Here is a 57176-nt window from a genome sequence, read left to right as displayed (position 1 = left end):
CCAGAGCCTCAGGATCGCGCCGTCATCCCCTTGAGGTTCCTCCATGAAGTTCTCCTCGATTCTCTTGTTGTCCCTTGGCCTGGTCAGCGGTTTTGCGTCTGCTGGCGGCACCACCGAAGCCGGTGTAGGCGGCGCATTGGGCGGGGTCTTGGGCTCAGTCGTCGGCCAGTCGTTAGGCGGTAATACAGGTTCCACCATCGGCGCGGCCCTGGGTGGCGCGGGTGGTAGCGCCGTCGGCGCAAACAAACACAGCCGTGGCGAAGCAGCCATTGGCGGTGCGTTGGGTGCAGCAGGCGGTAACGTAGTCGGCCGCAGCGTTGGCGGCACCACCGGCAGCCTGATTGGCGCTGCAGCAGGCGGTGGCGCCGGTGGCGCACTGGGTAACTACATGGGCAAAGAGTACGATGATGAAGGCGACGATCGTCGTTCGTATCGCGGCCATGACGATCGTCGCTACTACCGCGGCCATCCGGGCCGCGGCCATGCCTATGGCCATCGCAAACACCACAAGCACTACCGCGACTAAGGCCTCGAGCGCCTCGCCGGTAGGTACAACAAAAATCGCAGCCCAAGGGCTGCGATTTTTTTGCCTTACTGAACCACCAGCCGCTCCAGCGCCCCGCGCAACCCTGCCGGAATCGCTACGGGCCGATTCGACGCTCGATCGACAAACACATGCACAAAGCGCCCTGCCGCGCAGGCTTCGTCTTCCCCTTGCTTGAACACAGCCAGTTCGTATTGCACCGAACTGTTGCCCAGCTTGCCCACCCGCAGACCGATCTCGATGCGATCCGGGAAAGCAATGGAGGCAAAGTAATCACAGGCCGAGCTCACCACGAACCCCACCACCTCACCGTCATGGATATCCAGGCCGCCGACTTCGATCAGGTAGGTGTTCACCGCCGTATCGAAGAAGCTGTAGTAGGTGACGTTGTTGACGTGACCGTAGACGTCGTTGTCGTGCCAGCGGGTGGTGATGGGCTGCAAGAGGGGGTAGTCGGTGCGTTGGGGCATCAGTGTTGCTTCCTGGAGTTGGTTCGCCAAGTCTAAGGCGAAAACCGCGTTATCGTTCTTCGCGAAGGCGCCCTTACAGGCGCCACATCAATCACTTGTCAGCAAAGCCCTTGCCGGCCGCCGCCAGCTCACCAATCACCCGCGCCGGTTTCCAGTGGTCGCCCTGACGCGTCTCAAGGTCCATCAAGCGCCGATGAATGTCCGCCAACCCTTGCTGATCGGCCCAGGCCATCGGGCCGCCCTTGTCCGCAGGGAAACCGTAGCCATTGAGGTAAACCAGATCGATGTCATGAGCTGACCCGGCAATGCCTTCCTGAAGGATCTTCGCGCCCTCGTTGACCAATGCCAGCAAGCAGCGCTCGAGAATTTCTTCCGGGCCGATCTCGCGGCGCTGGAACCCCAACCCTTCGCTGACTTCCAGCACCAGCGCATCCACCTGAGGATCGTGTTCAGCCTGACGGCTGCCCGCTTCATAGTGGTAAAAGCCGTTGCCACTCTTCTGGCCAAAGCGCTCCATTTCACACAGTCGGTTGTCCACCTGAACCTCCGGCGCGTCCTGCCCGACACCGGACAGTTGGCGGGCGCGCCACTGCAGATCGACACCCACCACATCAAACATGCGGAACGGCCCCATGGCGAAACCGAAGCCTTGCAGTGCTGCGTCAACCTGGTAGGGATAAGCGCCTTCGAGCAGCATTTTTCGCGCTTCGAGCACATAGGTATTGAGCATGCGGTTGCCGATGAAACCATCGCAATTGCCCGCCACCACACTGACCTTGCCCATGCGTTGGCCGAGCGCCAGTGCCGCATCGAGAACCGCCGGTGCCGTCTGCGCGCCACGGACGATTTCCAGCAGCTTCATGATGTGCGCCGGACTGAAGAAGTGCAGGCCCAGAACCTGCTGCGGGCGACGCGTCACCGCAGCAATGGCGTCGATATCCAGCGCCGAAGTATTGCTGGCCAGTATCGCTTCAGGTTTGAGCAGGCCATCGAGCTCGCGGAAAATTCTCTGCTTGAGCTCAAGGTTTTCGTACACCGCTTCAATGACCAGGTCGACATCGCGGATGGCCACATAACCATCTGCCGCCGTTACGCGCGCGATACGGGCATCGGCTTCACGCTGATCAATGCGGCCCTGGCGCACGTTATGCGCGTAGGTGTCGGCGACGGTAGCCAGTGCCTGTTCAAGCATCTGCGGATTGTTATCAACCCACTGCACGGCCACTCCGGCGTTGGCCAGGCACATGACAATGCCACGGCCCATGGTGCCCGCGCCAATGACGGCGGCGCGCTGAATATTCGACGGTGTCTGGCTCATGTTTTGCTCTCTTGTTGGCGATCCGAAGACAGCCACCACCATAGTCAGCCACCGGTTGTTTTTGAAATTTATTCCTGTGATGAGCAACATTCAGCGGATGGATGTAGCCCTGCCAGGCACTGAGTTCGCTCCCACAGGGTCTTGGTTCAGCCGGCAAGATGCCGCTCGGCCCAACTGCGTACCCCGGCATACGGATAATCCTCCAGCGCCGCAAACCCCGAAATCGACCGTGCCTTGAGTTTAGTGAACAACGGCACACTGATCCCGCACAGGAACCGTGTCACGCGTTCAGCCGAGGGCACGTTACCCGTGTGTTGCTCGTGCCTGTGGATAAAATTGCCACACAGCGCCTCGAAATTTTTATCCACAAGCGCCGGCAACTCCGGTGGTGACGGGAGCCGCGCCACCTGTCCATGACATACCGAACAATGTCCGCATTGCTGCGGGGCATTGTGGTCGCCGAAATACTCGGCCAGGCGATAACCCAGGCATCGGTCGGTGGCGAACAAATCCAGCATCGCGTGAATCCGCGCGATCTCGGTGTGCTCATGCCGAGTGAAATAGCCGTGCAGTTCCTCGCTTAACGCGACGCTGTCGAAACCGCTTTGCAGCACACTGTAGACCTCGGTCATCTGCTTGCTTTCGAGCTCCACCCAACCCTTCTCCTGGAAGTAATCCAGCGCCTTGACCACCCGACTGCGCTCGGCCTGGTGCTGCTCGTACAACGCCTCGAAATTCACCGTTGCCCAGGTCCGGGCGCGACTGGAGGTCTGGATAATGGCGGCGACGAAATCCTTGCGCTCGCCCTCGAAGTGGGCCAGCAGCGCCTCGGGCTCCTGCACATACTTGAACCGGTACTCGGCGTAGTAGGCGTAGCGTGGGGCGATCAACCCGCGCAGCTCGAGTTGCACCAGCAAGGTCTTGAGCGGCAATTGGCGAATATTGCTCTGGTCTGCCAACGGCCCCAGCAGAAACTCCCACTGCCCTTCGGGTGCTGCGACCTGCATCTCGTCAAGTACGCAACGGATGCCATCCAACTCCGGCGTGTCGCCGTAGACGAAGTTCTCCAGCACGTTGAGGCTGTCGCGGTTGGCCAGCACCAGGCAATCCGACGGCTGCCCATCACGCCCGGCGCGGCCGATTTCCTGGCTGTAGTTTTCGATGGATTTGGGCAGGTCGAAGTGCACCACGTTACGGATGTCACTTTTGTCGATGCCCATGCCAAAGGCGATGGTAGCGACGATGCAATTGGACTGTCCGCCCATGAAGCGACGCTGGATCGCTTCCCGTTGCTCATGGGGTAAACCCGCGTGATAGGCCTCGGCCTGAATGCTGTTGCGGTTCAGGTGTTCGGCGATGTGCTCGGCGGTTTTTTGCAGGGTGACGTAGACAATGCTCGGCTGGTCCGGACGCTGGCTCATCCACTCGACCAGGCGTCTGCGCTTGTCCGCTCCCCGAACCGGTTCCACCAGCAAATTCAGGTTTGGGCGATAGAAACCAGTGGTCACCACATCCTCGGCGGCAATGGCGAATTTCTTCTGCATGTCGGCGATGACCTTGGGCGTCGCCGTTGCGGTCAGCAGTAGCACCTGAGGGATATTGAACTGGCGCTGATAGTCGGGAAGCTTGAGGTAGTCCGGGCGAAAGTTGTGCCCCCATTCGGAAATGCAGTGCGCCTCGTCCACCACCAGCAGCGAGATCGGAACTTGCTGCAGAAAATGCCGGAAACGCTCGTTCTTCAGGCGCTCCACCGAGATCATCAAAATCTTCAACTCGCCGGACCTGGCACGGGCCATGACATCGCTGGCGTCATCGCGGCTCTGGGCCGAATCGATGCTGCCCGCCGAGATGCCGTGGCGTTGCAGGAACGCCAGTTGATCCTGCATCAACGCCAGCAACGGCGAGACCACCAACGTCAGGTGCGGCAGTAACAGCGCCGGCAATTGGTAGCAAAGGGATTTGCCGGAGCCGGTGGGGAAAATCGCCGCCGCCGAGCGCCCGGCCAGCACGGCACTGACGGCTGCCTCCTGACCGGGTCGAAACTGTGGATAACCGAAAACCTGTTCCAGGGTGTTGTGCATAAGCTGTCACTCCGTTGACCGTTGCGGAGCCAAAAGCCTAGCCGGCAATCACAGCGAGTCGAGAAAAGGTCGGGGGCAAAAACGAGACTGGATGATACAGCGCAAGACTGGAAGGGCTTGAGGAATCGGCTAACTGGCAGATCGTTTTCGCGAGCAGGCTCGCTCCCACATTTGATCTTGAGCGCACAGGTTCTGATGCTCAATCATAGATCAGTGTGGGAGCGAGCCTGCTCGCGAAGAGGCCAACACACCCACTGCAAAACTCGAAACACCCGACATTGTCCGGGGCCCCCTCTACCGAGACTTGGTGCGAAGCGACTGAAGACGCTGTAAGCATTTTTACCTCTCAGCATTTCGCGTTGAAACCCCACCGCCAACGTGTAGTCCCCTTCCTCAAAATATGACAAAACCCTTACAACGCGTGTCGATCTCAGCCGTCTTGTTCCGCAACGCCATACCCTCCTATAGTTTCCAGCGCGGCTGAAATCAATGTCTCGGCCTGCCGGGAACACTTGCCGATTTCGCACAGGACCCACTCAATGAAAAACCCCGACTCACTGAAAGACCGTTACCTCCCACTCAAGAACCGCTACAGCGAAGCCCCGGTGCTGGTCATTGATACCGAGGCCGACCCTCACGAGATCCTCGACGCCGCCCGACAACGCATCCGCGCCGCGAGCGATCTGCTCGAAACCCTTTATTGCACGTGTTTCAAACAGGCCGAAGCAAGCGACATCCCCAAAATCATCAGCGCCCTGTACCTGCTGACCCAGGACGGCAACGACCTGCTCGACATCGCCCGGCAGCGCTTGCCGAATCTCACCCTCTGAACCATCACACAACGCCCTGTAGGAGCTGGCTTGCCAGCGATGAACGATAACGCGGTGCAATGTGGATAACTCCGCCAGCAACGCCCTATGAAAGCTTCGGCAAGGTCCTACAAAAGAAGACACCCAGTCGCCTATCGCGACTAACAACGAACATTTACTGTCTCTCCATCGCTGCAAAATCAGCGATCAGGCTTGGTCACCTGAGAACAACGCACATAGTTGTGCCATCATTCGCTCCGCGGACATTTATGTTCTCGCAGTGCATTGCTATGGCGGCTGTGTGCGGGACGCCTTCGGGCGAGCCGATTTGTTGTTCTCGGTTGACCAAGCCTGCGCACAGTCCGCCTCCCATCGTTTGGTCACGGTGCTGGCGGTTACTTAACAACAAACCGAGTACCTCTCATGCCAACTCTGAATCCGTTTCCAAATCGCTATCGCCCGCTAGAAACCAATCTGACTGACACGCCACCGTTAATCATCGACACAGAAGCCAACCCCCAAGACATCCTCGAAGCCGCCCTCCAGCGCATCCGGGCCTCCAGCGACCTGCTGCAAACCCTGCACTGCCAATGCTTCAAACACGGCAACATCGAAGACATCCCGCACATCACCCATGCGCTCTACCTGCTGACCCAGGATGGCTGCGACCTGCTCAAAGTCGCCCAGCAACGCATGTTGAACTGGAAAGCCCCAGCCTGACGCCTGGCGTCGATAGACAAGCCGCACTCTCCGTGGGTGCAGGCTTGGTGGTATCCATGGGGGCGACCTTTACTTGGGTCATTTAAAAGAAAAGAGAAACAAAGCATAACTGTGGCGAGGGAGCTTGCTCACGCTGGGTTGCGAAGCGACCCTGAAAACAAGGACTGCTGCGCAGTCCAACGGGAGCACGCTCCCTCGCCACAGGTTCAGTGCTCTGCCACTCCCCCCAAGTCTTTCCTCCAAACCCGACGACCTCTAAGATTCGGCCAAGCCCAACCGGACACCCCGCAATGAACCTCGCCCCCAACCTCCCCGACGACCACCTGATGCAGCAACTCATGCAACTGCTGCATGAAGAACTCGGCTTCCCAAAACGCAAAACCATCAGCCTCGGCACCTCGATCAACTTTGACCTGGGCTGCAACGGTGCAGACGCCCAGCACTTGATCGAAACCCTGGAAGACCACTTCGCCATCGATTTCGTGGATTTCGACAGCTATCGCTATTTCCAGCCCGACGGCTTTGACGTGAATCTAAAGCGAAAAGCCAAGGGGCGCGGCGACAAGGTGCCATTGACCATCGGCATGCTCTACCAGGCCATCAAGGCCAAACGCTGGGATACGGATGAGCTCGAAGGCCTGTAACGGCCCGACGCATTCCGACTTGCCCACGAAAACTGAATTTTGCGCACAAAAAAGCCGCCCCAAGGGGCGGCTTTTTCGTTAGCTCAATCCAGCACTTACAACTTAGGACCCGCAGCCTTGATCGCGTCGCTCACTTCGAACTTCTTGAAGTTCTCGATGAACAGGCCGGCCAGTGCTTTGGCGGCTTCGTCGTAGGATGGCTTGTCGGCCCAGGTGTTGCGTGGGTTCAGCAGGCCAGTCTCAACGCCCGGTACGGCCACTGGCACGTCGAGGTTGATGGTGTCCAGGTGCTCGGTCTCGGTACCGATCAGAGCGCCGCTCTGGATCGCTGCGATCACTGCGCGGGTGGTCGGGATGTTGAAGCGTTTGCCGACGCCGTAGCCACCGCCGGTCCAGCCGGTGTTGACCAGGTAGACCTTGGAACCGAAACCGCGGATGCGCTTGATCAGCAGTTCAGCGTATTCGCCGGCTGGACGCGGGAAGAACGGTGCGCCGAAGCAGGTGGAGAAGGTCGACTTGATGCCGCTGCCCGAACCCATTTCAGTCGAGCCAACCAAAGCGGTGTAGCCGGACAGGAAGTGGTAGGCCGCTTGCTCTTCGTTGAGGATCGACACTGGCGGCAGCACGCCGGTCAGGTCGCAGGTCAGGAAGATCACAGCGTTCGGCTCGCCACCCAGGTTCTTCTCGGAACGCTTGGCAACGTGTTCCAGCGGGTACGCGGCGCGGCTGTTCTGGGTCAGGCTGACATCGGCGTAGTCAGCGTGCTTGGCGTCGTCGATAACGACGTTTTCCAATACCGCGCCGTGCTTGATGGCTTTCCAGATAACCGGCTCGTTCTTCTCGGACAGGTCGATGCACTTGGCATAGCAACCGCCTTCGATGTTGAACACCACACCTTCGCCCCAGCCGTGTTCGTCGTCACCGATCAGGTAACGGCTTTCGTCGGCGGACAGGGTGGTTTTACCAGTGCCGGACAGACCGAAGAACAGGGTCACGTCGCCCTCTTCGCCGATGTTGGCGGCACAGTGCATTGGCAGCACGTCAGCGGCCGGCAGCAGGAAGTTCTGCACCGAGAACATGGCTTTCTTCATTTCACCGGCGTAACGCATGCCGGCGATCAGCACTTTCTTCTGTGCGAAGTTGATGATCACGCAGCCATCGGAGTTCGTGCCGTCACGCTCTGGCACGCACTCGAAGTTGGCAACGTTGAGCACTTGCCACTCATCACGGCCAGCCGGGTTGTACTGGGCCGGGTTGATGAACAGGCAACGGCCGAACAGGTTCTGCCAGGCGGTCTGGGTGGTCATCTTCACGGCCAGGTAGTGCTCGGAAGCGGCACCTACATGCACGTGGGAAACGAAATGCTCTTGCGCGTTGTTGAATGCCTCAACGCGAGCCCACAGGGCGTCGAACTTGTCGGCCGGGAACTTGCGGTTGATCGGGCCCCAGGCGATGGCGCCTGTGGTGCTCGGCTCATCAACGATGAAACGATCGACTGGCGAACGGCCGGTACGGTGACCGGTACGAACAACCAGTGCGCCGGTATCGGCAAGCTCGCCTTCACCGCGGTTGAGGGCTTCTTTAACCAGATCATCAACACTCAGATCGGTGTACACGGCGTTATTGGCTTGCGTCATGAGGTTCCCCGTCGGCCAGTGGCCGAGTGCTCCAAACGTTTTTGTAGTAGAAAGTCGTGCACTACTACCGCGAAAAAAGTGGGCCGGATTATGCCAGAAAAGCCCAAAAAGAGTAGGCCCCTCCTGTCGTAACGGCGTTAATCCGGCGCAAGGCAGTGAATTTACCTGAGCTGAACCGTTTTAGTGACGGGTATCTGACGGCGTCTCGATGCCCGCACCAGCGAACAATTGAGTGACATCGGCTGCGTCGAACAGATAGCGCTGGTTGCAGAATTGGCAATCGATCTCGATGTTGCCACCGTGTTCTACCACCAATTGTTGCGCGTCTTCCACACCCAGACTGACCAGTGCATTGGCCGAACGTTCGCGGGAGCAACTGCAGCGGAAGCGCAACTTCTGCACATCGAACAATCGCACCTGCTCGTCGTGGTACAGGCGATGCAACACGGTTTCGTTGTCCAGGCTCAACAGCTCATCGGCGGTCAGCGTACTGCCCAGCGTGGTGATGTGCTGCCAGCTCGCGGCGCGCTCGTCTTCGTCTTTCAAACGGTCGGCCGGCAGCTGTTGCAGCAACAGGCCACGGGCACGACGGCCGTCGGCGTACAGCCAGAAACGCGTGCCGACTTGCTGGGACATGACGAAATAGTTGGTGAAGCACTCGGACAAGGTGGCGCCGTCGAGGTCGACGATGCCCTGGTAGCGCTGGCCCTGTTTCGGGTCGATGGTCAACGCCAGGACGCCCTCCGGCATCAGGTCGGCCAAGGTTGCGTCAGGCGCGATGCGGTCCGCGTCGTAACGGGCCAGGCCGCGAATGTCGCGCTCGCTGGAACACTCGATCATCAGCAGCGGGATCGGACCTTCGGAACGGGCCTGCAGAATCAACAAGCCATCGAACTTCATCGTGCCGACCAGCAACGAAGCCGCCGCCATTAACTCGCCGAGCAGTTGCGCGACCGGCTGCGGGTAGGCGTGTTTGGCCAGGACTTCGGCGTAGCTGAACTCCAACGAGACCAACTCGCCACGGGTGTCGCTGTCATCGAAGATGAAGCGTTGGGTGAAGTCGTTATCCGCTTGATCGGTCATAGGTCTGGGTATCTGAAGTAGTGAAAAAGGTTACAGGAAACAAGAAATTTGCCTTGCGCCACCCCTCGGGTGCGCAATGTTCAGCCATGAAAGGCATTTTATGAACAATTCGGGCCTGATCCAAGCAAGGTGGATCAGCGCTGACGGAGTCCGGGTCGTTTCCCGCTCTGCACTGCTGGCAATGTGGTTATGGCCTACAGCTCAAAGACTGTGTGTGATTTTCGACGAGCGGCGGTTTGTTCAACGCAAAGCGGCTCTGGCGATCCACACGATATGGATGCACAGGCAGGCAATTGCAAGTCCGCAGGGTTTCAATCCTTTCAGTCGCCGTGGCTGTCACCACGAAACTTGAACAGATCCCGCCGCTGTTTCTTGTTCGGCTTGCCGTCGGTGCTCACGCCCAGGGCCCCGACCTTTCTTTGCGCCGCGGCCTCTTCGCGCTTGGCGATGCTGGCCTGGGTCTCGGCATACAAGGTCTGCGCCTCCGGTGCGCCACGGCGTACAATCGACAACGCCTGAACCACCACCGTGCGTTCATCGAAACCGGTGCGGATCACAAACTCATCGCCGACGCGTGGCTCTTTGCCCGGCTTGCAGCGTTCGCCTCGGCAATGCACCTTGCCGCTTTCAATCGCCGCCTTGGCCAAGGCACGGGTTTTGTAAAATCGCGCAGCCCACAACCATTTATCGAGGCGGACTTTGTCGTCCTCTTCGTTTTTTTGTGCCATGGAATTTCCTCATTCTGAAATATTGGTGAACTGTACTACCGTTTCTGTCGTACCAAGAATTTCACCGACCCGGATTACAATGCACCTATTCCAGAACCTCACCGTGGGGCTGGAAATCCGGGCCGTAGATATCTGTCGCCTTTTAATCATTATTCTGCGTGAATACCGCGAATCCGGCCGCGTGCGGCCCGAGCGGTTTCTACCGGTTGAGCACTTTTGAAGACATTTGACCATTTGACCGTTGTCGGTCTGCGCGAGTGGATAGCGCTCCCGGATTTGGGAGTCGCGGGCCTTCGGGCAAAAATCGACACCGGTGCCAGCACCTCAAGCCTCCACGCCACTGAAATCGAGCCGTTCGAGCGCGATGGTGAGCAGTGGGTGCGTTTTACCGCCCACCTGGGTTCCGTCGTCCAACTGCGCCACCGACGCTGCGAAGCACCGCTGGTGACGATGAAAACCATTAAAAGCTCAAACGGTCACGCGCAGGTGCGATACGTGATCAGCACCACCCTGGCCCTTGGTGATCGGGTCTGGCGGGTCGAGTTCACACTCGCCTGCCGCAAGTCCATGCGCTATCGCCTGCTGCTCGGTTCCAAAGCCCTGATCGACGGCCAGTTGGTGGTCAATCCGGGCATCAAGTATGTACAAGACAAGCCGGTGTTCCCGGTATCTACCTCCTCCACAGGTGTTGCATGAAGATCGCTGTGCTGTCGCGGAATCCGCGTCTGTATTCCACCCGCCGTCTGGTCGAAGCCGGTACCGAACGTGGTCATGAAATGGTGGTGGTCGATACCCTGCGCGCCTATATGAACATCGCCAGCCACAAGCCGCAGATCCACTACCGCGGCAAGCCACTGGAGGGTTTCGACGCGGTGATTCCACGGATCGGTGCATCCGTGACGTTCTATGGCTGCGCGGTGCTGCGTCAGTTCGAAATGATGGGGGTGTTCCCGCTCAACGAATCGGTGGCCATTGCCCGTTCGAGGGACAAGCTGCGCTCGCTGCAATTGTTGTCCCGTCGGGGGATCGGTTTGCCGGTTACCGGCTTTGCCCACTCCCCCGATGACATTCCCGACCTGATCGAAATGGTCAACGGCGCGCCGTTGGTGATCAAGGTGCTGGAAGGCACCCAAGGCATTGGCGTGGTGCTGTGCGAAACCGCGACAGCGGCAGAGTCGGTGATCGAGGCGTTCATGGGCCTCAAGCAGAACATCATGGTTCAGGAGTACATCAAGGAAGCCGGTGGTGCGGACATTCGCTGCTTCGTCGTCGGTGACAAGGTGATTGCGGCGATGAAGCGCCAGGCCAAACCCGGCGAGTTTCGCTCCAACCTGCATCGCGGTGGCAGCGCGAGCCTGATCAAGATCACGCCAGAAGAACGCATGACCGCATTGCGCGCGGCGAAGGTCATGGGCCTGGCGGTCGCAGGTGTCGACATCCTGCGATCCAATCATGGGCCGCTGGTGATGGAAGTGAATTCGTCGCCGGGGCTTGAAGGGATCGAGACCACCACCGGAAAGAATGTGGCGGGGATCATCATTGAGCATTTGGAGAAGAATGGTGGGCCGAACATGACCCGGACCAAGGGCAAGGGTTAAACCTCAAGCCTTGTGGCGGCAGGGATGCCGCCATCGCGAGCAAGCTCGCTCCCACAGGGGAAATGCGCACACCGCCCCCTTGTGGGAGCGAGCCTGCTCGCGAAGGGATCATCAGCCCCACTGAAAAAATCAGCCCTTAAACGGCATCCCGCGGCAGCATCAACCCCAACGGCAAGCGCACCCGCGCCTCCAGCCCGCCACCGGAGCGGTTGCGCAACTCAACATTGCCGCCATGCATCGAAGCAATTCGCTTGACGATCGCCAGCCCCAATCCGGTGCCCTTGCCGCCGCGCGCACGGTCACCACGGGTGAACGGGTTGAAGATCGCCTCCAGCTCTGAAGGATCAATCCCGGCGCCACGGTCCATGACGCTCAGCACCACGTATGGCGCGACGGTGTCACCCGAGACATAGGCCGCCACTTCCACACCGCTGCCAGCGTGATGCAACGCGTTGCCAATCAAGTTGTTCAGCAGTCGTTTCATCGACACACGACGTAACGGAAACGGCTGGATCGGCTCCAGGCGCAGCCGTACTTTTTCTTCATTCTGGTTGTAGGGCGCAGCGACCTCACGGACCAGGTCGCTCAGGTCAACTTCTTCTACCGACTCGTCGCGCCCGTCGCGAATGAACGCCAGGAACTGATCGAGAATCGCATCCATGTCTTCGATGTCGCGCACCATGTCGTCGGTCAGATCGGTGCGATCACCCATCAATTCCAGGGACAGACGCAAGCGGGTCAACGGCGTGCGCAAATCATGGGAAACCCCGGCCAGCATCAGTTCACGCTCGCGACCGGCCTGTTCGACGTCTTCGGCCATCTGGTTGAAGGCGCGGTAAACCTCGGTCATCTCACTCGGTGTATCGCTGATCGGCAGGCGCACGCTGCGGCCCTGACCCAGTTGCCGCGCGGCGTACACCAGTCGTTTTAACGGCTGGTTGAGCTGGCTGACGAAGATCCACGCCGCCGCGGTGGACAGCAATCCAATGGCGAGGAACCAGCCAAGCACATTCCAGATTTTCTGACCGCGCAGCGGGTGCGGATACAGGGGAACCTTGAGCCAGCCTTCACCCAGGCTGGGCGCTCGAACCCATAACGCTGGCGGTGCATGCATACGCAATCGCACTTCGGTGTCAGCCCCCAGCTCAGCCTGCATTTGCCGCTGATAGATCTCACTGTAGGGCCAGTGTTGCTCGCCCTCCGGCACCCCGGCCCCCACCACTCGAATCAGGGGCACGGCACCAGCGATCTTGTCACGGTTTTCTTCATCGGCAGCCCAATAGGCACGCAGCGTCAGGGCGACACCGTGACTGTACTGGCGGTCCACCAGCACATCTTCGTTCATCAGCAGATAAACCAGGGTCAGCGCCTTGGAGAAGAGAACGACGATGAGCACCAGCCAAAGGGTGCGGGAGAAGAAGCTCTGGGGGAACCAAACGGGGGTTTTCATGGATAACCGTTAAACACTTGCAGGAGCGAGCGATGCTCGCATATTGCGGATCGCGAGTCTGCGGACAGGATCGATTGATCCGTTGTCCGCATGACCCGCTCCTACAAATCGACAATCACTTGGTGGCGGTACCATCTGGAACAAACACGTAACCCACGCCCCAGACAGTCTGGATGTAACGCGGTTTGGACGGATCGGGCTCGATCATCCGGCGCAGGCGGGAAATCTGCACATCGATGGAACGCTCCAGGGCATCCCACTCGCGGCCGCGCGCCAGATTCATCAATTTGTCGCGGGTCAGCGGTTGACGCGCGTTCATCACCAGGGCCTTGAGTACCGCGAACTCGCCGGTGGTGAGCATGTGCACTTCTTCGCCGCGCTTGAGCTCGCGGGTGGCCAGGGACAACTCGTAGTCACCGAAGGTCACGCTTTCGTCTTCGCTGCCCGGGGCGCCCGGCACCGGAGCCGACTGGCGACGCAATACCGCCTTGACGCGAGCCATCAGCTCATCCGGGTTGAACGGCTTGGCCAGGTAATCGTCGGCGCCCAGTTCCAGGCCCTTGATGCGGCTCAGTTCGTCGCCCTTGGCAGTGAGCATGATGATCGGAATCTGGTTGTTCGCGTTGCGCAAGCGGCGGCAGGCAGTCAGGCCGTCTTCGCCAGGCAACATCAGGTCGAGGACGACCAGGTTGAACACTTCGCGCGCCAGCAGGCGATCCATTTGCTCGGTGTTCGGTACGGCGCGGGCGCGGTAGCCCTTGCTGACGAAAAAACGTTCCAGCAGGCTGCTCAGCCCCGGATCGTCGTCAACGATAAGAATTTTTTCGCCTTCAGCAGTTTGTACAGTGCTGCTCATTGGATGCTCCTTTGATCTCGGCGCGCATTATGGCGTAGCTGCCGTTATACGCACCGTGTGCATTGTTAGCAGATTTTTCCTTTAGTGCCAGAAAACCGGCCATTGCACCGCTAACCCGTGATGCCCCCGAATGCCGTAACGCTGGTTATAATGCGCGGCCTTTTGTGTCAGGCAACGTCAGACAGGTACTACAGACAGACGCGAATTATTTTTATCGCGTCAGCAGTAATTGTTCGATTTCAGGGGTCAACGCAATGCCTGTTGACCCAGGCAGCGGCGCTGGCCAGGCCGCTCAACCAGACTCGCGAAGGCCCTATTTACGCGCCTGCGAGCCTGCTTTCACAATTTGTCAGGTGGTTTTATGGACAGCATCAACAGCCGCATCGCCGAGGAACTCGGTGTACGCCCACAACAGGTCGAAGCGGCCGTCGCGCTACTCGATGAAGGCTCTACCGTTCCCTTCATCGCCCGTTACCGCAAAGAAGTGACCGGCAGCCTCGACGATACGCAATTGCGTCATCTGGAAGAGCGCCTGCGCTACCTGCGAGAACTCGACGAACGGCGCATCAGCATCCTTGCCAGCATCGAAGAGCAAGGCAAGCTGACCCCGCAACTGGAACGCGACATCAAGCTCGCCGACACCAAGACCCGTCTCGAAGACTTGTACCTGCCGTACAAGCAAAAGCGCCGCACCAAGGGCCAGATCGCCCTGGAAGCCGGCCTCGGCGAGCTGGCCGACGGCCTGTTCAACGACCCGTCCCTGAGCCCGGAAACCGAAGCCGCGCGCTTCATCGACGCGGAAAAAGGCGTGGCCGATGTGAAGGCCGCCCTCGAAGGCGCCAAGTACATCCTCATGGAACGCTTCGCCGAAGACGCAGGCCTGTTGGAAAAGCTGCGCAACTACCTCAAGCAGGAAGCCACCCTCAGTGCCCGCGTGATCGCCGGCAAGGAAGAAGAAGGCGCCAAGTTCCGCGACTACTTCGAACACGACGAACCACTGAAAAGCATGCCGTCGCACCGCGCGCTGGCGATTTTCCGTGGCCGCAACGAAGGCATTCTCAGCTCCGCGCTGAAAGTCGGCGACGAACTGCCGGGCACCATGCATCCGTGCGAAGGCATGATCGGCCAGCAATTCGGTATCCAGAACCAGAACCGCGCTGCTGACAAATGGCTGGGCGAAGTGGTGCGCTGGACCTGGAAGGTCAAGCTCTACACCCATCTGGAAACCGACCTGCTGGGTGAACTGCGCGATGGCGCGGAAACCGAAGCGATCAACGTTTTCGCCCACAACCTGCACGACTTGCTGTTGTCGGCCCCGGCCGGCCCGCGCGCAACCCTGGGCCTCGACCCAGGCCTGCGTACCGGTTGCAAGGTGGCCGTGGTCGACGCCACCGGCAAGCTGCTGGATCACGCCACGGTTTACCCGCACGTGCCGCACAATAAATGGGACCAGACCCTCGCCGTGCTCGCCGCCCTGTGCGCCAAGCACTCCGTGGACCTGATCGCCATCGGCAACGGCACCGCCAGCCGTGAAACCGACAAGCTGGCCGCCGAACTGATCAAAAAATATCCAGCGATGAAAATGACCAAGGTCATGGTCTCCGAGGCTGGCGCTTCGGTTTACTCGGCGTCGGAACTGGCCTCCAAGGAATTCCCGGACCTGGACGTGTCGATCCGTGGCGCGGTATCGATTGCCCGTCGCCTGCAGGACCCACTGGCTGAGCTGGTGAAGATCGATCCGAAATCCATCGGTGTCGGCCAGTACCAGCACGACGTGTCGCAGCTGAAATTGGCGCGCGGCCTGGATGCCGTGGTCGAGGACTGCGTGAACGCCGTCGGCGTGGACGTGAACACCGCTTCCGTAGCGCTACTGGCACGCATCTCCGGCCTCAACGCGACCCTGGCACAGAACATCGTCAGCCACCGCGACGAGCACGGCGCGTTCAAGACCCGTGCCGCGCTGAAGAAAGTCGCGCGTCTGGGCGAAAAAACCTTCGAGCAGGCGGCCGGATTCCTGCGCGTGATGAACGGCGACAATCCCCTGGACGCCTCCGCGGTGCACCCGGAAGCCTATCCACTCGTGCAGCGTATCGCCGCCGAGACGGATCGCGATATTCGTTCGTTGATTGGCGACAGTGGTTTCCTCAAGCGTCTGGACCCGAAAAAATTCACCGACGAAACCTTCGGTTTGCCAACTGTCACCGACATCCTTCAGGAACTGGACAAGCCAGGCCGCGACCCGCGTCCCGAGTTCAAGACCGCCGAGTTCCAGGAAGGCGTCGAAGACCTCAAGGACCTGCAACCGGGCATGATCCTCGAAGGCGTGGTTACCAACGTGACCAACTTCGGTGCTTTCGTCGATATCGGCGTGCATCAGGACGGTTTGGTGCACATCTCTGCGCTTTCGGAGAAGTTCATCAAGGATCCACGCGAAGCGGTGAAAGCCGGCGACGTGGTGAAAGTGAAGGTCATGGAAGTCGACATCCCGCGCAAACGCGTGGGCCTGTCGATGCGCATGAGCGACACCCCGGGCGAAAAAATCGACGGCGCTCGCGGCGCACGTCCGGGGTCGGCGCCACGCCAGTCCCAGAACACCGCACCGCGCAAGGAAACCACGGCAGCTGCACCGAGCAACAATGCCATGGCTTCACTGTTCGCCAATGCCAAGCAGTTGAAGAAACGCTGATGGACATTCCCGCCGGGCTGACCGAAAGCGCGTTTTTCAAGCTGCTGGGCTGCCGCTTGCACAGCCTGGAAACCGGGGTGGCGCAAGTCGCCCTGGCGCTGGAGCCCGAGCTGCGCAATCGCGGTGGCAAGCTGCACGGCGGGGCCTTGTTCAGTCTGGTGGACATTGCCATGGGACTGGCCTGTTCCAGCACCCACGGCTTTGACCAGCAGAGCGCGACCATCGAGTGCAAGATCAACTACATCCGCGCGGTATCCGACGGTGAAGTGATGTGCACGGCGCGGGTGGTCCACCCGGGCCGCCGCACACTGGTGGTCGAGGCCGATGTGATGCAGGGCGACAAACTGGTCGCAAAAGCGCAAGGCACGTTCGCTGTCCTGTAGCTAGTCGTCATCAATTTGAGTTAATTTCGACGCAATGAAACCTGTGGGAGCGAGCTTGCTCGCGATGGCGGTGTGTCAGACGACGTTAATGTTGACTGAGACGCCCTCATCGCGAGCAAGCTCGCTCCCACAGGGATTGTGCAGTTACTGACTGACCGGCACATGGCCTGTGCAGCTCGAAAAACCAGGCGAAAACGCCAGTTTTAACTTCACCCTTGTAGACCGTCTTGCCCACCCCCATATTGGGGCGACTGACGCGTGAAGGAATCCAACTTGAGCGAACTTCTCAACCGCCGCCTGGCCCTGCTCGGCGAGCGCGCTAACCTCTCTCTGCTCGAACAGTGCCTTCACGGCATCGAACGTGAATGCCTGCGCGTGACCGGCGAAGGTCGCCTGGCGCAAACGCCGCACCCGGAAGAATTGGGTTCCGCGCTGACCAACGAACAGATCACCACCGACTATTCCGAGTCGCTGCTGGAGTTCATCACTCCGGCCCTGCCCGACCCGGCGGACACGCTGGCGAGCCTGGACAGCATTCATCGCTTTGCCTACAGCAAGCTCGGCAACGAGTACCTGTGGAGTCCGTCGATGCCGTGCCCGTTGCCGGCCGAGGAGGACATCCCGATCGCCTACTACGGCACGTCCAACATCGGGCAACTCAAGTACGTGTACCGCAAGGGCCTGGCCCTGCGTTACGGCAAGACGATGCAGTGCATTGCCGGCATCCACTACAACTTTTCCCTGCCGGAAAAACTCTGGCCGTTGCTCAGGCAGGCCGAAGGCTTTGTCGGCACCGACCGCGATTTCCAGTCGTCGTCCTACATCGCACTGATCCGCAACTTCCGCCGCTACAGCTGGCTGCTGATGTACCTGTTCGGCGCGTCACCTGCATTGGACGCCGGCTTCCTGCGCGGTCGCTCGCATCAATTGGAACAGCTGGACCCGCAAACTTTGTACCTGCCGTACGCCACCAGCCTGCGCATGAGCGACCTGGGTTACCAGAGCAACGCCCAGGCCGGCCTGACGCCGTGCTACAACGACCTGAACAGCTACACCGACAGCCTGCGCAAAGCGGTGGCCACGCCGTACGCTCCCTATGTCGAAGTCGGCACCCACCAGGATGGCGAGTGGGTACAGCTCAACACCAACATCCTGCAGATCGAAAATGAGTACTACTCCAACATCCGCCCGAAACGCGTGACCTACACTGGCGAACGTCCAATCCAGGCATTGATGGCCCGTGGCATCCAATACGTTGAAGTGCGCTGCCTGGACATCAACCCGTTCCTGCCGATGGGCATCGACCTCACCGAGTCGCGTTTCCTCGACGCGTTCCTGCTGTACTGCGCGCTCAACGACAGCCCGCTGCTGACCAACACCAGTTGCAGCAACGCGACTTCGAACTTCCTCAGCGTGGTCAAGGAGGGTCGTCGTCCGGGCCTGCAATTGCAACGGAATGGCCAGCCGGTTGACCTGAAGGAATGGGCCGGTGAGCTGCTGGAAAATATTGCCCCTCTGGCGGCGATGCTCGATCAGAGCCATGGCGGCGATGCCCACAGCAAGGCGCTGGACGCCCAGTTGGCCAAGGTCCAGGACCCGTCCCTGACACCATCGGCACAGGTGTTGGCGGCCATGGCCGAGCACAAGGAGAGCTTTGCCCAGTTCTCCCTGCGCCAGAGCCAGGTCCATGCCGAATTCTTCCGCAGCGAGCCGTTGGCGGCTGAGGAACAGGCGAAGTTTGAAGAACGGGCGCGCTCGTCGCTGGCTCAACAGGCTGAGCTGGAGCAGAACGAAGTCGGTGATTTCGATGTGTTTGTCGGGGCATACCAGGCGAGCATTCTGGCGATCAGCAACTAAGCAGCCAAAACAGGTCCCCTGTGGCGAGGGGGCTTGCCCCCGTTCGGCTGCGAAGCAGTCGTAATGCAGGCGACTCGGTTTACACGAAATACTGCGGTGTCGGATCTGGGACTGCTGCGCAGTCCAACGGAGGCAAGCCCCCTCGCCACAATTCAGCGGTCGCTCCTCAAGTTTTCCTCTCATAAGCTAATTCGAAAAAGTTATTTATTTTCGAATTCTTAGATCATTTAGTCTCTTTCTCACACCGACATTCGGTCGCCTGACAAGGAGCTTTCTGATGAAACTGACTTTCCCTCTACGCTTGCTGGCGGCCGCTACTTTGGCTACCGCGAGCTTTTTTGCCCAGGCGACCGACTTCACCGTCGCCTACCAGACCACCGTTGACCCGGCGAAAGTCGCCCAGGCCGATGGTGCCTACGAAAAGGCCACCAAGGCCGATATCAGCTGGCGAAAATTCGACAACGGTGCCGATATCATCGCCGCCATCGCCTCCGGCGACGTACAGATCGGCTACCTCGGCTCCAGCCCTTTGACCGCCGCCATCACCCGCAAAGTCCCGGTAGAAACCTTCCTCATCGCCACCCAGATCGGCGCCGCCGAAGCCTTGGTCGCCCGCGACGGCTCCGGGATCAAGACACCGCAAGACCTGGTCGGCAAGAAGATCGCCGTGCCATTCGTTTCCACCGGCCACTACAGCCTGCTGGCCGCGCTCAAGCACTGGAACATCGATCCGTCGAAAGTCACCGTACTCAATCTGGCTCCACCAGCGATCATTGCCGCCTGGAAACGCGGTGACATCGACGCCACTTACGTCTGGGATCCGGCCCTCGGTGTCGCCAAGGAAAACGGCAAGGTACTGATCACCTCCGGCGAGCTGGCCAAGTTCGGCGCACCGACCTTCGACGCCTGGATCGTGCGCAAGGATTTCGCCGAGAAGCACCCGGAAATCGTCACCGCGTTCGCCAAAGTGACCCTGGACGCCTACGCCGACTACCGCAAAGACCCGCAAGCCTGGCTCGCCAACCAGGGCAACGTCGACAAACTGGTGAAGCTCTCCGGCGCCAAGGCCAGCGACATTCCATTGCTGCTGCAAGGCAACGTCTACCCGTTGGCGGCTGACCAGGTGCTCACCCTCGGCGCGCCAACCACCAAAGCCATCACTGACACCGCCGCGTTCCTCAAGGAACAAGGCAAAGTCGAGGCGGTACTGCCGGACTACGCGCCGTACGTCAGCGCCAAGTTCATCACCAACTGATCGGGAGTTAACTGCGATGGCTTTGCTACAGCTGGAGCGCATCAGCGCACAGTACCCCGGCAACCCGGAACCGGTGTTGGCGGATATCTCCCTGAGCCTGGGCCCCCGGCAATTGCTGGTCGCCCTCGGCCCGTCCGGCAGTGGCAAGACTTCGCTGTTGAACCTGATTGCCGGTTTCGTCGAACCCAGCGCCGGGCGCATCACCCTTGATGGCGTGCCCGTCAAAGGCCCGAGTGCCGAGCGTGGCGTAGTGTTCCAGGACGATGCGCTGCTGCCGTGGCAAGACGTGCTGGCCAACGTCGGGTTCGGCCTGGAGCTGGCCGGCGTCGCCCGGGACAAACGCGAAGCCCGCGCCCGGGAGATGCTCGCCCTGGTCGATCTGTCCGGTTTTGAACAGCGCCGCATCTGGCAGCTTTCCGGTGGCCAGAAGCAGCGTGTCGGCCTGGCCCGCGCCCTCGCCGCCGACCCGCGCGTGTTGCTCATGGACGAACCGTTCGGTGCCCTCGACGCTTTCACCCGCGAGCAGATGCAGGAGCTGTTGCTGCAAGTCTGGCAACGCACCGCCAAACCGGTGTTCCTGATTACCCACGACATTGAAGAAGCCGTGTTCCTCGCCACCGACCTGATTCTGTTGGCGCCCAACCCAGGGCAAATTGTCGAGCGCCTAAGCCTCGATTTCGGTCAGCGTTATGCCGCCGGTGAGTCGGCTCGCTCGATCAAGTCCGACCCGCGCTTTATCGAAACCCGCGAACACGTACTCGCCAAAGTGTTCTCCCAACGCAGCGCCGCCCAGCGGCAGGAGCACGCATGAGCAGCTACGAAATTCCCGTCGCCGCGATAAAGCCAGGCACGCCCGTGACACCGGCACGACGCAGCTTGAGCACTCGCTGGATCAGTGTGCTGACACTGATCGCTCTCGTTGTTCTTTGGTGGGCCGTAACGGCGACCGGCTTGATCGAGCCGCTGTTCCTGCCGCCACCTTCCGCCGTGCTGCAAAAAGGCTGGCTGCTGGCGACTTCGGGCTACATGGATTCAACCCTGTGGCAGCACCTTGGCGCGAGTCTGAGTCGTATCGGCCTGGGCCTCGGCTTTGCGATTCTCACCGCCGTCCCGGTGGGTATCGCCATCGGCGCCAATCGTATTGCCCGTGGTGTGCTCGATCCGCTGATCGAGTTCTACCGGCCGATTCCGCCGTTGGCCTACCTGCCACTGATCGTGATCTGGTGCGGTATCGGTGAATTGTCGAAAGTGTTGCTGATCTACCTGGCGATCTTCGCCCCGATTGCCATCGCCACCGCCACCGGCGTACGCACGGTCGACCCGGCCAAATTGCGTGCCGCGCAGTCGTTGGGTGCGACACGGGCGCAGTTGATTCGCCACGTGATTTTGCCGAGTGCCTTGCCGGATATCCTGACCGGCGTGCGCATTGGTCTCGGTGTGGGTTGGTCGACTTTGGTCGCCGCCGAACTGATCGCTGCCACCAGCGGCCTGGGCTTCATGGTGCAGTCGGCCGCGCAGTTCCTGGTCACCGATGTGGTGGTACTGGGGATTCTGGTGATCGCACTGATCGCCTTCGCCATGGAATTGGGCCTGCGTGCCCTGCAACGCAAGCTGGTGCCGTGGCATGGTCAGGCCCACTGAATAATTGCCCTGTGAAAACCCTGTGGGAGCGAGCTTGCTCGCTCCCACAAAAAGCACGGCCCCGAATTTAAGAGAACCACCATGAGCCAGTTGACCATCGTTCCCCTTAGCTCCGCCCTCGGCGCGCAAATCAGTGGCATCGACATCAGCCAACCGCTGAACCTGGAACAACGCAATACCATCGAACAAGCCCTGCTCAAGCATCAAGTTCTGTTCTTCCGTGACCAACCAATCACGCCACAACAACAGGCGCGATTCGCGGCGAACTTTGGCGACCTGCACATCCACCCGATCTACCCCAATGTGCCGGAACAGCCGGAAGTGCTGATCCTCGACACCGCCGTCACCGACGTGCGCGACAACGCCATCTGGCACACCGACGTGACCTTCCTGCCGACCCCGGCCATGGGCGCGGTGCTCAGTGCCAAGCTGCTGCCGGAGTTTGGCGGCGATACATTGTGGGCCAGCGGAATTGCCGCGTATGAAGCCCTGTCGGCGCCGATGAAAACCCTGCTCGAAGGCCTGACCGCCACCCACGACTTCACCCGTTCGTTCCCGCTGGAGCGCTATGGCAATACGCCCGACGCGCTGGCCCAATGGGAAGAAGCACGACGCAAGAACCCGCCGCTGTCACACCCGGTGATCCGCACGCACCCGGTAAGCGGGCGCCGCTCACTGTTCGTCAATGAAGGCTTCACCTCGAAGATCAACGAACTGTCGGAAACCGAAAGCGAGGCGATTCTGAAGTTTCTGTTCGCCCATGCGACGCGCCCGGAATTCACCATTCGCTGGCGCTGGCAGCAGGACGACATTGCGTTCTGGGATAACCGCGTGACCCAGCACTATGCAGTCGATGATTACCGGCCGGCGCGGCGGGTGATGCAGCGGGCGACGGTGTTGGGGGATGTGCCGTTTTTCAGATAGATGACTGCTGCGCAGTCAATCGCTGGCAAGCCAGCTCCTACAAAGACGCATATATCCTGTAGGAGCCGGCTTGCCGGCGATGCGATCTGCAGGTTACTCAGCTGTCGAAGGCTTCTCCCAAAGATTGATCCCGCCCTCCTGGGCAAACCGGTCAATCTCCGCCAGCTCCTGCGCACTGAAGCTCAGGTTCTTCAACGCCCCGACGTTCTCGATGATCTGCTCCGGCCGGCTCGCGCCGATCAGTGCCGAGGTCACCCGTGGATCGCGCAGGGTCCAGGCCAGCGCCAGTTGCGCCAGGCTCTGGCCACGACGTTTGGCGATTTCGTTGAGTGCCCGCACCTGGGCGATATTGGCCTCGGACAAGTGCGACGCCTGCAACGAACCACCACCCGGACGATTGACCCGCGCATCCGCCGGCACGCCGTTGAGGTACTTGTCGGTCAGCAATCCCTGCGCCAGCGGCGTGAAGGCAATCACACCGGTACCGAGTTCGTCCGTGGTGTCCAGCAGGTCTTTTTCAACCCAGCGATTGAGCAGGTTGTACGCCGGTTGGTGGATCAGCAAAGGGACCTTCCACTCCTTGAGCAACGCCGCCATTTCCCGGGTTTTCACCCCGGAATAGGACGAAATGCCGATGTACAGCGCCTTGCCCTGCTGCACCGCTGTGGCGAGTGCGCTGGCGGTTTCTTCCAGCGGGGTATCCGGATCGAAACGGTGGGAATAGAAGATGTCGACGTAGTCCACGCCCAGGCGTTGCAGGCTCTGGTCGAGACTGGCCAGCACGTACTTGCGCGAACCACCGCCCTGACCGTAAGGGCCAGGCCACATGTCCCAACCGGCCTTGGTGGAAATGATCAGCTCGTCGCGGTACTGCTTGAAGTCTTCGCGCAGCAAACGGCCGAAGTTAATCTCGGCGCTGCCGTACGGTGGGCCATAGTTGTTGGCCAGGTCGAAATGGTTGATGCCCTGGTCGAACGCCGTGCGCAGCAATGCGCGCTGGGTATCGATCGGCGTGCTGTCGCCAAAGTTGTGCCACAGCCCCAGGGACAGTGCCGGCAGCACCAGCCCGCTACGGCCCACGCGGCGGTAAGGGATGGAGTCGTAGCGGTTTTCGGCAGCGGTGTAAGTCATCGAATCCTCTCTTGTCGGTCTTGAATCTGGTATCGACTGCTTCGCCAGTCGCCCAGCATACGCCCGCACGGACGCCAAAAAACCCGGGGTTCGACTAAATGCTGAAACGTTTCACAGAAATTTGACCGGGGCGCGGAACTCAACAAATCAACGATGGGCTTGCGTGATCAGGCACGGCAGGAACAAAGTCGTAAAAGCAACGAAGAGGCGACACCGATCGCAAGGATGGAGCAAGCGATGCATACCACAATCATCATCACCTTCGGCCTGGTCCTGCTCGCGATGATGCTGTTCATCGGCGAGAAAATCGGCTTCAGCCGTCAGACCCTCACCTACAGTTTCGTGATCCTGTGGCTGGCGTTGACGGTGATCAACGGCGCCATCGGCATAGTGTCCGCCGGTCAGTCGCTGAGTACGGAACTGGGGATAGGCACGATGGTGTTCAGCATTCCGGTGGCGGCGCTGGTGTTGTTCATGGTGCTGAGCGCCGAGAGCTGATCAGTCCCGGCGCCCTGCCCGCGATCAACGCACCAGATGCAGGAACTGCATGTGCCGTTCGTACTGGTCGAGGATGTCGTTGATGATCTGCTCCTTGGTGTAACCCACCAGATCGTAGTCCTGGCTGCCCTCGCTCAAGTGCACTTCGGCCCGGTAGTAACGGCGATTATTGAGTTGCTTGGAACCCATGCCGCCACGGGCGAACGACGGCGTGAAATAGCCGCGCATCTGCACCTGATAAACGAACGGATGTTGATCACCGTGGCCGATTTCCAGACTGACGCTGTCAGTGGCGGGATCGGGGTGCGTCACCACATGCAGACCCTTTTCCCGGAATACGGCAGACACTTCTTCGATCGCCGGCCGCACCGTCGTATCGAGGAAGCGATAAACCTCGTCCCGTGAAGGGAAATGCACGGCCTGGCTCAAGCGTTGCCGCCAGCCGCCACGCCGTGATCCGGATACCGGCGCCAAGGAATGCATCTGTGCAATCTGCTTCTGCGATTCCAGATAAAACGCCTTGTGCAGCCCCCACATCATCAACAACAGAATCAGCGAGAACGGCAGCGAGGTCAGCACCACCGCCGACTTCAACGCATCGATGCTGCCCGAGAACAGCAGCGCGCTGGTCACCAGTGCGGTCATTGCGCCCCAGAACACACGCAGCCATTTCGGCCCGTCTTCATCGGGATTGCCGCCCTTGGCGGACAGCGTCGAGAGCACCACGGTGCCGGAGTCGGCAGAGGTGACAAAAAACACGAAGCTGATGAACACCGTGACCGCGATGACGGTTTTGCTCCACGGGTAGGTTTCCAGCAGCAGATAAAGGGTCATCGACGGGTTGTCGATGGCCGACATGCCGAGCGCGCTCATGCCGTGGTTGAGCACTTGATCGATGGCGCTGTTACCGAAAATCGACATCCACGCCAGGGTGAAGCCGAGCGGAATCAACAGCACGCCGAAGACGAATTCGCGGATAGTCCGGCCACGGGAAATCCGCGCAATGAACAAGCCCACGAACGGCGACCATGCAATCCACCAGGCCCAATAGAACACCGTCCAGCCACCCAGCCAGTCGCTGGGTTTGTCGTAGGCGTAGAGGTCGAAACTTTTCATCGGCAAGGCGCCGAGGTAATCGCCGAGGTTCTGGATCAGGGTGTTGAGCAGGTGCTGGGTGGGGCCGGCGAACAACACGAACAGCAACAGCGCGCAGGCCAGCAGCATGTTGATGTCGGACATGACCCGCACGCCCTTGTCGACGCCGGATACGGCCACGATGATCGCCGCGCCCATCATCAAGGTGATCAGGCCGACCTGAATCCATTGGGTGTGGGCGATGCCGAACAGATAGTCCAGGCCCGAGTTGAGGTGCAAGACGCCGAAGCCCATGTCAGCGCCGAGGCCGAACACCGTGGCGATGATGCCAAAGCCGTCCACCGCGTAACCGATGGGGCCATTGATGCGCTTGCCGATCAGCGGATACAGCGCCGAACGCAGGGCCAATGGCAGGTTATGCCGGTAGGCAAAGTAGGCCAGCGCCATGCCGACAAAGGCGAACACGCCCCAGCCATGCAGGCCCCAGTGCAGAAACAGAATTTGCATCGCCTGGCGCGCCGCATCTGCCGTCCCGGCCTCGCCTTGGGGCGGTTGCAGCATGTGGGTCAGGGGCTCGGACACGCAGAAGAAAAACAGGGTGATGCTGATCCCGGCGGCGAACAACATGCCGGCCCAGGACAGATAACTGAATTCGGGTTCGTCGTGGTCGGCACCGAGCTTGATCTTGCCGTAGCCGGACAAGGCGGTGACCACCACGAAGACCAGATACAGGGTCATCGCCAGCAGGTAATACCAGCCGACCGTGTTGGCCGCCCAGTTTTGCGCCGCCAGCAACCAGGCACCGGCCTGCTCGGGCATGGCGATGACAACGATACCGAACAACAGAATGAAACTCGCCGAGAACCAGAACACCGGCGGATTCATGCGGATCAGTCCGCTTGGAGGGATGGACGATGCACTCATGTACGGTGCACCTCGAAGGGGAAAAACGTGGCTGTAGAAATCGGACTCAGCAAAGGCAAGCCTCCTGTTGTGAGCGGGCAGCGAACCACCGGTTTAACTTGAATGAACGTTCAAGTTAAACATGGATAGGGGGCTAAGGACTAATCGCAGGGCTCAGCGGTCGCCTTCCAACACTAGCTTGAGAACGGAGGATAAGAGGGTACAAATACAATTTGTGGCGAGGGGGCTTGCCCCCGTTGGGTCACGAAGTGGCCCCAAAACCTGCGACCCGGTTTTCCAAGGCAGACCGTGTTGCCTTGATTTGCGGCTGCTGCGCAGCCGAACGGGGGCAAGCCCCCTCGCCACAGGTTTTCAGCAACGACAGGCCTACTTCTGCGCCCCATCATCATGCTGCAGATTCGCCTGGGTCAGGTTGCTGCCCGCTGGCACGCTGCGGGTCAGCCAGACGTTGCCGCCGATGGTCGAGCCCTGGCCGATGGTGATGCGCCCCAGAATCGTCGCCCCGGCATAGATCACCACGTCATCCTCGACAATCGGATGCCGCGGCTGGCCTTTCTGCAACTGGCCGTCTTCGTCCGCCGGGAAGCGTTTGGCACCCAGGGTCACGGCCTGATAAATCCGCACGCGCTCGCCGATGATCGCCGTCTCGCCGATCACCACACCTGTACCGTGGTCGATGAAGAAACTGCGGCCGATCTGCGCGCCGGGGTGGATATCGATGCCGGTGGCCGAGTGGGCGATTTCCGCACTGATCCGCGCCAGCAACGGCAGCCCGGCACGGTACAAATGGTGGGCCAGACGATGATGAATCACCGCCAGAATCCCCGGGTAGCACAACAACACTTCATCGACACTGCGCGCCGCCGGGTCGCCGTGATAGGCCGCCAGCACATCGGTGTCCAACAGGCTGCGCAACCCCGGCAGGGCGAGGGCGAAGTCCTGAATGATCTGGATGGTCTTGGCTTCGACCTCGGTCTCGGCCTGGGCACTGTGGCGCGCGGCGTAGCGCAATTCGAGTCGCGCCTGGGCTAACAGCGCATTCAGCGCCACATCCAGCGTGTGACCGACATAGAAGTCTTCGCTCTCTTCGCGCAGGTCAACCGGCCCCAAGCGCATCGGGAACAGTGCGCCGCACAAGGCTTCGAGAATCTCCGCCATGGCCGCCCGGGAGGGCAGCTCGCGACCGCCCTGCTCGGTACTGGCACGGCCATTTTGTACACGCCACTGTTCACGTGCCGTGCGCAGCTGGCTGACGATGCTCTGCAATTGCCAATGGCTGGAACGCTCACTCACGGTAAAAAACTCCTCACGGGCGACCGGACTGTCTGGCCGCACTGACGACGATTACTTTACGGCAAGGGTCGCGAGGCAAATTAAGAACCAATAATGCTTTGCTCATTACGATTAGCTATAAGCGATTGGCGGTTGCCCCGGCTTTTGGGCGTGCCTATAGTCCTGAGATATTCCACGGCCAGTACGGACCCATGATCAAACAACAGCTTGCCCGCTTTAACCGCCTCGACCTGCTCGGTCAACCCACCGCCCTGGAAAAACTCGAACGCCTGTCGGCCTGGCTGGGCCGCGATGTGTACGTCAAACGCGATGACCTGACGCCGCTGGCGATGGGCGGCAACAAGCTGCGCAAACTCGAGTACCTGGCAGCCGATGCGCTGGCCCAGGGTGCCGACACCTTGATCACCGCCGGCGCGTTGCAATCGAACCACGTGCGCCAGACTGCGGCCATTGCGGCGAAACTGGGTCTGGGCTGCGTAGCCCTTCTGGAAAACCCCCTCGGCACCGATGACAGCAACTACACCGGCAACGGCAACCGGCTGCTGCTCGACCTGTTCGATGCCAAGGTCGAACTGGTGGAAAACCTCGACAACGCCGACGAGCAACTGCAAGCCCTGGCCGACCGACTGCGCAACAACGGCAAGAAGCCGTACCTGGTGCCGATCGGTGGTTCCAATGCGCTGGGCGCCCTGGGCTATGTGCGCGCCGGGCTGGAGCTGGCCGAGCAGATCAAGGACACAGGCCTGACCTTCGCCGCCGTGGTTCTGGCCTCCGGCAGCGCCGGTACCCACAGCGGTCTGGCACTGGCCTTGAGCGAAGCACTGCCGGATCTGCCAGTAATCGGCGTGACGGTTTCGCGCAGCGATGAAGACCAGCGGCCGAAAGTTCAAGGCCTGGCCGAACGCACTGCCGAATTGCTGGGTGTGAGCCTGCCGGCTGCATTCAAAGTCGAGTTGTGGGATGAATATTTCGCCCCACGTTACGGCGAGCCGAATGCCGGGACACTGGCGGCGGTGAAACTGCTGGCGGGTCAGGAAGGCTTGCTACTGGACCCGGTCTACACTGGCAAGGCCATGGCGGGCTTGCTGGACGGGATCGGGCGTCAGCGTTTCGATGAGGGCCCGATTATCTTCCTGCACACCGGCGGGGCTCCGGCGCTGTTTGCCTATAAGGACTTTCTGTAGGAGCGAGCCTGCTCGCGATGGTCGTCAACGATAACGCTGGCAACCTGACACCCCGCGGTGCCCTGTCGTACATCGCGAGCAAGCTAGCTCCTACAGTAGAAACGCAATCTATTCCAAAATTGAATAACCAGAAGATTAATTATTATTTTCCAATCTAAAAACGCCATCATATAGTCATGCTACAGGCGAATTTCCCAAGAGACGCATACGCTGCTTTAAGGCAGGATAGCGCTGTCGCTTAATTCCCGATTTCGCCACATTTTCGCAAAAACGTCTTCCATAAGAAAACACAGGGGCTTGTCATGAATTTTTCCGCACTACGTCGCAATCTGCTGGTGGGTTCGCTCGGCCTGGCACTGAGCGCCGGCCTGATCGGCCAGGCGGTTGCCGGTGAGCAACTGCAACAAATCAAGGACAAAGGCGTGATCAACGTCGGCCTGGAAGGCACCTACCCACCGTTCAGTTTCGTCGATGCCGACGGCAAACTGGCCGGCTTCGAAGTCGAATTCTCCGAAGCCCTGGCCAAAGAGCTGGGCGTGAAGATCAAGCTGCAACCAACCAAATGGGACGGCATCCTCGCCGCTCTGGAATCCAAGCGCCTGGACGCAGTGATCAACCAGGTGACCATCTCCGAAGAGCGTAAGAAGAAGTACGACTTCTCCGAGCCCTACACCGTTTCCGGGATTCAGGCGCTGGTGCTGACGAAGAAGGCCGCCGAGCTGAACATCAAGTCCGCCGCTGACCTGGCCGGCAAGAAAGTCGGTGTTGGCCTGGGCACCAACTACGAACAGTGGGTGAAAGAAAACGTGCCGACTGCCGACATCCGCACCTACGAAGATGATCCGACCAAATTCCAGGACCTGCGTGTCGGCCGTATCGACGCCATCCTGATCGACCGCCTGGCTGCGCTTGAATACGCCAAGAAGGCCAAGGACACCACCGCCGCCGGTGAGGCGTTCTCCCGTCAGGAAGCCGGCATTGCCCTGCGCAAAGGCGAGCCTGAACTGCTGGCCGCGGTGAACAAGGCGATCGACAAACTGCGCGCCGATGGCACCCTGAAAAAGCTCTCGGAAAAATACTTCAACGCTGACGTCACTCAATAATGGAAGAAGCTTTCCAACTCGCACTGGATTCCGCGCCCTTTCTGCTCAAGGGCGCGTACTACACGGTTATCCTCAGCCTGGGCGGGATGTTCTTCGGCCTGGTGATGGGGTTCGGCCTGGCGCTGATGCGCCTGTCGCGCTTCAAACTGGTGAGCTGGATCGCCCGCATCTACGTGTCGTTCTTTCGCGGCACGCCCTTGCTGGTCCAACTGTTCGTGATCTATTACGGCTTGCCGCAATTGGGTCTGGAACTTGATCCGCTGCCGGCGGCCCTGATCGGCTTCTCGCTGAACATGGCTGCCTATGCCTGTGAAATCCTGCGTGCCGCGATCAGCTCCATCGAACGCGGCCAGTGGGAAGCCGCTGCCAGTATCGGTATGACCCGCGCGCAAACCCTGCGCCGGGCCATCCTGCCGCAGGCGATGCGCACCGCATTGCCGCCACTGGGCAACAGTTTCATTTCACTGGTCAAGGACACCGCGCTGGCTGCCACCATCCAGGTGCCGGAACTGTTCCGTCAGGCGCAACTGATCACCGCACGCACCTTCGAAATCTTCACCATGTATCTTGCCGCCGCACTGATCTACTGGGTCCTGGCCACGGTGCTTTCGCACCTGCAGAACCAGTTGGAAGCGCGGGTCAATCGGCACGACCAGGAGTCCTGACCCAATGATTGTCGTGGAAAAACTGACAAAGCAGTTCAAGGGTCAAGTCGTGCTCAACGGCATCGATCTTGAGGTCAAGGAAGGCGAGGTGGTGGCGATCATCGGCCCCAGCGGTTCGGGCAAGACCACCTTCCTGCGTTGCCTGAATTTTCTGGAAGAACCCACCAGCGGCCGGATCAAGGTCGGCGATATCGAAATCGATACCAGCCGCCCCCTGAACCAGCAACAGAGCCTGGTGCGCCGTTTGCGCCAGCATGTGGGTTTCGTCTTCCAGAACTTCAACCTGTTCCCCCATCGCACGGCGCTTGAAAACGTCATCGAAGGCCCGATCGTGGTCAAGAAGACCCCGCACGCCGACGCCGTTGCCCTGGGTAAAAAGCTCCTGGCCAAGGTGGGCCTGGCCGGCAAGGAGGATGCTTACCCGCGTCGCCTCTCCGGCGGTCAGCAACAGCGTGTGGCGATTGCCCGGGCGCTGGCGATGGAGCCGGAAGTGATCCTGTTCGACGAGCCAACCTCGGCCCTCGACCCGGAGCTGGTGGGTGAGGTGCTGGCGACCATCCGCGGCCTCGCCGAAGAGAAGCGCACCATGGTGATCGTCACCCACGAAATGGGTTTTGCCCGGGACGTGGCCAACCGCGTGGTGTTTTTCGACAAGGGCGTGATCGTCGAGCAAGGCGAAGCGAAGGCGCTGTTTGCCAATCCGAAAGAAGAGCGAACTAAACAGTTCCTGAGCAAATTCCTGAACAACGATCACAACTAACAACCCTACGCAACAACGGAAAACTTCCATGGATGGAAGTTACCACCCCTCAAAATACGCCCTCATTAGTACCAAACTAAACTCTTCTGTTCGACATGCCTGCCTTGTACGTACGCGCGGTACATATATAGGCATTACAACAATTAAACAGCGCCAACCAAATCAGATCGTCTATTGCAGAGCGGTGCCGAAGACATGCACAAAGCCGCCCCTATCACTCGGCTTTCAGCAGACAAACTCGACAAACAGACACGGTTTATTTACTTGAAACCGTAGGAGCTTTCTGAATAGCACCCCATACCCGATACAACTAATAAATCTTATTGACACTTGATCCACCCAACTCTTATCTAGTCTCCAGCCAACGACACTCTTCACACTTGAATCATTATTAATTAGTGATTCCTCTATTCGAATTTTAGTTTTTGATATTCCAGAAACGGACTTCGCAGCAAGACTTCAAGGAGACTTCATGAACAGCACCCCGAACAAATCCGGGCTTTCGGCCCCGACCCTGGCGCAATCCAACAAGACCGGCATCAACGTCACTTGCGCGGCGCACCTGCTGATCGACGTGGCGCCCTACCCCACTATGGACGCAGGTGACCTGATCGAACTGTTCTGGGACAACTGCTACGTGGCCTCCCGCGTGCTGACGGCCAATGATGTCGGGCAACCGGTGCAACTGCGGGTGCCTGAAAGTTTTGTCGCTAACGGTACTTCGCGCATCCACTACCGGGTCATGCAGGTTGGCCTGGGGCCGGCGATATCGGCCAGCCGCAACGTGCAGATCAAACTCGACTGCCCCGGCGGCCAACCCTCCGCGCTATGCGGCGATGAAAACCAGTGCCTGGCGCCAGTGAGCATTCCCGAGGCAATTCGCCGTCAGGGGGTCAATTCGAGCCAGGTCAAACGCGGTGTTCCCTTGACCATCGAGCCGTACCTGAACATGGCCGTCGACGACGAAATCACCCTGCGTTGGGGCGATGTGCGCATAGATCTGCCACGGCTCAAGTCCACCGATGTGGGCCAGCCGATCCAGGTCTGGATACCACCGGCCATCATCCTTGAAGCCGGCGAAGACCTGCGGCTGGAAGTGACGTATTGCATTCTCGACCGGGTGGGCAACAATTCCCGCTGGGCACCGGCCCGTACGCTGAAGATCGGTTGTGCCAATCCTTATCTGAAAGTCCCCCCGAAAAAAGTGCTCAAGGCAGCCGAATCCCGCAAGCAATGAACACCGCTTCTGTGGCGAGGGGGCTTGCCCCCGTTGGGCCGCGAAGCGACCCCAAAACCTGCAATCCGGTTATTCCAGTACTCCGTTGACCGAATTTGCGGCTGCTGCGCAACCGAACGGGGGCAAGCCCCCTCGCCACAGGGATTGCGTTCGGCCTTGGAACGCTCTTCTATGCATATTCCTAAAAGTTAGTTCATAAATTATTTATACACGTTTAGGGTATATAAACCGGACCACCGGACATTCTTGTTTTCATGCGCCGCCACAAGCGGCGCTTCCATGAGATGTGAGGTAGGTATGGTCCGGAACACAATCACCCCAGTGCAGATCGCCAGGGCATTGCGTGCAGCCAAGGAGCGGCACTGATGTCCAGTCTGGCAGATGCAATCGTCCAGAGTGACCTGGACATCGCCCCGTTGTTGTTGCCCGCACAAATCTTGCGCAACGATGCACAAGCCATCAAGGCGGCCCACGAACTGGCGAAAGTCGCGCGCCTGCAAGCGGGCAAACGTGACCGGCAGCGCAAGCTCCCATGGTCTGAAATCGAACAGTTCACCCGCAGCGGTCTGGGCAGCATTTCCATCCCCCGCGAGTACGGTGGCCCGCAGGTTTCGTTCGTCACCCTGGCCGAGGTCTTCGCGATCATTTCCGCCGCCGACCCGGCGCTCGGACAGATCCCGCAAAACCAGTTCGGCATCCTTAACCTGATACTCGGCAGCGCCACCGAAGCGCAGAAAGGACAACTGTTCAAAAGCGTCCTCGAGGGCTGGCGCATCGGCAATGCCGGGCCGGAACGCGGCACCAAAAACACCCTGGAACTGAAGGCGCGCCTCAACGCTGACGGCGTCCTCAACGGCCAGAAGTTCTATTCCACCGGTGCCCTGTTCGCCCATTGGGTCGCGGTCAAGGCATTGAACGACGACGGCAAACAAGTGCTGGCATTCATCCGTCGCGGCACGCCGGGATTACGCATCGTCGATGACTGGTCCGGCTTTGGCCAGCGCACCACCGCCAGCGGCACGATTTTGCTCAATAACGTGCAGGTCGAATCCGAACTGGTTGTGGATAACTGGAAGATCAACGACACGCCGAACATCCAGGGTGCCGTCTCGCAACTGATTCAAGCGGCTATCGATGCAGGTATCGCCCGAGGTGCCATCGACGACGCCATCGATTTCGTGAAAACCCGCGCCCGGCCGTGGATCGACGCCAATGTCGAACGGGCCAGCGATGACCTGTACGTGATCGCCGATATCGGCAAGCTGAAAATCGAATTGCACGCCGCCGAAGCGCTGCTGCGCAAGGCCGGACAGGTGCTCGATCAGGTCAGCGCTGTGCCGCTCACCGCCGAGTCTGCCGCCCGTGCCTCGATAGCCGTGGCCGAAGCCAAAGTGCTGACCACCGAGATCTCGTTGCTGGCCAGCGAAAAACTGTTCGAACTGGCCGGCAGCCGCGCGACCCTCGCTGAATTCAACCTCGACCGCCACTGGCGCAACGCCCGCGTGCACACCCTGCACGATCCGGTGCGCTGGAAGTACCACGCCATCGGCGCCTATCGCCTCAACGGCACGCTGCCTAATCGGCATTCCTGGATCTGACGACCAGACATCTGGAGAACAACATGACAAATTCTCAGCACGTCGCGGTCATCACCAGCGATGAACAAGCCCTGATCATTGCCAGCGATCTGGCCGAAGACTTTAAACGCGACAGCGCCCTGCGCGACCGCGAGCGCCGTTTGCCGCACCCGGAGCTGGAGGTATTTTCCCGCTCGGGCCTGTGGGGCATCAGCGTGCCAAAAGAGTATGGCGGCGCCGGTGTTTCCAACGTCACCCTGGCCAGGGTAATTGCACTGATTGCCCAGGCCGACGGCTCACTGGGGCAAATTCCGCAGAACCATTTCTACGCCCTCGAAGTGCTGCGCGTGAACGGCAACCACGAGCAGAAACAACGCCTGTACGCCGAAGTGCTGGCCGGTCAGCGCTTCGGTAATGCCCTCGCCGAACTCGGCACCAAAACCGCACACGACCGCGTCACCAGCCTGACTCGCGACGGCAGCGGGTATCGCATCAATGGTCGCAAGTTCTACGCCACGGGGGCGATTTACGCCCAGCGCATTCCCACTTCGGTCGTGGATGAAAACGGCGTGCAGCAACTGGCGTTCGTCCCACGCAACAGCAAGGGCCTGAGCGTGATCGACGACTGGAGCGGCTTCGGACAGCGCACCACCGGCAGCGGTTCGGTGGTGTTCGAAGATGTCTTTGTTGCCGCTGAAGATGTGATCCCCTTTCAAAGCGCCTTCGAGCGTCCGACCCCGGTCGGCCCGCTGGCGCAGATTCTTCATGCCGCCATCGACACCGGCATCGCCCGCGCCGCCTATGAAGATGCACTGCACTTCGTACGCACCAAAACCCGGCCGTGGATCGACGCCACCCACGAAAAAGCCACGGACGATCCGCTGACCCTGAAGAGCTTCGGCCACCTGAGCATTCGCCTTCACGCCGCCGAGGCACTGCTGGAGCGTGCCGGTGAATACCTCGACAAGGCCCAGGCCGACACGGATGCCGAGACCGTCGCCGCCGCGTCGATTGCCGTCGCCGAAGCCCGCGCCCTCAGCACCGAAGTCTCCCTTGCCGCCGGCAGCACGCTGTTCGAGCTCGCCGGCAGCCAGGCGACCTTGATCGAACATGGCCTCGACCGTCACTGGCGCAACGCCCGGGTGCACACCCTGCACGACCCGGTGCGCTGGAAGTATCACGCCGTCGGTAATTACTACCTCAACGATGAAAACCCGCCACTGCGGGGGACCATTTGATGACCGCCGCGAAAAAGAAAATCCTGCTCAATGCCTTCAACATGAACTGCATCGGGCACATCAACCACGGTTTGTGGACGCACCCGCGCGACACGTCAACCCGCTACAACACGATCGAATACTGGACCGAACTGGCGCAGCTGCTGGAGCGCGGGCTGTTCGACGGCCTGTTCATCGCCGACATCGTCGGGGTCTACGACGTCTACCAGAATTCGGTGGACGTGCCGCTCAAAGAGTCGATCCAGCTACCGGTCAACGATCCGCTGTTGCTGGTCTCGGCCATGGCCGCGGTGACCAGAAACCTCGGTTTCGGCCTGACCGCCAACCTCACCTACGAGGCGCCGTATCTGTTCGCCCGCCGCCTGTCGACGCTGGATCACCTGAGCCGTGGGCGTGTCGGCTGGAACATCGTCACCGGCTATCTCGACAGCGCCGCCAAGGCCATGGGCCTAAGCGAACAGGTCGAGCATGACCGTCGTTATGACCAGGCCGACGAGTACCTGGAGGTGCTCTACAAACTCTTGGAAGGCAGCTGGGAAAACGGCGCGGTGCTCAACGATCCGCAGCAGCGGGTCTACGCGCAGCCTGAAAAAGTGCACAAGGTCGAGCACAAGGGCGAGTTCTATCAGGTCGAGGGTTATCACCTCTGCGAACCCTCACCGCAGCGCACGCCGGTGCTGTTCCAGGCCGGCAGTTCGGATCGCGGATTGCTGTTCGCCGGGCGACATGCCGAGTGCGTGTTCATCAGTGGCCAGACCAAGGCATCGACCAAGGCGCAGGTAGACAAGGTGCGCGCCAGCGCCGTCGAAGCCGGGCGCAATCCCGAGGACATCAAGGTGTTCATGGGGCTGAACGTGATCGTCGGCGCCACCGAGGAACTGGCCTGGGCCAAGCATGCCGAATACCTGAGCTTCGCCAGTGCCGAGGCCGGCGTAGCGCACTTTTCGGCGTCCACCGGGATCGATTTTTCCCAATATGAAATCGACGAGCCGATCCAGTACGTGAAGAGCAACGCCATCCAGTCCGCCACCAAACACCTGCAAAACAACGACTGGACCCGGCGCAGATTGCTGGAACAACACGCCCTCGGCGGTCGCTACATCACCGTGGTCGGTTCACCGCAGCAAGTAGCCGATGAGCTGGAATCGTGGATCGCCGAAACCGGACTGGATGGCTTCAACCTGACCCGCATCGTCACGCCGGAAAGCTATGAGGACTTCATTGAATTGGTGATCCCCGAGTTGCAGCGTCGAGGCTCATACAAGACGGCGTACGACAACGGCACCTTGCGCGAAAAGCTGTTTCAGCGCGAAGCACATTTGCCTGAGCAACATACCGGCTCGGCATACCGCCGCTAACCCTGTGGCGAGGGGGCTTGCCCCCGTTCGACTGCGCAGCAGTCGCGAGACCAGTAGTCGAGTTTTAACTGACACACCTCATTGAAGTCTTTGGGGCCGCTGCGCGGCCCAACGGGGGCAAGCCCCCTCGCCACAAATACGCGTACACATTAAATAATTGACTGGAAAATACATCATGAAAAAGCACTACCTCTCTCACCCAGTCAAAGCACTGGCCCTGGCCCTCGGCCTGTTCAGCTCGGTGACCTTCGCCGCCGACGCGCCCCTGAAAATCGGCACCACCGCCGCCTTCGCCATCCCCCTGGAAGCAGCGGTCGAAGAAGCCGGCAAACAAGGCCTGAAAGTCGAGTTGGTGGAGTTCACCGACTGGATCGCGCCGAACGTCAGCCTCGCCGCCGGCGACATCGACGTGAACTACTTCCAGCACATCCCGTTCCTGGAAAACGCCAAGGCTGCGTCAGGTTTCGACCTGGTGCCATTCGCGCCGGGCATCATCAACAACGTCGGCCTCTACTCGAAGAAATACAAAAGCTTCGACGAACTGCCACAAGGCGCCAGCGTGGCTATCGCCAACGATCCGATCAACAGCGGTCGTGGCTTGCAGCTGCTGGCCAAGGCCGGGCTGATCACCCTCAAGCCCGGCGTCGGCTACAAGGCCACCGAAGAAGACATCATCGCCAACCCGAAGAAAATCAAGATCCTCCAGGTCGAAGCCGTGCAACTGGTACGTGCCTATGACGATGCCGATCTGGTGCAGGGCTACCCCGCCTACATTCGCTTGTCGAAAACCTTCGATGCAGGCTCCGCGCTGCTGTTCGACGGGCTCGATCACAAGGAATACGTGATCCAGTTCGTGATCCAGCCCAAGAGCAAAACCGACCCGCGCCTGATCAAGTTCGTCGACATCTACCAGCACTCACCCGCTGTGCGCGCCGCGTTGGATAAAGCTCACGGCAAGCTCTACCAAGCTGGTTGGGAAAGCTGAGCATGACCGCCGCCATCCAACGGCGACTGGAAATTCCAGAGCCGCAAAGCGCCGAGCGCACTGAGCTGCACCCCGAACTCAACCATGCCCACGTCCGCTTCATCGGCCTGGGCAAAACCTACAACGGCCAGCAAGGACCGGTGGCTGCATTACACGGCATCGACCTGGCAATCCAGCGCGGCGAAGTGTTCGGCATCATTGGTCGCAGCGGCGCCGGCAAGTCGTCGCTGATCCGTACCATCAATCGCCTGGAACAACCGAGCAGCGGTCGAGTGCTGATCGATCAGGTGGACATCGGCGAGTTCGACGAAGACCGCCTGGTGGCGCTGCGTCGGCGCATCGGCATGATCTTCCAGCACTTCAATCTGATGTCGGCCAAGACCGTTTGGCAGAACGTCGAACTGCCGCTGAAAGTCGCTGGCGTGCCCAAGGAAAAACGCGAGCGGAAAGTCCGTGAATTGCTGGAACTGGTCGGCTTGCAGGCCAAACACAAGGCTTACCCGGCGCAGTTGTCCGGTGGGCAGAAACAGCGCGTGGGCATTGCCCGGGCGCTGGTGCATGACCCGCAAATCCTGCTGTGCGACGAAGCCACCTCGGCACTCGACCCCGAGACCACGCAATCGATTCTCGGCCTGCTGTGCGAGATCAACCGACGCCTGGGGCTGACCATCGTTTTGATCACCCACGAGATGGCAGTGATCCGTGAAATCTGTGATCGCGTGGTCGTCCTCGAACACGGGCGCGTCGTCGAGCAAGGGCCGGTGTGGGAAGTGTTCGGCAATCCGCAGCACGAGGTCAGCAAGACGCTGCTGGCGCCGCTGCAACATGCATTGCCCAAAGAGCTGCAAAGCCGTTTGCAGCCGCAGCCAAAGTCCTCCGATGCCGCCGTGGTCCTGCGCTTGCAGTTCACCGGCAGCCAACGCGACGAACCGGACCTGGCCGCACTATTCAGCGCCCTCGGAGGCCGTGTGCGATTGCTGCAAGGCGGCGTGGAACGGATTCAGGGCCATGCACTTGGACAACTGCTGCTGGCGGTGACCGGCTCGTCCCTCGGTGCCGATGAATTGCGTCAACGCGCCGGTCAATGGGCGCAACAGGTGGAGGTGCTGGGTTATGTGGTTTGATCGCTTGCTGCAGGGTTTTATCGACACATTCTTGATGGTCGGCGTGTCGTCGCTGATCGCGTTGTTGGCGGGCATTCCGCTGGCGGTGATCCTGGTCACCAGTTCCAAGGGTGGCATCTACGAAGCCCCGGGGCTGAACCGCGTTTTGGGTGCTTTCGTGAACCTGTTTCGCTCGGTTCCGTTTCTGATTTTGATGGTGGCGCTGATTCCGTTCACCCGATTGATCGTCGGTACCACCTACGGCGTTTGGGCGGCCGTGGTGCCGCTGACCATCGCCGCCACGCCGTTCTTTGCGCGCATTGCCGAGGTCAGTTTGCGCGAGGTCGATCACGGACTGATCGAAGCGGCGCAAGCCATGGGCTGCCGGCGCGGGCACATCGTCTGGCATGTGTTGTTGCCAGAAGCGCTGCCGGGGATTGTCGGCGGGTTCACCATCACTTTGGTGACAATGATCAACTCATCGGCCATGGCCGGGGCGATTGGTGCGGGCGGGCTGGGGGACATTGCCTACCGGTATGGGTATCAGCGCTTTGATAGCCAGATCATGTTGACGGTGATTGTGTTGCTGGTGGCGTTGGTGGCGGTGATTCAACTCGGTGGGGATCGGTTGGCTCGGGGGTTGAACAAGCGCTAGGCATCTTGCGCGAACTCTTTGTGGCGAGGGGGCTTGCCCCCGTTGGGGCGCGAAGCGGCCCTAAAACCATTCAATGAGTTGTGTCAGAAAAAACGAGGCCGCTGGTTTTACGACTGCTGCGCAGTCGAACGGGGGCAAGCCCCCTCGCCACAGGTCATTACATGCTTCCAGAGGGAAGTTTTCGTACAGGGAAATCAGCGGTTTTGCAGGCCTGTTCCCTTTCCTTTGCAGGACATTTCCTAGATCATTTCGCTCGCTTGCGCCTGCCGATTTCCGTGGCTAGTCTCGGCCCGTCACTGCATATCAGTGATCGGGTTTAGTAGCCCGGAACAATAGGCGCATAGCGATTCCATACCCATGTCCGGCAAGTTTTGCCGCATGCAGAATATGGTGGCTGTGCGTGGGGCATCTTCGGGTGCACCGGTTTCTCCTATTGACCGGCCTACTAACCTGCGTACAGCCGCCACCCAATCGTTTAGTAGGCGATAAGTGATGGCTCCCATGCAGCAATAGGAGTAACACTCATGGAAAAATCCGTTCCCGATCCGCCTACCGAAAATCCCGCCAACGAAACCGCCACTGAAGACCCCCTCAGGGATCGCTCAGCGCTTTACCGTGCGATTGATTTCTACCTCACCGGCAAGCAACCCACACCCCCTGATGAAATGCGCTTCTACAACGTCAGCAAAGACGTGAGCTTTGAAGACCCCCAACTCTATGTCGCCGACCTACTGCGTTGTGCTTCGGTCACGGCGTATCAGTGTGGCGATCAACTCAAGGGCGCCGACCGGGCGATGGTGTACTCGATCTGGCATTTGCTGGAAATTGCCAAGGCGATGGTGGATCACTCCATTGAGTGTCTGGGGATGAAAAAGGGCTGAGTCATTTGTTGTCTGTGCCACCGCCATCGCGGGCAAGCCCGCTCCTACAGGACGGCGTACTGGTTCAAACGCCGCGGTACCTGTAGGAGCGGGCTTGCCCGCGATGGGCTGCGCAGCAGCCCCCGGCGCCATGGCGTATATTCGGCAAATCCCAATGACCTGCGCAGCCGACCATGAAGCAAACACCCGACGACCTCGAACAGATCACCGCCACGACCCTGGGCCACTACAACTCGACGGCCGAAAGTTTCCGTGAAGGCACGCGTGATCACGACGTCAGCCAGAACATCGATGCCCTGTTGCGGCATATTCAGGGCGAAGCGCCTTTTGACATTCTCGACTTCGGCTGCGGGCCAGGCCGAGATCTGCAAACCTTCACCCGCATGGGGCACAAGGCGGTCGGCCTCGACGGTTCGGAAAAGTTTGCGCAGATGGCCCGCGAGGACAGCGATTGTGAGGTGTGGCAGCAGGACTTCCTGAAGCTCGATCTGCCGGCCGAACGTTTCGATGGAGTTTTTGCCAATGCGGTGCTGTTTCATGTTCCGCGCCAGGAGTTGCCACGGGTGTTAAAGCAGTTGTGGGGAACACTCAAGCCGGGTGGCGTGTTGTTCAGTTCCAATCCCCGTGGCGAGAACCAGGAAGGCTGGAATGGGCCGCGTTATGGGTCGTACCACGACCTGGCGGCCTGGCAGCAATTGTTGGTCGAGGCGGGGTTTGTGGAGCTTGAGCATTACTACCGGCCAGCAGGGCTGCCGCGGGAGCAGCAGCCTTGGTTGGCGAGTGTCTGGCGTAAAGCTGTGTAGCCCATTCGGACGCCATCGCGGCAAGCCCGCTCCTACAGGGATTGCGCTGAACCCTGTGGGAGCGGACTTGCCCGCGATGAGCGCGCAGCGCTAGCTTTTTAAACAGCCTCTTTCTTCGGCTCGCGAATCTTGTACCAGGCCACATACAGCGCCGGCAAAAACAGCAGCGTCAGCAAGGTAGCGATGACGATCCCGCCGATCATCGCGTAGGCCATCGGCCCCCAGAACACTTCCCGGGCAATCGGGATCATCCCCATGCTCGCCGCCGCCGCGGTCAGCAGGATCGGCCGACGTCGATGCTCGGTGGCCTGCACCACCGCATCCCACGGCGTATAGCCCTTCTGCTCGTAATCGTCGATCTGGGTCACCAGGATCACCGAGTTACGAATGATGATACCGATCAACGCCAGAATCCCGAGGATCGCCACGAAGCCCATTGGCGTACCGGTAGGCACCAGCGCAATCACCACGCCGATCAACCCCAGTGGTGCGACGCTGGCCACCAGGAACAGCTTCTGTACGCTGTGCAGCTGGATCATCAGGAAGGTCGCCATCATGAACAACATCAGCGGCACAACCTTGGCAATCGGCCCTTGGGCCTTGCCGCTTTCCTCCACCGTACCGCCGGTGGCGACTTTGTAGCCCGCCGGCAATTTGGCAGCGAAGTCGTCGATGGACGGCTTGAGGATTTTCACCAGGTCCGTCGGCTGGATCTCGTCGCGTATCGCCGCCTTGATGGTGATGGTTGGCAGGCGATCCCTACGCCATACCAACGGCTGCTCCAGTTCGTAGCGCACCGTGGCGAATGCCAGCAGCGGAATCGACGTGCCGCTCGGCGTGACGATTTGCAGGTTCTGCAGGGTTTCCGGCGTACCGCGTTCGGAATCCACCGCACGACCGACCACGTTGATCAGGTAAATGTCGTCATCGACCTGGGTCACCGTCTGGCCGCTGACGATGCCGTTCATCAGGTTGGCCACATCCTCGGAAGACAAGCCCAACTGCCGCGCCTTGTCCTGGGCGATGTCGATGCGCAGGACTTTGCCCGGTTCGTTCCAGTCGTAGATGATCTCGCCAATGTGCGGGTTCTTGTCCAGCTCGGTGGCCAGGTCGATGGCATGGCGGCGCACCTGGTCGATGTCCTTGCCGCTGACCCGGTACTGGATCGGACGCCCTACCGGCGGGCCCATTTCCAGTGCCTGGACATAACTGCCGATGCCGACGAAGTCGTTGCGCAAGCGCTCGCGAATCTTCTGCATCATGGCTTCACGGGTATGGCCTTTGCTGACGATCACCAACTGCGCGTAGAACGGGTTTTGCAGTTGCTGGTCCAGTGGCAGATAGAAACGGATGGCGCCCTGACCGATGTAGGTGCTCCAGCGCACGATGTCCGGATCGTCCTTGAGCGTGGCTTCGAGACGATCGACGGCCCGGCGGGTTTCGTCGATCGAGGCGTTTTGCGGCAGGTTCAGGTCCACCAGGATTTCCGGACGATCCGAAGACGGGAAGAACTGGTTCTGCACATAGCGCATGCTGAACAGCGCCAGCACAAAACACAGCACCGTAATGCCGATGGCCCACCAGCGATTGCGCATGCACCACAGCAGCCCGCCGTTGAACGCTTTGCCGATGCGCCCGGGTTCGCCTTCGTGGGGTTTCACGTTGGCGCTGAGAATGTGCACGCCGATCACCGGCGCAAACAGTACCGCCACCACCCATGACACCAGCATCGCGCAGGCAATCACCGCAAACAGGGTGTAGGTGTACTCACCCGCAGAGCTCGCGTTCAAGCCGATCGGCACGAAGCCCGCCACGGTCACCAGCGTACCGGTGAGCATCGGGAACGCCGTGGAGGTGTAGGCGAAGGTCGCGGCCTGCTCCTTGGTATCACCCAACTCCAGGCGCGTGACCATCATCTCCACGGTGATCATCGCATCGTCCACCAACAGGCCGAGGGCGATGATCAGTGCACCGAGCGAAATCCGCTGCATGGTGATGCCGCTGTACTCCATGAACACGAACACCATGGCCAGCACCAACGGGATCGAGCACGCCACCACCAGCCCGGCGCGCACGCCAAGGCTGACGAAGCTGACCAGCAGTACGATCACCACCGCTTCGAACAACGCACTGGTAAAGCCGCCGACGGCTTCTTCCACCACCACGGCCTGGTCGGAGACGTTGTAGATGCCGACCCCCACCGGCAGGTCGGCGGTCAACTGATCGATACGGGTGTGCAACGCCTTGCCGAACGCCTGGACGTTGCCACCCTTCTGCATGGCAATCGCCAGGCCGATGGCCGGTTTGCCGTTGAAGCGGAATTCCGGCGAGGACGGATCGACATAGCCGCGACTGATTTCGGCAATGTCGGCCAGACGATAGTAGCGGTCGTTGAGCTTGAGGTTGACCTCGGCCAGGTCTTTCTCCGAAGCGAACTTCCCTGAAGTGCGCACCGAAATCCGCTCCGGCCCGGCTTCGATGACACCCGCCGGGGTCACGGCGTTCTGCGATTGCAGGCTCTGCACCACCTGACGCTCATCGATGCCCAGCGCGGCGAGTTTGCGCGTGGAGAAGTTCAGGTACAGCACTTCGTCCTGCTGGCCGACCATTTCAATTTTGCCCAGCCCCGGCACCCCGCGAATTTCCATGCGGGCCTGTTCCACGTAATCGCGCAACTGGCGCATGGTCAGGCCATCGGCGGTGAAGGCGTAGATCGACCCGAAGACGTCACCGAACTCGTCGTTGAACGACGGCCCCTGTATGCCCTGCGGGAACTGGTACTTGATGTCGTTGATCTTCTTGCGCACCTGGTACCAGATTTCCGGGATGTCCTTGGCACTGGTGGTGTCGCGCAGGTACACGTACACCGTCGATTCACCGGGGCGCGTGTAGCTTTTCACATAGTCGAGCGAATCGAGCTCTTCGAGCTTTTTCTCGATCCGGTCGGTGATCTGCTTGAGGGTTTCCTCCTGGGTCGCCCCCGGCCATTTGCTCTGGATCACCATGGTTTTGATGGTGAACGAAGGGTCTTCTTCACGCCCAAGGTTGAAGTACGAGAACACACCCATCAGCAACGCGACGAACATCAGATACCAGATGAACGACTGATGCTTGAGGGCCCATTCCGAGAGGTTGAAAGGCCCTTTCATTGACTGTCCTCGTCGATTTTCACTGGTTGCCCCGGCTTGAGGCTGTTCACACCGGCACTGACCACTCGCTCGCCGTTCTTCACGCCGCCAGCCAGCACCACGGTGCTGTCGGTGCGGCTGATCACGGTGATGTCACGAGGGGAGACGGTTTTACTCTGTGCATCAATCACCCAGATGCGTGGCTTGCCATCGACCTCCTGCAGCGCGGTGATCGGCAGTTCGATGCGCGGCTTGATCGCCGAGCTCAGGGTGACGCTGATGGCCGTGCCAAGACGAAAGCCTTCTGGCGTTTCGGCCAGGGTCAGGCGAGCGCGACGGGTGCGCGTGGCGCTTTGAGCCTGAGGCTCGATTTCACGGATGATCGCGGTGGTGTTGGTGTTCGGATCGAGTTGCGTCGCGACCAGGAACACCACGTCGCTGGGCAGTTGGTCGACCAGGGTATCGGGCAGATCGATCACCGCTTCCTTGATGTCCGGTTGCGCCAGGGTCACCACTTGCTGACCCGCCGAGACCACTTGCCCGGCCTCGGCGCTCCACGCGGTGACCACGGCTTTATGATCGGCGCGCAGCTCGGTGTAGCCCAGTTGGTCCTTGCTCTGGTTGACGGCCGCCCGGGCCTGATCGAGGGAGGCCTGGGTGGTTTTCAGGTCCGTATTGGCTTCATCCAGTTGCGCCTGCGCGCCGACCCCGCGGTCAAACAAGGCTTGCTGACGCTGGGCGGTGGCTTTGGCGTTGATCAGTTGCGCCTGGATTTTCGCCAGATCGCCCTGGGCCGAACGCAATTGGTTCTGTTGATCCGAAGGATCGAGGGTGGCGAGCAACGTGCCCTTCTCCACCTCGGTGCCGACATCGACGTTACGGCTGGCGATTCGCCCACCCACGCGGAACCCGGTATTGCTTTCATAGCGTGCCTGGATACTGCCGGCGAAGCGGCCCAGGTCCTCTTCGTTCAAGGCCTGAACCTTGATCGACAACACCGGCCGAACCGGTGCCGGCGGCGGTTCACTCTTGGAACAGGCGCTCAGCACCAGCCCGATGGACAACGCCCATAAAGGCTTCATGGCTTTGCTCCCCACGTCAGATCCTTGTAAGTGTTTTCGGCAATCTCGACTTCCATGTCCGGGTGCAGCAACTGCCCGCCCGCAATGATGACTTTGTCGCCGTCCTTCAACCCGTCGCTGACGATGATCTTGCCGGTCAGGTAGCGACTGACCGTCACCGTATGCAACTGGGCCTTGCCCTTGTCGTCGACGATCCAGACTGCAGGTTCACTGATGTTTTTTGTCAGTGCCGACCACGGCAACTCGATGACCGACTTGCCCGACCCCCTGGCCGTGGCGCTCACCACCGAGCCCAATTGCATACCGTCGGGCAGGCTGTTGAGGCCGACCTTGACCTGCACGGTGCCCGATTGCGCCGACACCGACGGGGTGACTTCACGCACGGTGCCAGTGGTTTTGATCGCAGGGTTGTCGAGCAGGCTCAGGACAATGGTTTGATCCTTGGGCTTCTCCGCCAGCAGCGATTCATAGACGTTGAACACCGCATCGCGGTCGCCGTCCCGGGCCAGGCTGAAGATCGGCATCGTCGCCTGAACCACTTGGCCGACTTCTGCCTGGCGCTCGGTAATGATCCCCGGTGCATCGGCAATCAACGCCGTATAGCTCAACTGATCCCTGGCATTGGCCAACTGCGCCTGGGCCGCGCTCAAGGCGCTCTGGCTGCTGTGCAAGGTGGCTTGGGCCGAGTCATATTCGCTCTGGCTGGTGTAACCCTTGGGCAGGAGTTTTTGCTGACGCACGAATGCCGCCGCGCTCTGCTTCACCCGCGCCTGTTCGGCGACCACTTGCGCCTGGGCCGAGTCGACGTTGGTCTGCAGATCCTTGGGGTCGAGCCGGGCGAGCACTTGCTTGGCGGTCACACGATCGCCAACGTCAACCGAGCGCTGGATGATCTTGCCACCGACACGGAAGGACAGCTCCGTCTGTACCCGCGCCTGGATATCGCCGGTGAGGGTGACCGATGCTGCGTAATCCGCTGGCTTGACGACCTGCACGAACACCCGTGGCAGGTATTCCTGCACGGGTTTTTTCTCCTCGCACGCCGTTAGCAGGGTGACGACACTCAAGGCCATTACTACTTTTAATCCGGGACCCGCCATGCAAACTCCTTGGCCTTTTTTATGGACAACTCGACAGAGAGCTTAGAACAGACTTGAAACCTTGCACGAGCGTCTTATGAAGAAAAAATTCACACTTTTTAACCCTGAAACAGTTGCGCTAGACGCCTGCGCATGCCCGACAATGAGCCCCGGCCGATCCCGCCCCAGGAACCCACATGCTCACGACCCTCGCGGTAGCCAATTACCGCTCGATCAACAAACTGGTGATCCCGCTGGGCCGACTGAATCTGATCACCGGCCCCAACGGCAGCGGTAAATCCAATCTCTACCGTGCGCTGCGCCTGCTGGCGGAAACCGCCCAGGGCGGCGTGGTCAATGCGCTGGCCCGTGAAGGCGGGCTGGATTCGACTTTCTGGGCCGGGCCGGAAACCATCTCCCGGCGCATGCGCAACGGTGAAGTACCCATCGAGCCGACCGTGAACCACGGTGCCAAACGCTTGCGCCTGGGGTTTGCGGGAGAGGACTTCGGCTACTCGATCAGCTTGGGACTGCCCGTTTCACAGGGCAATTTTATGCTGCCGGGGCACTGCTGGCCGATACCCTCACGTTTCAACCTCGACCCACAGATCAAGCGGGAATGCCTGTGGGCCGGTGCGCTCTATCGCCCGGCCAGTCTGCTGGTCGACCGTGACGGTCCGATGATCCGTGCCCGCGCCAACCGCAAGTGGGATGTACTGGCGCAGCACACGCCGATGTTCGACAGCCTGTTCGACCAGGTCGGCAGCCTGCGCAGCTCCCCGGAAGTGCTGGAGATGCGTGAGTTCATCCGCCGCTGGCGTTTCTACGATCACTTTCGCAGCGATGCCGAAGCACCCGCGCGCCAACCGCAACTGGGCACCCGCACGCCGGTGCTGCATCACGACGGACGCGATCTGGCGGCGGCCTTGCAGACGATCATCGAGATCGGCGATCAGGAGGCGTTGCAGGCCGCCATCAGCGATGCCTTCCCCGGCGCGCGACTGAACATCGAACCACTGCCGGGAGGTCGCTTTGCCATCGAGTTTTTCCAGGAAGGTTTATTGCGACCGCTATCGGCCGCCGAGTTGTCGGACGGAACGTTGCGTTACCTGCTGCTGGTCGCGGCACTGCTGACACCTCGGCCGCCGACACTGATGGTGCTGAACGAGCCGGAAACCAGCCTGCATCCGGATCTGCTTCCGGCGCTGGCACGCTTGATCATTCGCGCCTCCGAGCAGTGCCAGGTATGGGTGGTGTCTCATGCCCGGCGCTTGATTTCGGCGTTACAGGAAGACCCCGACTGCAATTGCATCGTGCTGGAGAAAAATCTCGGCCAGACAGGGATTGTCGGGCAACGAATGCTGGATGAGCCGGCGTGGTATTGGCCCGATTGAACGACGGCCGATTTGCCGGGACGATGGAAGACGTCTATTTTCCCTTGCGCCGTAGGAAGAATCTTTTTTTCGAAACACGCCTCCAAGGACGAACCACTTTTGGCCAGACTCCCGGCCAGAACCTCACAAGGACGAGAACATGGCAGACGCACAAACGCCGCAACGGCTGGATCCGCAGGACATTCTGAAACTCTTGATGGCGTTGCGCAGGGCCCTGGAGACCAAGGCGGCCTGAAGGCTGTTGATCTTGTGGCGAGGGGGCTTGCCCCCGTTGGGCTGCGAAGCGGCCCCATGTAACCTCCCAAAAATCTTAATGACGCACCTTGGGCGAATGCTGCGCATTCGAACGGGGGCAAGCCCCCTCGCCACAAGAGCGCCTTCGCCGCAGGGACACACATAAAAAAACGCCGACGCTGTATCAGCCGTCGGCGTTTGAAACCTTGAAGGGGTTTGCTTCGCGAATCAGAACGCTGGCAGTACCGCGCCTTTGTACTTCTCTGCGATGAACGCTTTCACTTCCGGGCTGGTCAGGGCTTTGGCCAGTTTCTGGATGGCAACGCTGTCCTTGTTGTCCGGACGGGCCACCAGGAAGTTCACGTAAGGCGAGTCGGCACCTTCGATCACCAGAGCGTCTTTAGCCGGGTTCAGACCGGCTTCCAGCGCGTAGTTGGTGTTGATCATGTCCAGGTCGACCTGATCCAGCACGCGTGGCAGCATGGCGGATTCAAGTTCCTTGAACTTGAAGTTGTGCGGGTTCTTGGCGATGTCTTTCGGGGTGGCCAGGGCGTTTTTCGGGTCTTTCAGCTCGATCAGGCCAGCCTTCTGCAGCAGGATCAGGGCACGGCCGCTGTTGCTGCCTTCGTTCGGGATGGCGATAGTCGCGCCGTCTTTGAGCTCAGCCAGGGTTTTGACTTTCTTCGAGTAACCGCCGAAAGGTTCAACGTGTACGCCGATCACGGTTTCAAGGTGAGTGCCTTTACCTTCGTTGAAGCTTTTGAGGTACGGCAGGGTCTGGAAGTAGTTGGCGTCCAGGCGCTTCTGGTCGACCTGCACGTTCGGCTGAACGTAGTCGGTGAAGACTTTGATTTCCAGGTCCACGCCTTCTTTGGCGAGGGTCGGCTTGATCAGCTCAAGAATCTCGGCGTGTGGAATCGGGGTCGCCGCAACCACCAGTTTCTCGCCAGCCTGGGCCAGGCCCGAGGTCAGGGCAGCCGCCAGTGCGGTGAACAACAGAACCTTTTTCATGCAGTGTCCTTATCGAAAATCACAGTCGCTTGTGGCGACGGCTTGAAAACGAGAGTGCCAGTGAAGTGCTATCGCTGGCGTGATGCGGACAATACCGGGATTTTTTATTCCCGAACAATAACGTTTATTCAGCTTCATATTCCATTTTGTTCATACAGCTCTAACTCGTAGATTCCCTTTGTGTAGGAGCGAGCTCGCTCGCGATGGACGTAAGGGCAACGCGTTCATTCAGGAAAACCGTGTCATTGTTGACGTTCTTCGCGAGCGAGCTCGCTCCTACAGGATTCCCGCGTTTTTGAGGAGTTGCTTCAAGGCGTCTTTTTCCGTCGCAGATCCGTTGCCAAGAATCTGCGTTACCTGATGCGCAATTTGCGTGAGCGAATCCGGCAGGTTCAGATGCTCCGGCAAAATCTCGTCGCCCGTACTCACCAGCAGCGCAAAGTGAATGATGTTTTCCAGCTCCCGGGTGTTGCCCGGCCAACTGTGACGCTCCAGTACAAGCTGCGCCGCTTCACTGATCAGCGGCACCGGCAAGTCGAGGCGCTGGCTGTAGATGCCGAGGAAGTATTCGGCCAGCGACAGGATGTCGCCCGTGCGTTCGCGCAGCGCCGGCAGTTCGAGCGGGCCTTCGCTGAGGTAGTGATAGAGCCGCTCATGGAATTTCCCGGCGGCAACCGCCTGGGCCAGATCGATACTGGTAGCCGCCACCAGCCGCACATCCACCGGGCTCGGCTGCTGAGCGCCGACGCGGGTGACTTCGTGGTTCTCCAGGGCGGCGAGCAGCTTGATCTGGATTGGCAGCGGAAGGTCGCCGATTTCATCCAGGTACAGCGTGCCGCCGTTGGCCGAACCGAACCACCCGGCACGACTGCTCGCCGAGCCGCTGTAGCTGCCCGCGGCGTAGCCAAACAACTCGGCGTCGGCGTAAGTCGGGCTGATTGCGCCGCAGTTGACCGACACGAATAACCCGCCGCGATCACTGGCGCGGTGGATGTGGCGCGCGAGCAATTCCTTGCCGGTGCCGGTTTCGCCACGGATAAGCACTGACACCGAACGCGTGGCCAGTTGCTCAAGGTCTTCACGTAATTGCCGTGAGCGCGGATCGACAAACACCAGCGCCTTGGCGCGGATGCTCAATGGACTTTTTTCAGCATCGGGAAAGGTCAGCAGCGGCTGACCGAAGGTTTCAAAGCTCATGGCAGACTCCCGCCCAAAACCGCCGGGAGACGGGGGCGTTTACGGAAAAAGAACATTCAAAAGGTTCAAGCGCGGCGCAAGGCGTGGTGTTCCATGCGGTTCTGCAAGCGATAGAGATAGGCAAAACCCTGCTCCCAGCGCTGGTGACCGGACTTGACGTTGATATGCCCCGCTCCCGCCAGAATCCCCGCCTCGGCGCCCCAGTGGCGCGCCAGTTCCAGGGCCCGCGGTGCACTGACGGCGCTGTCGTTGTCGGAACTGACAACCTGGCTCGGGAATGGCAGCAGGTCCGTCGGGATTGGCGCGAAATTGCGCAAGGCCGGCGCGCAGGCCGGGCGCTCGACATCCGCTGGTGCGACCAGCAGGGCGCCGCGCACTTGACGCAAAAACTGCACGGGAGCGGTGGCGGCCCAATGGGCGACGGTGATGCAACCCAGGCTATGGGCGATCAGGATGACCGGCGTGCTGTCGGCGGCAATCGCCTCGGCCAGCGCCGCGACCCAGTCTTCGCGACGCGGCGTCAGCCAGTCAGCCTGCTCCACCCGCGCACTGTTCGGCAGGCTGTTCTGCCAATGGCTTTGCCAATGATCTTCCGGCGATCCTTGCCAGCCCGGCACAATCAGGTAGCGAATTGATTCGTTGCGCATGGGGGAGCTCTCCTGCTGCGTGTCTGTTCCCGGTCGAGTATAGGGAGAGGATTTATATTCGTTAAGGAATAAGAAGCTATTTATTAAGACCCATATCGAATATAAAGTGCCGACCTGTAGGAGCTGGCTTGCCAGCGAAGGCGTCCTCCCAGTCGATAAAGATGTTGCCTGTCCCGCCGCTATCGCTGGCAAGCCAGCGCCTACAAGGCGGGTTGTGGTGCTGCTGAAATCGAGGCAAAAAAAAGGGGCCGCACCCTGCCAAGGAGACGGCCCCGGAAAACGAAAATTTGTTAACGCGCAGTAATCACCGACAGCTTGGTAATCCCTGCCCGCTCAATCGACGCCATGGCCCGCGCCACTTCGCCGTAATTCACCCCATCGTCGGCCTGCAACTGCACGCGCACCTCGGGGTCCTTGGCCTTCGCCGACTTGAGGTTGAACTCCAGCAAGTCCGGTTGTATCTCGTCCTTGTTGATAAACAGTTTGCCGGCCCCGTCGATGCTCACTACCAACGGGTCTTTCTGCTCCACCGGCGCCACCGCTTCGGTCTTGGGCAGGTTGATCGGAATGGCGTTGGTCAGCAGCGGTGCGGTGACAATGAACACCACCAACAACACCAACATCACATCCACCAACGGCGTCACGTTGATCTCGCTGAGCACCTCATCAGTGTCTTGCGTGGAGAAGGCCATATCAGGACGCCTCCTTCACTTTCTGTGCGTTGCCCTGGGCTACCGCCTTGTGCGCCGTCGGGTGGATCAGCACACGGAACGAACTCTTCTGCGCCAGGCTGTAGAAGTCGTGGGCGAAGTCATCCAGGTCCGCCGCCGTCAGTTTCAAACGGCGCAAAAAGTAGTTGTAAACCAGCACCGCCGGCACCGCGACGGCGATCCCCACGCCGGTGGCGACCAATGCCGCGCCAATCGGCCCGGCGACCGTTTCCAGGCTTGCCGAGCCCGCCGCGCTGATGCCTTTCAACGCTTCCATGATTCCCCACACCGTGCCGAACAAACCAATGAACGGCGAGGTGCTGCCAATGCTCGCAAGCACCGCCAACCCGGTTTCCAGCGACCGGCGCTCACGCACGATCTGCTGACGCAAGGCCCTCTCCAGACGATCCTGATGATTGATCGCCTGGCTCAAGTCCGCAGCCTGTGGCGCCTCGCCCACCTGGATGGCCGCATAACCCGCCTGGGCAACCCGGGCGGCCGCGCCGGGCCGGGTTTCGCTCAGTTCGGCAGCCGAATCGAGACTCGAAGCGGCCCAGAACTGTTGATGAAATTTTCGATCCTGTGCCTTCAGGCGCCCGAACTGCACGCCCTTGAGCAATGCCAAACCCCAGGTCGCGACGGAAAAAACCACCAGCAGCCAGATCACCGCGCTTTCGATGGATTCAAGTGGAGATGCCAGTAACGTCATGGTGTATTCCTCGTGTAAACGTTTCGCGCGAAATTGGTTTCGGTTTAATGAATCTTGAAATCGATGGGCACGCTGACCCAGCCGTCCTGGGCCACATCACCTTGCTTGGCCGGCACGAAACTCCAGCGTTTCACCGCATTCAGCGCTGCTTCGTCGAGTGCATCGCGACCGCTGCTTTTCTGGATCTGGATCTCACCGGGCTTGCCGCTGGCCAGTACATGCACGCGCAACAACACCGTGCCTTCCCAGCCCCGACGCTGGGCCAGCGACGGGTATTGCGGCGCCGGGTTTCTCAAATAGCCGGCCGTGGCGGAAGCCGGTGTCACAGGTGCCGGCGCCGGCGGTGCAGGTGGTGCCGGGGCCGCGACGGGCGCTGCCGGTTTCGCTGGCGCGGGTGGTTGCTCAACAGCCTTTGGCGCCGGCTTTGGTTGCGGTTTGGCGACCGGTTTGGGCTTGGGAACCGGCTTCGGTGGAGGCGGCTTCACGGCCAGTTCGTCTTCCACGGGCGGTGGTGGCTCCACCACTGGCTGGACAGGTTGCGGTGGCGGCGGCTCGACCACCGGTGGCGCCGGACGCGAGAACTCGATGGTCATCGGCGGGACTTCCGGCGGCACGATCGGCAGCACCGGGGTCGGTTGCTGATTGACCCAATAAATCACCGCGCCATGCACCAGCAACGCCAGCACGCCGAGCAGGATCGTCTCCCGTCGACTCAAGATGCCCTTGGGTGCGCGCTGCAAACGCAACTGGCCCAAGGGCACCCGGTGCGGTCGGCCGAGGTCGACCAACTCGCCACCGGGTGCCTGGCGCCACAGCACTTCATGTGCACTGACGGCGGTCTGGACATTGCCCATTGCTTCACTCCCTGCGGTCTCTTTGCGGATTACCCGAAACGTCGTCTTGAACATCCCCCCGACAACATCTCGGTGGAGAAATCATTGGCTGGAACGCTTAGTTCTTAAAGTAATTTTTAAAGACATACTTAGACCATAAGCGCATATATAAACCTTTCGTTTACCGCCAGAGCCCGCGATACAAGGGCTCTGGCCCGATGACGAAAAACCGATGCCTTGCCTGCATTGAAAGTATTCATTCGAGGCATGCATTTTCGCCGTCAGAAGTCATATCGACCGGTCACGCCCAGCGTCCGTGGTGTGCCGAGCAAGCCTTCATAACCACCGTTGGCAGCCGTCCACAGCGTCGTGTAGTAGGTTTTGTCGAAGGCGTTTTTCAGCCACAGCGAAACGTCCCACTGCCCCTGGTTGAAGTCGCCGCGCAGACCGGTGGACAGGTTGACCACCGCATAACTCGGGATCTGCCCGAAGTCGGAGTCTTCCACCGTGCCCACCGCTTTGGAGCGGAACGCATAGCTGGCAGTGACGTATTCCTCGAAACCGTTGCTCAGGTTCCACTTGTATTCGCCGTTGGCATTGCCGATCCATTTCGAGGCGCCGACCACTTGATGGCCACTGAGGTCGCAGGACGCCGGAGCACCCGGCGCCAGGCTGACTTCCGGCGGGCAAGGCGCGTCCTTGTACGAGAGGTAACTGACGTCGTTGTACGAGCCGTTGATGTTCAGCGTCAGGCCGCGCAACGGAAGCACGGTGCTCTCGAACTCCACGCCACGGGAGCGCACCGAGCCGGCGTTGGTCAGGTACTGCACGCGGTTGACGTCGTCGTAGGCGTTGGTCTGATAGCCGTTGACCTGGGTCCAGAACAGGTTGGCGTTGAGTTGCAGGCGACGGTCCCACAGGGTGCTCTTGAAACCGAGCTCGGCGTTGTTGGCGCGCTCGGTGCCGATCAGCAACGAGTCGGCACCGGCCACCGGCGCCGTGCCAACGGCCAGGTTGACCCCACCGGATTTTTCGCCGTGGGACAACGTGGCGTAGGTGAGCAGGTCGTCGGTGAGGCGATAGCTGAGGTTCAACAGGCCCGAAGGACTGGAGCTGTACTGGTTCAGATCGCCGGAATCGTAGGCCCCCGCACGCGCGCGGCGTGACGCGGCCGCCGCACCGGTGACCGCGACGCCACCGGCGGGTGCATTGCGGGTCACCCAGGCGTTTTTCTCTTCATAGGTGCCGCGCAGGCCAGCGGTGAAATCCAGGCGCTCGGTCAGGTGCCACGTGCCTTGGGCGAACAGCGCGAAGCTGTTGGTTTCGATATGACCGTTGCCGACACTGTCAATGTTGTTCAGCGCACCGGTGGGCGTGCCACTCCAGATGTCCGCTTGCGGGCCGTAAAAGGTGAAGGATTTGTTGTCCAGGTTGGAGCCGAAGTAGTAGGCGCCCAGCACGTAATCGAAGAATCCGCCGGTAGGCGACGCCAGACGAAACTCCTGGGAGTACTGCTTATCTTCCACCGAAACGCCGGCGTTGTAGAAGGCGGTTGCGTTCAGGCCGTCATCATTGCGCGGGGTGAAATTCCACCAGCGATAGGAGCTGATGGAGGTCAGGGTGAAGTCGCTCGGCAGCGTCCAGTTGGCCTCGACCGACGTACCGCCCTGATGCACGGTGACGTGCTGGTCGTTGTTCAGGTTGACCTTGCGGTGCGTGCCGTCAACCAGTGTCGCACCCGCTGCATTGGCCCGTGCCTGGTAAAGGTTGGTGCCATTGATGGTCGGCCCGGTGTTGAACAATACGCGGGTACCGGCGCTGGAATCCTCCTCGTTGTAGTCGCCGATCCAGCGCAGGTTGAATGACTCGTTGGGCTTGAACAGTAACTGGCCACGGAAGCCATCGCGGGAGCCGCCATTCAAATCGTGGCCGTCGAATTCGTTCTTGATGTCACCGTCGCTACGGGTGCGATACGCAGAAAAGCGCCCGGCCAGCTCGTCATTCAGCGGGCCGGAAATCGTGCCCTTGGTCTGGAAATAACCGTCCTCGCCCACCGAAGATTCGATGCTGCGTTCCGGGGTAAACGTGGGCGCACGAGTGCTGATGTTGATTACACCGGCGGTGGTGTTTTTACCGAACAGGGTGCCTTGCGGACCGCGCAGCACTTCGAGCTGCTCGATGTCCATCAGGTCGAACACCGCCATGCCCGGCCGGCCGAGGTAAACGTTGTCGATGTACAGGCCGACACTGCCTTCCAGGCCATCGCTGGCCGGGTTGTTGCCCAGGCCACGAATCGACACGCTGGACTGACGCGCATGCATGTAGGCGACGTTGACGCTGGGCACCAGTTGCTGCAAATCCTGAATGCGATAAACCCGCTGGGCCTCCAGGGTCTGGCCGCTGACCACGCTCATCGGCGTCGGTACGTCCTGCGAACTTTCTTCGCGGCGGCGGGTGGTCACCGTCACGGTTTCCAGTTGCGCACTGTCGGCCGTGGCGGTTTTTGCGGGCGGGGTTGCAGGTGTGGCGCTGTCGGCTGCATAGCCTTGGGTCCAACCGGCGCTTCCTGCCAGTAACAGAGCCAGTGGCAGGCGTTTGAGCCGTTGGGGTGACGAGGTTTGAGCAAGGTGCAACGGACTCATAAGGCGGGGTTCCCGATCAGAAAAGTTCTTTGTCGCTTGGTAGGCCGCCATCGCGAGCAAGCTCGCTCTTACAGGGGATTTGTGAGCAATGGAGATCCCCAGTGGGAGCCAGCCTGCTGGCGATGGGGTCAGGTCAGACGCCGCCGATGTCCGGCCCTTTCACGGTCTGGCTGACCTGCCCATTCACACCCACCGGCACTTCGCCCTTGAGCGTCACCCGCCGCACGATCCGGTCTTGAGTGCCGTAGTCATCCACCGCGTAATGCTGGGTGGAGCGGTTATCCCAGATCGCCACATCGCCCGCCTTCCAGCGCCAGCGCACGATGTTTTCCTGGCGGATCACATGGCTCTGCAGCAAGCCGAACAGGTGCGCCGAATCGGCCTGGGAATAGCCCTTGATGCGCTTGACGAAATGCCCCAGCAACAGGCTCTTCTCGCCGCTGATCGGGTGCACGCGAACCACCGGGTGTTCGGTCTCGTAGACAGTCGAGGTGAAGATCTTGCGATAGCGCTCCAGCTTCTCCGCCGACACGTCTGGCCTGACGCCTGCGTAGTCGTATTCGTTGCTGTGCACGGCAACCAGTTTGTCGGCCAGCTCACGCAGCTCCGCCGACAACCCGTCGTAGGCGGTGGCGGTGTTGGCCCACAGGGTGTCGCCGCCGAAAGCCGGGGCCACCACCGAGCGCAGGATCGAGGCTTTCGGGTAGGCCTCGACGAAGGTCACGTCGGTGTGCCAGGAGCTGGCGCGCTGACCTTCGGCACCGTCCAGTTCCAGCAGAAAACGCGTGCCTTCGCGCACCGGCACGGTCGGGTGCGCCACCGGCTCGCCTAACAGATGGGCGAACGCCTCCTGACGCTGATCGTCGAGCTGGGTCTGCTCGCGGAAGAAGATCACTTTGTATTGCAGCAGTGCCTGTTGAATGGCTTCGACGGTGGCTGCATCCAGCTCGCCGGAAAGCTGTACGCCACGGATTTCGGCACCGATGCGACCGGCCACCGGGTGGATTTCAAGCGCATGGACAGCGGGTTTTACAGCGATAGCGGCATTGCTCATGGGTAGACCCTCATCAGACTGCTTGCGGTTGAACCGGCCGCGAAACACTGCTCTATCTATATTCTATTTAGATCTAATAGATATCTACATGCTTCGTTGACGGAATAAGAGGTTGCATTTAAAACCTCAGTCAACCCTCGTCGCAAATGCCTTCGAGCTATTTTTAGGATGCCGGAAAAGCATATGGATCTTCGCCAGTTGCGTTACTTCATCGCCCTCGACGAACACCGCAGTTTCGTGCGCGCCGCCGAGGCCATGGGCATTACCCAGCCTGCCTTCAGC

General features: G+C 60.3%; 51 protein-coding genes (1 of these 51 only partly in view). 29 read left to right on the top strand and 22 right to left on the bottom strand.

Features of this window, described 5'->3' with window-relative positions; translation table 11 throughout:
• The first annotated feature begins 43 nt into the window (after window positions 1–43).
• Entirely contained in the window at window positions 44–526 is a 483-nt protein-coding gene (locus B0D71_RS23555; protein WP_103396863.1) for a glycine zipper domain-containing protein, read from the top strand.
• A gap of 65 nt (window positions 527–591) precedes the next feature.
• Here the strand turns inward: B0D71_RS23555 and B0D71_RS23550 are convergent, their stop codons facing one another.
• The 3 genes from B0D71_RS23550 to B0D71_RS23540 all read right to left on the bottom strand — a co-directional run bounded on the left by B0D71_RS23550 (window position 592) and on the right by B0D71_RS23540 (window position 4413).
• Window positions 592–1014: an acyl-CoA thioesterase gene (locus tag B0D71_RS23550; protein ID WP_103396862.1), complete on the bottom strand. Its 423-nt coding sequence runs from the start codon at window positions 1012–1014 to the stop codon at window positions 592–594.
• A gap of 91 nt (window positions 1015–1105) precedes the next feature.
• Window positions 1106–2332, bottom strand: coding sequence for a 3-hydroxyacyl-CoA dehydrogenase (locus B0D71_RS23545; RefSeq protein ID WP_103396861.1), 1227 nt, complete (start codon window positions 2330–2332; stop codon window positions 1106–1108).
• Between the two features lie 146 nt (window positions 2333–2478).
• Entirely contained in the window at window positions 2479–4413 is a 1935-nt protein-coding gene (locus B0D71_RS23540) for a RecQ family ATP-dependent DNA helicase (RefSeq protein WP_103396860.1), read from the bottom strand.
• A 539-nt stretch (window positions 4414–4952) separates the two neighbouring features.
• Between B0D71_RS23540 and B0D71_RS23535 the strand changes: the two genes are divergently transcribed.
• The 3 genes from B0D71_RS23535 (at window position 4953) to B0D71_RS23525 (ending at window position 6586) form a co-directional block, all read left to right on the top strand.
• Window positions 4953–5243, top strand: a complete 291-nt coding sequence (locus tag B0D71_RS23535) for a hypothetical protein (protein WP_103396859.1) — start codon at window positions 4953–4955, stop codon at window positions 5241–5243.
• A gap of 402 nt (window positions 5244–5645) precedes the next feature.
• The gene (locus B0D71_RS23530; RefSeq protein ID WP_103396858.1) at window positions 5646–5942 is read left to right on the top strand and encodes a hypothetical protein; all 297 of its coding nucleotides are present in this window, start codon (window positions 5646–5648) and stop codon (window positions 5940–5942) included.
• Window positions 5943–6232: 290 nt separating this feature from the next.
• Complete coding sequence (locus B0D71_RS23525) at window positions 6233–6586, top strand: DUF1493 family protein (RefSeq protein ID WP_103396857.1); 354 nt, start codon at window positions 6233–6235, stop codon at window positions 6584–6586.
• A gap of 95 nt (window positions 6587–6681) precedes the next feature.
• On the opposite strand, the gene B0D71_RS23520 is transcribed toward B0D71_RS23525, so the two are convergent.
• The 3 genes from B0D71_RS23520 to B0D71_RS23505 all read right to left on the bottom strand — a co-directional run bounded on the left by B0D71_RS23520 (window position 6682) and on the right by B0D71_RS23505 (window position 10034).
• Complete coding sequence (locus B0D71_RS23520) at window positions 6682–8223, bottom strand: phosphoenolpyruvate carboxykinase (protein ID WP_103396856.1); 1542 nt, start codon at window positions 8221–8223, stop codon at window positions 6682–6684.
• Between the two features lie 180 nt (window positions 8224–8403).
• On the bottom strand, window positions 8404–9306 hold the full coding sequence (gene hslO / locus B0D71_RS23515; RefSeq protein WP_103396855.1) for an Hsp33 family molecular chaperone HslO: 903 nt from the start codon (window positions 9304–9306) through the stop codon (window positions 8404–8406).
• A 320-nt stretch (window positions 9307–9626) separates the two neighbouring features.
• Window positions 9627–10034: an RNA-binding S4 domain-containing protein gene (locus B0D71_RS23505; protein ID WP_103396853.1), complete on the bottom strand. Its 408-nt coding sequence runs from the start codon at window positions 10032–10034 to the stop codon at window positions 9627–9629.
• 216 nt (window positions 10035–10250) lie between these two features.
• Here B0D71_RS23505 and rimB point away from each other — a divergent pair, with 216 nt between their 5' ends.
• Together rimB and rimK are read left to right on the top strand one after the other, a co-directional pair.
• Window positions 10251–10730: a retropepsin-like aspartic endopeptidase RimB gene (gene rimB / locus B0D71_RS23500; protein ID WP_085727678.1), complete on the top strand. Its 480-nt coding sequence runs from the start codon at window positions 10251–10253 to the stop codon at window positions 10728–10730.
• Window positions 10727–11632: a 30S ribosomal protein S6--L-glutamate ligase gene (rimK, locus tag B0D71_RS23495; protein ID WP_007972871.1), complete on the top strand. Its 906-nt coding sequence runs from the start codon at window positions 10727–10729 to the stop codon at window positions 11630–11632. Before rimB ends, rimK begins: the two co-directional genes overlap by 4 nt.
• 136 nt (window positions 11633–11768) lie before the next feature.
• On the opposite strand, the gene B0D71_RS23490 is transcribed toward rimK, so the two are convergent.
• Both B0D71_RS23490 and ompR read right to left on the bottom strand, forming a co-directional pair.
• Window positions 11769–13082, bottom strand: coding sequence for an ATP-binding protein (locus B0D71_RS23490; protein WP_103396852.1), 1314 nt, complete (start codon window positions 13080–13082; stop codon window positions 11769–11771).
• A 115-nt stretch (window positions 13083–13197) separates the two neighbouring features.
• Window positions 13198–13938: an osmolarity response regulator transcription factor OmpR gene (gene ompR, locus B0D71_RS23485; protein ID WP_103396851.1), complete on the bottom strand. Its 741-nt coding sequence runs from the start codon at window positions 13936–13938 to the stop codon at window positions 13198–13200.
• 361 nt (window positions 13939–14299) lie between these two features.
• On the opposite strand from ompR, the gene B0D71_RS23480 reads away from it, so the two are divergent.
• The 7 genes from B0D71_RS23480 (at window position 14300) to tauD (ending at window position 22684) form a co-directional block, all read left to right on the top strand.
• The gene (locus B0D71_RS23480) at window positions 14300–16624 is read left to right on the top strand and encodes a Tex family protein (protein WP_103396850.1); all 2325 of its coding nucleotides are present in this window, start codon (window positions 14300–14302) and stop codon (window positions 16622–16624) included.
• Window positions 16624–17007 (top strand): PaaI family thioesterase, encoded by a 384-nt coding sequence (locus B0D71_RS23475; protein ID WP_103396849.1) that lies wholly within the window; start codon window positions 16624–16626, stop codon window positions 17005–17007. The genes B0D71_RS23480 and B0D71_RS23475 overlap by 1 nt, the downstream gene beginning before the upstream one ends.
• A gap of 273 nt (window positions 17008–17280) precedes the next feature.
• Entirely contained in the window at window positions 17281–18864 is a 1584-nt protein-coding gene (gene gshA / locus B0D71_RS23465; protein ID WP_103396848.1) for a glutamate--cysteine ligase, read from the top strand.
• A gap of 277 nt (window positions 18865–19141) precedes the next feature.
• On the top strand, window positions 19142–20119 hold the full coding sequence (tauA, locus tag B0D71_RS23460) for a taurine ABC transporter substrate-binding protein (protein ID WP_103396847.1): 978 nt from the start codon (window positions 19142–19144) through the stop codon (window positions 20117–20119).
• 16 nt (window positions 20120–20135) lie between these two features.
• Window positions 20136–20930: a taurine ABC transporter ATP-binding subunit gene (tauB, locus tag B0D71_RS23455; protein ID WP_103396846.1), complete on the top strand. Its 795-nt coding sequence runs from the start codon at window positions 20136–20138 to the stop codon at window positions 20928–20930.
• On the top strand, window positions 20927–21760 hold the full coding sequence (tauC, locus tag B0D71_RS23450; protein WP_103396845.1) for a taurine ABC transporter permease TauC: 834 nt from the start codon (window positions 20927–20929) through the stop codon (window positions 21758–21760). Before tauB ends, tauC begins: the two co-directional genes overlap by 4 nt.
• An 81-nt stretch (window positions 21761–21841) precedes the next feature.
• Complete coding sequence (gene tauD, locus B0D71_RS23445; protein WP_103396844.1) at window positions 21842–22684, top strand: taurine dioxygenase; 843 nt, start codon at window positions 21842–21844, stop codon at window positions 22682–22684.
• A gap of 93 nt (window positions 22685–22777) precedes the next feature.
• Here tauD and mgrA read toward each other — a convergent pair whose 3' ends face one another.
• On the bottom strand, window positions 22778–23815 hold the full coding sequence (mgrA, locus tag B0D71_RS23440; RefSeq protein ID WP_103396843.1) for an L-glyceraldehyde 3-phosphate reductase: 1038 nt from the start codon (window positions 23813–23815) through the stop codon (window positions 22778–22780).
• A gap of 237 nt (window positions 23816–24052) precedes the next feature.
• Here mgrA and B0D71_RS23435 point away from each other — a divergent pair, with 237 nt between their 5' ends.
• Entirely contained in the window at window positions 24053–24313 is a 261-nt protein-coding gene (locus tag B0D71_RS23435; protein WP_103396842.1) for a hypothetical protein, read from the top strand.
• 24 nt (window positions 24314–24337) lie between these two features.
• Here the strand turns inward: B0D71_RS23435 and betT are convergent, their stop codons facing one another.
• Entirely contained in the window at window positions 24338–26293 is a 1956-nt protein-coding gene (gene betT / locus B0D71_RS23430; RefSeq protein WP_165798747.1) for a choline transporter BetT, read from the bottom strand.
• Between the two features lie 405 nt (window positions 26294–26698).
• The gene (gene epsC, locus B0D71_RS23420) at window positions 26699–27625 is read right to left on the bottom strand and encodes a serine O-acetyltransferase EpsC (RefSeq protein ID WP_103396840.1); all 927 of its coding nucleotides are present in this window, start codon (window positions 27623–27625) and stop codon (window positions 26699–26701) included.
• A gap of 191 nt (window positions 27626–27816) precedes the next feature.
• On the opposite strand from epsC, the gene B0D71_RS23415 reads away from it, so the two are divergent.
• The 13 genes from B0D71_RS23415 to B0D71_RS23350 all read left to right on the top strand — a co-directional run bounded on the left by B0D71_RS23415 (window position 27817) and on the right by B0D71_RS23350 (window position 41174).
• Window positions 27817–28809, top strand: coding sequence for a D-cysteine desulfhydrase (locus B0D71_RS23415; RefSeq protein ID WP_103396839.1), 993 nt, complete (start codon window positions 27817–27819; stop codon window positions 28807–28809).
• A 302-nt stretch (window positions 28810–29111) separates the two neighbouring features.
• Entirely contained in the window at window positions 29112–29912 is an 801-nt protein-coding gene (gene tcyJ / locus B0D71_RS23410) for a cystine ABC transporter substrate-binding protein (protein ID WP_103396838.1), read from the top strand.
• Entirely contained in the window at window positions 29912–30577 is a 666-nt protein-coding gene (tcyL, locus tag B0D71_RS23405; RefSeq protein ID WP_007983131.1) for a cystine ABC transporter permease, read from the top strand. Before tcyJ ends, tcyL begins: the two co-directional genes overlap by 1 nt.
• Before the next feature lie 4 nt (window positions 30578–30581).
• Window positions 30582–31337 (top strand): L-cystine ABC transporter ATP-binding protein TcyN, encoded by a 756-nt coding sequence (gene tcyN / locus B0D71_RS23400; RefSeq protein ID WP_103396837.1) that lies wholly within the window; start codon window positions 30582–30584, stop codon window positions 31335–31337.
• Between the two features lie 472 nt (window positions 31338–31809).
• Window positions 31810–32574, top strand: a complete 765-nt coding sequence (locus B0D71_RS23395) for a hypothetical protein (protein ID WP_103396836.1) — start codon at window positions 31810–31812, stop codon at window positions 32572–32574.
• Between the two features lie 365 nt (window positions 32575–32939).
• Window positions 32940–34172: an SfnB family sulfur acquisition oxidoreductase gene (locus B0D71_RS23390; protein WP_103396835.1), complete on the top strand. Its 1233-nt coding sequence runs from the start codon at window positions 32940–32942 to the stop codon at window positions 34170–34172.
• Window positions 34173–34195: 23 nt separating this feature from the next.
• Entirely contained in the window at window positions 34196–35389 is a 1194-nt protein-coding gene (locus B0D71_RS23385; RefSeq protein WP_103396834.1) for an SfnB family sulfur acquisition oxidoreductase, read from the top strand.
• On the top strand, window positions 35389–36747 hold the full coding sequence (locus tag B0D71_RS23380) for an LLM class flavin-dependent oxidoreductase (protein WP_103396833.1): 1359 nt from the start codon (window positions 35389–35391) through the stop codon (window positions 36745–36747). The genes B0D71_RS23385 and B0D71_RS23380 overlap by 1 nt, the downstream gene beginning before the upstream one ends.
• 175 nt (window positions 36748–36922) lie before the next feature.
• Entirely contained in the window at window positions 36923–37732 is an 810-nt protein-coding gene (locus B0D71_RS23375) for a MetQ/NlpA family ABC transporter substrate-binding protein (protein ID WP_103396832.1), read from the top strand.
• A 2-nt stretch (window positions 37733–37734) separates the two neighbouring features.
• Window positions 37735–38856, top strand: coding sequence for a methionine ABC transporter ATP-binding protein (locus tag B0D71_RS23370; protein ID WP_103396831.1), 1122 nt, complete (start codon window positions 37735–37737; stop codon window positions 38854–38856).
• Window positions 38846–39490 carry a methionine ABC transporter permease gene (locus B0D71_RS23365; protein WP_103396830.1) on the top strand — a complete coding sequence of 215 codons (645 nt, stop codon included), beginning with the start codon at window positions 38846–38848 and terminating at the stop codon, window positions 39488–39490. The genes B0D71_RS23370 and B0D71_RS23365 overlap by 11 nt, the downstream gene beginning before the upstream one ends.
• Before the next feature lie 524 nt (window positions 39491–40014).
• Complete coding sequence (locus B0D71_RS23355; protein WP_103396828.1) at window positions 40015–40371, top strand: DUF6124 family protein; 357 nt, start codon at window positions 40015–40017, stop codon at window positions 40369–40371.
• Window positions 40372–40544: 173 nt separating this feature from the next.
• On the top strand, window positions 40545–41174 hold the full coding sequence (locus tag B0D71_RS23350) for a class I SAM-dependent methyltransferase (protein WP_103396827.1): 630 nt from the start codon (window positions 40545–40547) through the stop codon (window positions 41172–41174).
• Window positions 41175–41272: 98 nt separating this feature from the next.
• Here B0D71_RS23350 and B0D71_RS23345 read toward each other — a convergent pair whose 3' ends face one another.
• From B0D71_RS23345 to B0D71_RS23335, 3 genes are read right to left on the bottom strand one after another with little or no spacing between them, the layout of a single operon-like run.
• Window positions 41273–44323 carry an efflux RND transporter permease subunit gene (locus B0D71_RS23345; protein WP_103396826.1) on the bottom strand — a complete coding sequence of 1017 codons (3051 nt, stop codon included), beginning with the start codon at window positions 44321–44323 and terminating at the stop codon, window positions 41273–41275.
• Window positions 44320–45384 (bottom strand): efflux RND transporter periplasmic adaptor subunit, encoded by a 1065-nt coding sequence (locus tag B0D71_RS23340; RefSeq protein WP_103396825.1) that lies wholly within the window; start codon window positions 45382–45384, stop codon window positions 44320–44322. Before B0D71_RS23340 ends, B0D71_RS23345 begins: the two co-directional genes overlap by 4 nt.
• Window positions 45381–46484 carry an efflux RND transporter periplasmic adaptor subunit gene (locus tag B0D71_RS23335; RefSeq protein ID WP_103396824.1) on the bottom strand — a complete coding sequence of 368 codons (1104 nt, stop codon included), beginning with the start codon at window positions 46482–46484 and terminating at the stop codon, window positions 45381–45383. Before B0D71_RS23335 ends, B0D71_RS23340 begins: the two co-directional genes overlap by 4 nt.
• A 176-nt stretch (window positions 46485–46660) precedes the next feature.
• Between B0D71_RS23335 and B0D71_RS23330 the strand changes: the two genes are divergently transcribed.
• The gene (locus B0D71_RS23330) at window positions 46661–47857 is read left to right on the top strand and encodes an AAA family ATPase (RefSeq protein ID WP_103396823.1); all 1197 of its coding nucleotides are present in this window, start codon (window positions 46661–46663) and stop codon (window positions 47855–47857) included.
• 462 nt (window positions 47858–48319) lie between these two features.
• Here the strand turns inward: B0D71_RS23330 and B0D71_RS23325 are convergent, their stop codons facing one another.
• The 8 genes from B0D71_RS23325 to B0D71_RS23290 all read right to left on the bottom strand — a co-directional run bounded on the left by B0D71_RS23325 (window position 48320) and on the right by B0D71_RS23290 (window position 56894).
• Window positions 48320–49102, bottom strand: coding sequence for a MetQ/NlpA family ABC transporter substrate-binding protein (locus B0D71_RS23325; RefSeq protein WP_103396822.1), 783 nt, complete (start codon window positions 49100–49102; stop codon window positions 48320–48322).
• Window positions 49103–49378: 276 nt separating this feature from the next.
• The gene (locus B0D71_RS23320; protein WP_103396821.1) at window positions 49379–50299 is read right to left on the bottom strand and encodes a sigma 54-interacting transcriptional regulator; all 921 of its coding nucleotides are present in this window, start codon (window positions 50297–50299) and stop codon (window positions 49379–49381) included.
• Between the two features lie 65 nt (window positions 50300–50364).
• Window positions 50365–50946, bottom strand: a complete 582-nt coding sequence (locus B0D71_RS23315) for an alpha/beta hydrolase (protein ID WP_007983096.1) — start codon at window positions 50944–50946, stop codon at window positions 50365–50367.
• A 290-nt stretch (window positions 50947–51236) separates the two neighbouring features.
• Window positions 51237–51638, bottom strand: a complete 402-nt coding sequence (locus B0D71_RS23310) for an ExbD/TolR family protein (RefSeq protein WP_007972930.1) — start codon at window positions 51636–51638, stop codon at window positions 51237–51239.
• Between the two features lies 1 nt (window position 51639).
• Entirely contained in the window at window positions 51640–52365 is a 726-nt protein-coding gene (locus tag B0D71_RS23305; RefSeq protein ID WP_103396820.1) for a MotA/TolQ/ExbB proton channel family protein, read from the bottom strand.
• 44 nt (window positions 52366–52409) lie between these two features.
• Complete coding sequence (locus B0D71_RS23300) at window positions 52410–53219, bottom strand: energy transducer TonB (RefSeq protein ID WP_103396819.1); 810 nt, start codon at window positions 53217–53219, stop codon at window positions 52410–52412.
• Between the two features lie 260 nt (window positions 53220–53479).
• Complete coding sequence (locus B0D71_RS23295) at window positions 53480–55840, bottom strand: TonB-dependent receptor (protein WP_103396818.1); 2361 nt, start codon at window positions 55838–55840, stop codon at window positions 53480–53482.
• Between the two features lie 133 nt (window positions 55841–55973).
• Window positions 55974–56894 (bottom strand): TauD/TfdA dioxygenase family protein, encoded by a 921-nt coding sequence (locus tag B0D71_RS23290; protein WP_103396817.1) that lies wholly within the window; start codon window positions 56892–56894, stop codon window positions 55974–55976.
• A gap of 183 nt (window positions 56895–57077) precedes the next feature.
• On the opposite strand from B0D71_RS23290, the gene B0D71_RS23285 reads away from it, so the two are divergent.
• A protein-coding gene (locus tag B0D71_RS23285) for a LysR family transcriptional regulator (protein WP_103396816.1) crosses the window boundary here: on the top strand, window positions 57078–57176 show its 5' portion. The gene runs 822 nt beyond the window's last position; 99 of the gene's 921 nt are visible here — the first part of the coding sequence; it begins with the start codon at window positions 57078–57080; its stop codon lies beyond the right edge, outside the window.

Source organism: Pseudomonas laurylsulfativorans (assembly GCF_002906155.1).
Lineage (GTDB): Bacteria > Pseudomonadota > Gammaproteobacteria > Pseudomonadales > Pseudomonadaceae > Aquipseudomonas > Aquipseudomonas laurylsulfativorans.
The sequence above is the reverse complement of the archived record's forward strand: the minus strand, read 5'-3'. Positions and strand labels throughout refer to the sequence as shown.

What these genes read in the sequence shown, in the direction of transcription:
- B0D71_RS23555 (WP_103396863.1), top strand. Translation starts at nt 44, where the DNA reads ATGAAGTTCTCCTCGATTCTCTTGTTGTCCCTTGGCCTGGTCAGCGGT.
- B0D71_RS23550 (WP_103396862.1), bottom strand. Translation starts at nt 1,014, where the DNA reads ATGCCCCAACGCACCGACTACCCCCTCTTGCAGCCCATCACCACCCGC.
- B0D71_RS23545 (WP_103396861.1), bottom strand. Translation starts at nt 2,332, where the DNA reads ATGAGCCAGACACCGTCGAATATTCAGCGCGCCGCCGTCATTGGCGCG.
- B0D71_RS23540 (WP_103396860.1), bottom strand. Translation starts at nt 4,413, where the DNA reads ATGCACAACACCCTGGAACAGGTTTTCGGTTATCCACAGTTTCGACCC.
- B0D71_RS23535 (WP_103396859.1), top strand. Translation starts at nt 4,953, where the DNA reads ATGAAAAACCCCGACTCACTGAAAGACCGTTACCTCCCACTCAAGAAC.
- B0D71_RS23530 (WP_103396858.1), top strand. Translation starts at nt 5,646, where the DNA reads ATGCCAACTCTGAATCCGTTTCCAAATCGCTATCGCCCGCTAGAAACC.
- B0D71_RS23525 (WP_103396857.1), top strand. Translation starts at nt 6,233, where the DNA reads ATGAACCTCGCCCCCAACCTCCCCGACGACCACCTGATGCAGCAACTC.
- B0D71_RS23520 (WP_103396856.1), bottom strand. Translation starts at nt 8,223, where the DNA reads ATGACGCAAGCCAATAACGCCGTGTACACCGATCTGAGTGTTGATGAT.
- hslO (WP_103396855.1), bottom strand. Translation starts at nt 9,306, where the DNA reads ATGACCGATCAAGCGGATAACGACTTCACCCAACGCTTCATCTTCGAT.
- B0D71_RS23505 (WP_103396853.1), bottom strand. Translation starts at nt 10,034, where the DNA reads ATGGCACAAAAAAACGAAGAGGACGACAAAGTCCGCCTCGATAAATGG.
- rimK (WP_007972871.1), top strand. Translation starts at nt 10,727, where the DNA reads ATGAAGATCGCTGTGCTGTCGCGGAATCCGCGTCTGTATTCCACCCGC.
- B0D71_RS23490 (WP_103396852.1), bottom strand. Translation starts at nt 13,082, where the DNA reads ATGAAAACCCCCGTTTGGTTCCCCCAGAGCTTCTTCTCCCGCACCCTT.
- ompR (WP_103396851.1), bottom strand. Translation starts at nt 13,938, where the DNA reads ATGAGCAGCACTGTACAAACTGCTGAAGGCGAAAAAATTCTTATCGTT.
- B0D71_RS23480 (WP_103396850.1), top strand. Translation starts at nt 14,300, where the DNA reads ATGGACAGCATCAACAGCCGCATCGCCGAGGAACTCGGTGTACGCCCA.
- B0D71_RS23475 (WP_103396849.1), top strand. Translation starts at nt 16,624, where the DNA reads ATGGACATTCCCGCCGGGCTGACCGAAAGCGCGTTTTTCAAGCTGCTG.
- tauA (WP_103396847.1), top strand. Translation starts at nt 19,142, where the DNA reads ATGAAACTGACTTTCCCTCTACGCTTGCTGGCGGCCGCTACTTTGGCT.
- tauB (WP_103396846.1), top strand. Translation starts at nt 20,136, where the DNA reads ATGGCTTTGCTACAGCTGGAGCGCATCAGCGCACAGTACCCCGGCAAC.
- tauC (WP_103396845.1), top strand. Translation starts at nt 20,927, where the DNA reads ATGAGCAGCTACGAAATTCCCGTCGCCGCGATAAAGCCAGGCACGCCC.
- tauD (WP_103396844.1), top strand. Translation starts at nt 21,842, where the DNA reads ATGAGCCAGTTGACCATCGTTCCCCTTAGCTCCGCCCTCGGCGCGCAA.
- mgrA (WP_103396843.1), bottom strand. Translation starts at nt 23,815, where the DNA reads ATGACTTACACCGCTGCCGAAAACCGCTACGACTCCATCCCTTACCGC.
- B0D71_RS23435 (WP_103396842.1), top strand. Translation starts at nt 24,053, where the DNA reads ATGCATACCACAATCATCATCACCTTCGGCCTGGTCCTGCTCGCGATG.
- betT (WP_165798747.1), bottom strand. Translation starts at nt 26,293, where the DNA reads ATGAATCCGCCGGTGTTCTGGTTCTCGGCGAGTTTCATTCTGTTGTTC.
- B0D71_RS23415 (WP_103396839.1), top strand. Translation starts at nt 27,817, where the DNA reads ATGATCAAACAACAGCTTGCCCGCTTTAACCGCCTCGACCTGCTCGGT.
- tcyJ (WP_103396838.1), top strand. Translation starts at nt 29,112, where the DNA reads ATGAATTTTTCCGCACTACGTCGCAATCTGCTGGTGGGTTCGCTCGGC.
- tcyL (WP_007983131.1), top strand. Translation starts at nt 29,912, where the DNA reads ATGGAAGAAGCTTTCCAACTCGCACTGGATTCCGCGCCCTTTCTGCTC.
- tcyN (WP_103396837.1), top strand. Translation starts at nt 30,582, where the DNA reads ATGATTGTCGTGGAAAAACTGACAAAGCAGTTCAAGGGTCAAGTCGTG.
- B0D71_RS23395 (WP_103396836.1), top strand. Translation starts at nt 31,810, where the DNA reads ATGAACAGCACCCCGAACAAATCCGGGCTTTCGGCCCCGACCCTGGCG.
- B0D71_RS23390 (WP_103396835.1), top strand. Translation starts at nt 32,940, where the DNA reads ATGTCCAGTCTGGCAGATGCAATCGTCCAGAGTGACCTGGACATCGCC.
- B0D71_RS23385 (WP_103396834.1), top strand. Translation starts at nt 34,196, where the DNA reads ATGACAAATTCTCAGCACGTCGCGGTCATCACCAGCGATGAACAAGCC.
- B0D71_RS23380 (WP_103396833.1), top strand. Translation starts at nt 35,389, where the DNA reads ATGACCGCCGCGAAAAAGAAAATCCTGCTCAATGCCTTCAACATGAAC.
- B0D71_RS23375 (WP_103396832.1), top strand. Translation starts at nt 36,923, where the DNA reads ATGAAAAAGCACTACCTCTCTCACCCAGTCAAAGCACTGGCCCTGGCC.
- B0D71_RS23370 (WP_103396831.1), top strand. Translation starts at nt 37,735, where the DNA reads ATGACCGCCGCCATCCAACGGCGACTGGAAATTCCAGAGCCGCAAAGC.
- B0D71_RS23365 (WP_103396830.1), top strand. Translation starts at nt 38,846, where the DNA reads ATGTGGTTTGATCGCTTGCTGCAGGGTTTTATCGACACATTCTTGATG.
- B0D71_RS23355 (WP_103396828.1), top strand. Translation starts at nt 40,015, where the DNA reads ATGGAAAAATCCGTTCCCGATCCGCCTACCGAAAATCCCGCCAACGAA.
- B0D71_RS23350 (WP_103396827.1), top strand. Translation starts at nt 40,545, where the DNA reads ATGAAGCAAACACCCGACGACCTCGAACAGATCACCGCCACGACCCTG.
- B0D71_RS23345 (WP_103396826.1), bottom strand. Translation starts at nt 44,323, where the DNA reads ATGAAAGGGCCTTTCAACCTCTCGGAATGGGCCCTCAAGCATCAGTCG.
- B0D71_RS23340 (WP_103396825.1), bottom strand. Translation starts at nt 45,384, where the DNA reads ATGAAGCCTTTATGGGCGTTGTCCATCGGGCTGGTGCTGAGCGCCTGT.
- B0D71_RS23335 (WP_103396824.1), bottom strand. Translation starts at nt 46,484, where the DNA reads ATGGCGGGTCCCGGATTAAAAGTAGTAATGGCCTTGAGTGTCGTCACC.
- B0D71_RS23330 (WP_103396823.1), top strand. Translation starts at nt 46,661, where the DNA reads ATGCTCACGACCCTCGCGGTAGCCAATTACCGCTCGATCAACAAACTG.
- B0D71_RS23325 (WP_103396822.1), bottom strand. Translation starts at nt 49,102, where the DNA reads ATGAAAAAGGTTCTGTTGTTCACCGCACTGGCGGCTGCCCTGACCTCG.
- B0D71_RS23320 (WP_103396821.1), bottom strand. Translation starts at nt 50,299, where the DNA reads ATGAGCTTTGAAACCTTCGGTCAGCCGCTGCTGACCTTTCCCGATGCT.
- B0D71_RS23315 (WP_007983096.1), bottom strand. Translation starts at nt 50,946, where the DNA reads ATGCGCAACGAATCAATTCGCTACCTGATTGTGCCGGGCTGGCAAGGA.
- B0D71_RS23310 (WP_007972930.1), bottom strand. Translation starts at nt 51,638, where the DNA reads ATGGCCTTCTCCACGCAAGACACTGATGAGGTGCTCAGCGAGATCAAC.
- B0D71_RS23305 (WP_103396820.1), bottom strand. Translation starts at nt 52,365, where the DNA reads ATGACGTTACTGGCATCTCCACTTGAATCCATCGAAAGCGCGGTGATC.
- B0D71_RS23300 (WP_103396819.1), bottom strand. Translation starts at nt 53,219, where the DNA reads ATGGGCAATGTCCAGACCGCCGTCAGTGCACATGAAGTGCTGTGGCGC.
- B0D71_RS23295 (WP_103396818.1), bottom strand. Translation starts at nt 55,840, where the DNA reads ATGAGTCCGTTGCACCTTGCTCAAACCTCGTCACCCCAACGGCTCAAA.
- B0D71_RS23290 (WP_103396817.1), bottom strand. Translation starts at nt 56,894, where the DNA reads ATGAGCAATGCCGCTATCGCTGTAAAACCCGCTGTCCATGCGCTTGAA.